Below are 57032 nucleotides of genomic sequence, written 5' to 3'. Positions count from 1 at the left end.
AACACGCCTTCGCAAATACGAAAATCCGCATACACCGCCCAGTAAGCGACGGTCGGGGACTGACGAGTCCCCGACCTCGCAGGACGACGAAGACGAGAATGTTCGAACCGATGGCGGTACTCCCGGACGGAAGGACGGTCACGACCCTGAGTGGCGTGCAACAGCAGATCCCGACAAAGAGATCGATGTCACCTGTGACTGTTGTCCCGAGTGTGGCGAACACTTCGACGAGTCGGTGGGCGTCAGCCCCCGACTCGTCGAGGAGGTTCCCGATCCACAGCCACCAGAAATCACCCGGTACAACCGTCACTACTACCAGTGCAGCTCTTGTGGAACAGAAACCGTTGCTACACACCCCGACTGCCCCGATGAGGGGCAGTTCGGGGTGAACGTCATCTCTCAAGCAGCACTTTCTCGGTACGATCACCGCCTCCCCTACCGGAAAATCGCTGACCGGTTCGAGCAACTGCATGGATTAGAACTCTCGGGCGCGTCCGCGTGGCACGCGACCGAGCGCGCTGCGCGCGCCGGTCGCTGCGAATACGAACAGATTCGAAGACAGATTCAGCAAGCAGAGATCGTTCACGTTGACGAAACCGGTATCAAACGCGAGGGTGAGCAGGCGTGGATTTGGACGTTTCGGACGAGCGAGCACACGCTATACGCCGTAAGGGAGAGTCGTGGAAGTGATGTTCCCGCGGAAGTCCTCGGCGAGGACTTCCCGGGAACGGTCATCTGCGATGGGTGGACGGCGTATCCAGCGTTCAGCAGTAACCTTCAGCGGTGCTGGGCACATCTTCTCCGAGAAGCTGAAGACGCTGCTAGTGACCACGAGGAGGCAGAACCCGTTTACCGGTATCTCAAGCAGATGTTCGTCGGTCTCCAGTCGTGGCTGGAGACCGACCCGAGTCTTCGTGAGAGAGCACAGATGCACCGCTCATGCCAGAACGGGCTTAGATCGCTCGTGGGGCGGTCAGTAACCGACGAACCAGTGGCAACACTACTCGGGAAAATCGAAGGAGGGATCGACCACTGGCTCACCTTCGTCGGTGAGCCAGCGGTCTCCCCGACGAACAACGCAGCTGAGAACGCACTTCGTGAACCAGTCGTTCTCCGGAAAATCATCGGGACACTCCGTAACGATCGAGGTATGTTCGTTCACGAGACGATCTTGTCCCTGCTGGCGACATGGCGCCAGCAGGGACGCAATCCCTACGAAGAACTTCGCCGAGTCGTCAACAACAATGAGATGATATCACGGGCTCACACTGAACCGGCTGTTGAGACTTCGGGGTAAACACGTACGATCAACATAACAAATCGAATGCTTGGTGAAGGGTGAGGAGGTCAGCGAAAAAGGAATCATAGTAGCGTAAACCACATAGCGCGATATGGATTCCTAACCATCTCCGGTTGAAACGTGTGACCTGGCGTCCTCGATGGGACGGCAAACAGGATCAGTGGTACCAGCTCTCCGTTAACGAGGGCCGCATAGTCGGTGAGGGATCATATGAAAAGGCGAGAGGGTGAACGACGACCGCTCGTTCTGGGCACCGACGCTATAGTCGATATGAACTTTCGGCATACTTGCTGATTCTAGCGCAGCAACACCGTTTCAGTCGACAACAGATATAGTTCTAGAGAACCGGGACGATTCACACATCGATCGCACTATCCACAGTTCTCGTGCACTTCGTTCCGAACCGCATAGGAGTCGCGCGGTGGGTCGTGTATTGATTTTCAGTGGTCACTATATTTCACTTGATAAACGGAATCAGATTCGGCCGATCTCGACAGTTCCCTCGGCAGAATACGCTGCGATAACAACCCGCTCTCGCACAGATCGGTACCGATCAGTTCAAACTCGCCGTTAACTGTGATTTCGTAGTCCGGTGGAGCACCTTTCTCGACGATCACACCGGGAGTTGCTAGAGTGTCGGTGTTCGTACGGTCATACGCGAAGGCCGCTATTCTATTGGCATCCCCATCTCTCGGTCGGAATCAACGAATACAGATAGATTCCGAGAATAATATAAAATGTAATACTATTGTTCTGTCTCGCTAGATTTCGAATCGAATCCGCTCCGACATTGGAAGTTTCGGAGCCTACTGTTTGCACGTCCCCACTACCGAGATATAAAATAGGCACCTATTGTAACTATTATGGGGTCGCAATTCACGGCAGATTCGTACGGGCATCTCCGTTAGAAGCCTGTAATATCCCTACAGTACTTCCGGCGAGTCACCTGAATGCTTTCCAAGTGATTAGACACGATCGAAGTCGGTTATTCACCGGGACAATCGATCGTGTAAGAGACCACGTGATCGATAGCCTTACCGCACTCGTCCGATGAGACGACAATGACAGGCGAGACGGAAGGCAGGCGTCGAATTGGGTCTACTTCCTGCGTTCTGTCCCTCCTGTCTGTTCTACTATCGTAACAACAGCGTCACCCTGATCCTGTTCGTACGGGCCGCTAACCCGGTACCGAAAATAGCTCGTTGACTCATGTTTCTTCCCGGTTAGCGATGCCTGGTTACCGGAACGGCGGTGCTCGAGGCCGACCTATCAGGCGAAGCGTCCACCGACAGGAAGAACGGGTCCAGCGTTCTCGAGGTCCCTCCCGACACAACGCGGAACCGTACCCCGCTGCGTATCTCGACTACGGCACCGAGTCTGCAAGTTCGGGAGTCAGACTCGAGGAAGAATAGCGGTGCCCGGTCGCGGGCTTCTCGGAAGACGTAGCTACTCCGTGTCGTCCGATTCGAGGAGGTCGCCGACGTACTGGTTTTCCCACTCGCGTCGCGCCCGGATCTCGCGTTCACCACGGCGGGTCGTCGTGTAGAAGTTCGTCCGTCGATCGGCCTGCCCCTTCTCAACGAGCCCTTTATCGACGAGCGTGTCGAGATTCGGATAGAGGCGGCCGTGATGAACTTCTTTTTCGTAATAGTCCTCGAGTTCCTCTTTGATCGCGAGCCCGTGAGGTTCGTCCTGTCCGGCGATCGTGTACAACAGGTCGCGCTGGAAGCCAGTCAAATCGTACATATCTTCTCATTGTTGTATCCGATAATAAAACTGTGTGCTAACGAAGAATCAGACTTATCAACCAGAAGCTAATTTCCGTTTTCGCTATTGACATTCCGTCAGTGGAATTCAGCGGTGTCGCCGGATGGAGGCTTCGACGGGTGGCACCCAATCGTCGTAGACGTTGTATTGAACCCCGATACCGGCTCCTCATTTTGATTGTCGGACGAAGCGGCCAGTCGACGAATGTTGCCGTAGGCCCCAGATGAGAACCCTCGAAGGATCGACAGACTATTTATCGGTCCCGTTCAAAAGCGAGGATTCCTTCGATGATTGCAACGAGATGGATACCATCGGCGAGAGTTACTAACCGAGTGTACCCATCTAGGCCCGAGTCTCGAGGAGACGACCCGACTGCTCCGGGTGGCCGTCACGGTACAGCAGGCAACTATTCTACTCGTCGACAGTAGCCCGATCAGCGACATTCCGTCTCGAAAGCCAACCGCCGGCGTGATGGAACGAGTGGCGACCGGGCCTGATCGGTCGGGAACCAGGAATACCCAACAAACCGTTTGACCGATGTGAAGGAATCTTCTGTGCGAAAACCCACAGAAATATCCTTCAGATTATAATTATTGGCGTCCCCGGTCAACGGGAGAACGATCCATGAGCGATAGTGTAACAGTCGACGATCCGCTCGAAGCGCTTGCGGCATTACCGACACTATGCCGACCGACGGTGTCGCCGTCGGGCGATCGCGTAGCGCTGTACTACGACGACACCGGTCGGAACGAACTCCACGTGCTCGACGTGACAACGGGTAACCGGAGGCAGTGGAGCGACGGCAACGTGCCGAGAGACGGGAACGCTCCGCTCGGCTGGACTGCCGATGGCGATCGGGTATTGGTCCACATCGACGACGCCGGTGACGAGCAGTACGACATCTACGCGATGGACGCGACCGGTAGCCTCGATCCGGTGGTCCGTTCGGATGGGAAGAACGAACTGTGTGATATCGCCCCGGACGGATCGTTCGTCGTGGTCAACTCCACGCGTAACGGCCAGATGAATCTCTACCGCCATGATCTCGAGAGCGGTGGAGGGACGGCGCTCACCGACCACAGCCGGACTGTCTGGCGGGCGGTACTCGGGCCAGATGGCGACCGGATTGCATACGTCACCGACGAGACGGGGGATCCGATGAACCTCGACACCTACGTGATGGACGCAGACGGGACGAACAGCAGGACAGTTCAGTGCGGTACGACGGGTAGTCAAACGACAGTCGCGGACTGGGGGCCGGAAGGAGAGCGACTCCTCCTCGGTGACGACAGCGAAGGTCGGACCCGGCCGGGTGTTTACGACCTCAAAACTACCGAGACGACCTGGCTCGGCGACGGGACCGACGAGGAGACACCCATCCAATTCCACCCGGATGGCGACAAGGTGTTCGTGCTCCGTGACAGGGATGGTATGACGGTTCCCGTTGTCTACGATACGTCCGGCGACGGCCCGGTCACAGGCCGCGAACTGAGCCTCCCCGACGGTGTCACCTTCTTCAGTGCCACTATCCGTCCCGAACGACGACACGTTAACGACGCGGTTCTCGCGGATGGGCGGGTGCTGTTGAGTCACAAAAGTTCGACGACACGGAGCAGTCTGCTGGCATACGACCTCTCGACGGATGAAGTCGAAACGCTCCTCGAACCTGCATACGGACCCGTTAGTCCGACGGAGTTCACGGACTCGACGTACTTCACGTTCCGGTCCGACGGCGTGCCCGATACACCACAGCGTGCGGTCGAACACGACCCCTACGAGGAACTCGATATCGGTGCGCTGCTGTACGACTCCGGGGAACGGCCGTCACCACTGGTCGTCAAGCCACACGGGGGACCGCGAGGCCGAGACGCCAAGCGATTCAGCACGCTTACCCAGTTGCTCGTTTCCCGGGGATTCTCCGTGCTGGAGGTGAATTACCGGGGATCGGTCGGGCGCGGTCGCGAGTTCATCGAACGCCTGTACGACGACTTCGGCGGTGCCGAACAGGGCGACATCGCGACCGGGGTCGAACACGTCCTCGAGACCCACGAATGGATCGACGAGGAGCGAATCGCCGTCGCCGGTGGTTCGTATGGTGGCTACTCCACGTACTGGCAACTCGTCCAGTATCCGGACCTCTACGACGCGGGCGTAGCAATGATGGGAATCACCGACTGGTTGGTCAACTACGAGGATACCATGCCCCACTACCGGACGGGGTTGTTGGAGCGGTACCTGGGTACTCCGGAAGAGAACGAAGCGCTCTACAGGGAACGGTCCCCGATTACCTACGTCACGAACCTCGATGCACCGTTGCTCGTTCTCCATGGCGTCAACGACCCCCGCGTCCCGATCTCACAGGCCAGGGTGTTTCGTGAGGCGTTACTCGATGAGGGATACGATCAGGGGGAAAACGGTGACTTCGAATACCGCGAGCTCCGCAAGGAAGGACACGCAACCACTGACAGGAGCCAGCGCCGCCGGATGTATCGAATCCTCGATGATTTTCTCCGACGCCGACTCGAGGTCTCGTCGGTCAGTCCACGTCCAACCCGGGAGGCGTAAACAGTATGTAGATCGGGAGACAGGTCTGCACATGCCCACGCAGTTCACCGAGGACGACCTGGGGGAAGTGTTCGGTGCCCTGGCCGACGACATCAGGGTGAACATCCTGCGGTTCCTGCGGACTCATCCCGAGGAAACGGCGTCGTTTTCGACGCTTCAGGATGCGACGGGCGTCGAGGACTCAGGACGGTTCAACTACCACCTGGGGAAACTGACGGACCGGTTCGTCCGCAAGAGCGAGGCAGGATACGAACTCACGCAAGCGGGCAAGCACGTGGTCGGATCAATCGAGTCCGGACGATACACGACGAGCGGCGAGATCGAACCAATCGAACTGACGGACCCGTGTCGATTCTGCGGCGAGACACAACAACTCTCCTACTGTGATGAGGTCGTAACCGTCGAGTGTACGTCCTGTTCTGCAACCTACGAGTTCGTAGTCCCGCCAGCAGTGTTCGCCCACTGTGACGATACCGACGTTCCGCGGCTCGCAAGCCGACACCTTCGGACGACGATCCAGCGCCAGTATGCCGGCTTCTGTGTATTCTGTAACGGCCGACTCGCTCGGACTGTCAAGTCAACTGATGAGTTCGACTCGAGCCCGATACGTTCCGACGAGCAACTCGAGGAGACTGAACACCCTGGTACGGCGACGGTGGAGTTCGACTGCCAACAGTGCGGCGCGACGGCGTACTCGAGCGTTAGCGACGTTCTCCTCGAACATCCGTCCGTCATCGGCTTCTACAACGACCACGCTATCGACGTCCACGAACGATACTGCTGGTCGTTCCCTGCGTTCGACGATGTCGACATGACTGCCCCGGACGAATCACGAGATACTTTCGAAATCACGTACCACTGCGAGGGGGAGTCGCTGTCGCTGACCGTCGACGACCACCTGTCGGTGCTCGATACGGAGCGCCTCGCTCGGTGAGCGTCTCGATTGTCGGGAAGGAGCGGCCACTCGAGGTCTCTAACGGTGCCCATACCAGTCGAGTCCGTCCTCGAACTCGAGGTGGTTACAGTACAGAGCCGCTGGAATGCACCCAGCGACGACGAGAGACGCGTGCTGTCCCGTGTAGACGGACGAGGTGGTCGAGCGAGAGGGGCACCGAGCGTTCGTCACTGCATCAGTTCGCCGCCGTTCACGTCCAGCGTCTCGCCCGTGACGAACGTGGCGTCGCGCAGATATGCAACCGCGTCGGCGATGTCTTCGGGTTGGCCGTACCGCTCGACTGGAATCCGGGAGAGTTCTTCCCGTTTCTCCTCGGGCGTTCGATCGGCAGTCATGTCCGTCTCGATGTGGCCCGGGGCGACGGCGTTTACCCGTACGTCGGGCGCAAAATCCTGGGCGTGACTGCGAGTCAACGAAAGGAGCGCGCCTTTCGACGACGCGTAATGGCACTCGATCGCCGCACCGGTATGGGCGAGAATCGAAGAGATGTTCGTCACGGACGGGTCAGCAGCCGAGTCACGAAGATACGGAAGCGCTGCTTTCGTGACGTTGAACGCGGAATTGACGTTGACGTCCATGATCCGATCGAAGTCATCCGGGTCGAGATCGTCAGTGTAGACGTGCTGGTCGATTCCGGCGTTGTTGACGACGTGATCGACGCTGCCGAACGCGTCGGCAGCGGTATCGACCAGTCGCCCAGCAGCGTCGGGGTCGGCGACGTCCGCCTCGACGGCGATCGCTTCTCGCCCGTAATCGCGGATCTCGGAAGCAACCGCCTCGGCAGCGTCTTCGCTGGACCGATAGTTCACGGCCACGTCGTATCCGTCAGTTGCGAAGCGACGCGCGATCGCTTTCCCGATCCCTCTCGAGGAGCCAGTTACGACTGCGGCGGGCATACCTGTACGACACACTGTGATCGACTTGGAAGTTCCGCCCACTGGTGGAGCGCCGTTTCGTGTTCGACGAGAACGACGCAATTCGGGATCGGTTGGATCTGCACGAAGCGATGGACCGAGTTCTAGTAGGGGTGCCTGTGCAGGGCCGAGACCTATCGGCGGTCCGATCCAGACAATATTGTAGAGTGATTACAATGGTAGACCAGATATCCTCCGAACGACTTGCGGAGTTGATCGATTCCGACGAATCGGTCACACTCGTTGATACCCGGCCCGAAGACAGCTACGAAGGATGGCGTATCCACGGCGCCAAGAACGTCCCGTTCGATCCGAGAGAAGAGTTCACGGACGACCATCTCGAGCCCGTCGTGGAGTCGAAAAACGGCGACACAGTCGTCATCTGCGGCAAAGGGCTCACGTCGACGCCGTTCGGGTTTCGACTCGAGCAACACGGGATCGAAGACGTCTCCGTCGTGAAAGGCGGCATGGAAGACTGGAGCGAGGTATACGAAGTCGTTCCCCTCGAGACGGAGAACGACGATCTCGTCGCACTGCAATTACAGCGTCGGGCGAAAGGTTGCCTCGGCTATCTCGTCGGCTCGAAACGTGCCGGATCGGCAGTCGTCGTCGACCCGACACGGCAGACGGACCAGTTCAAGATCGTTGCCGAGGAGGCCGGACTCACGATCGAACGGGTCCTCGATACCCACGTTCACGCGGACCACGTTTCGGGCGGTCCGAAACTGGCGAACGAACTCGATGTCCCGTATCATCTCGGTGACCGTGCGAGCGAACGGGGAGTCGATTACGACTACAAACCGCTCGCCGACGGTCGAACGCTCGAACTCGGGGAGATCGAGATCGAGACGCTTCACACACCGGGACACACAACCGAAATGGTCAACTATCTCGTCGAAGACGAGCTACTCCTCACCGGTGATACGCTGTTCGTGGAGTCCGTCGGCCGGACGGAGTTACAGTTCGGCGACGAGGATGCAGCACACGGTGCCGAACTGCTCTACGAATCCATCCACGAAACGATCCTCGAGCTCCCGGACGAGACGCGGATTCTTCCGGGTCACGTATCCGTCACGAAGGACAACCGATACGAGGTCGGGTCGCCTGGCGAACTGATCGGGGCCCGACTGGGTGAGCTTCACGCTGCTCTCGATCTCCTCGGACTCGACGAGGACGAGTTCGTGGATCGGTTGGTCGACGATGCGCCCGATAAACCCCCGAACTACGAGCGCGTCATCGAGATCAACACCGGCACGGAACCACCCGAGGACAGGTCCGAAGTGACGGAACTCGAACTCGGGCCGAATAACTGCGCGGCCTGAAGGCCGTCGGGGGAGCAGTCACTCACCCATGGAGTAGTCGCGAGCGTGCCAGGCCGTGATGGTCCGTGCCACTGCGACCAGGGCTGTAAAGACGCCGTCAGGACCGTCGGTAGCTGCGACTGCCCTGTGGAACGTATCGAGCCAGCCTAACTGTTCGAGCGTCTCGTGTTGGTACGTCCGGAACCGCTCGAGGCGGTCGTCGGTACCCGTTTCGAGGGCCCGCGCTTCTAGCCGTGTGACCGCAGCGAGGAACTCGAGTTGAGCGGCGACGTGATCGGGGAAGTCGCCGTAGCTGGGACGCACGCCCGCTCGATCGTACAGCGACGACATCTCCGAGGCCGGATCGCCGAGCAGTTCGCCTGCCGTCCCCTCGTCGTGGAACGGCGAATCCGACTCGAACGCCTCCGAGGGCTGGTCACGGTGTGCGGAGGCCACCGGCGGGACGTACTGTGGTCCCGGAACGACGAACAGGTTGTCGTAGGCGATCCGCAGGGCGTCCTCCTCCACCTCCGTACACTCGAGGGGGGCAGCGTCGATATCGACGGGGAGCGTCGCCGTGACGTCGACGAGCGAGCCGTCCTGCATCACTGTTGCGAGGACGTCCGTTTCACCGTCGAGTATCGCCGCGAGCAGGCCGTACAGATCGGCCTGGGCATCGGCGACCGCAGCCGTCCTCGTGGTTACCGTATCGGTTCGCGTCATCGTTCGCTCACGGGTTCGATCTCCACGTAGGCTGCGAACTGGGCGTTGCTTCCGCCGACCGGATCGCTCAGGCCGACGTCGCCGAGTTCGTCGTCGAGGGGTTGAACGTGATTGACGGCGAACCCGGCGTCCCGTCCCTTCGCGTATCCGGCCGTATCCTCGCCCGGCGTATCGAACGAGTGGTCGGCATGCCCGTAGCCGTCGGTAGCCCCCGCCCGATGGTCGCCGTCGACCGTCGTGTCCGTCGTGTCGCCGCCCTGTCGTCCGAATCCCCAGGCGGTTCCGACGACGCCGGGACGGATGCCGCCGGTGACACGGACGGTCGCCTCGACGGTTCGCCGGCCGGCATCGATCCGTACCCGGTCGCCGTTTTCGAGGCCGCGCTCGCTTGCGTCTTCGGGGTTGATCCACACCGGGTTCTCGGGCTGGGTTTCGCGTAGCCACGCCGAACCGGTCGTTCGGTGCATACCCTGGGTTCGGGGCTTCCAGTTGGTCAGTTGCAGCGGCCTGTCGTGGTCGAGTTCTTCGTCGGCTTTCACGGGAACCTGGACATCACGGTTGTAGTGGAGGACGTCCGCTACTCGAGGGAGGGGATCGAACCGCTCGCCGTCGTAGGCGTGTTTCCCGGTCGGCGCGATCTCGTCGTAGAAGTTCACCCGGCTCGCGAGTTTGTACCGCATGTGGTCGCCCTCGTAGGCGTTCGTCTCCGGGTGCCGGCCGGCGTAATCGTAGTCGTGGCCACGCTGGGCGAACGTTTCGGTGTAGTCGTCGATCGGTTGCTCGAACCGACCGCCGCGGTTCAGTACAGTGACCGCCTTGCGCCACTCTTCGTCGGTTACTGCGCTGCGCCACTCCTCGAGGTCGAACTGTTCACCCAACCCTTTCTCGTGGGCGTGCTCGAACAACTCGAGTTCCTCGTCGTCGGCGTCGGGGACGGGTTCGCGGTCGTAGGCGATGTTGGTCGCGAGCTTGACGTAGAAGTCCTCGGCGGTGTCGAGCGGCCACAGGTCGCCGTCAGCGTCGGGGATAGCACCCTCGCCGACGCCGGGCAGGTCCAGCTCCTTCCAGATATCGATCAGGACCTCCTCGAACGGCCGTGCGTCGGGGACGACCGTGATCGTCGGCTGGCTGATCTTCTCGTCGGCCAGGCGCTTGTTCGGATACGTGCCGAAGTTCTCCCAGCGCTCGAGGTAGGTCGGCTCGGGGAGGACGTAGTCGGCGTACCGGCTCGTCTCGCCGAGAACGGTGTCCGAAGCGACGATCAGCCCGATCGCGTCCTCGTCTTGCAACACGTCGGGGATCGTGTCCCCGCCTGCGGCGGACATGACGTGGTTATTCGAGTACGGCCGAATGAACAGCGCCTCGACCCCGTAGGGGTACTCGTCGTCGGCGCTGGCGTAGAGTTCCTGGGTCGCCATCGGCGGTGCGACGGGGAACCAGGGCCGTTTCGCGGGATAGCCGTCGTCGCGCTCGAACAGCGACGTCTCCTCGTAGTTGACGCCGCCCCGGAGCAGCGGGATCCCCCACGGTTCGTGGCCGTCGGGGACCTCCCCGAGTTCGTACCGGCCGCTCATCGTCTCGTAACCCGCGTAGGGTGTGATCTGTCCGCCCTTCCAGTCGAAGTTGCCGATGAGGTGCTGCAGCGTCGAGATCGCGCGTGTCGCGTAGAACCCGTTCGTATGCTTGGCCGGGCCGCGGTACGCCATGATCGCCGCGCGCTTGCCGTGACTGGTGAACTCGTCGGCGAGCTCGTCGATCCGATCGACGTCGACGCCGGCCATCTCGGCGTACTCCTCGAGGTCGTGCTCGAAGACGCGCTCGCGGTACAGCGTCCAGACGCTCTTGACGGCCCGTCCGTCGACCGTGATATCGACGTCCAGAACGCCCTCGTCGGCTTCGCTCGCGGGGGCCGGTTCGCCGGTCGCGGCGTCGAGAATGACGAACGAGTCGTCGTCGCCGCCAGGGACATCGAGATCCCCGACGCGGGCCTTCGGTCGCTCGTCCTCGTCGACGAGCACGAGATGAGTCGCGTCGCTCCACGTGGGTTCGTCGTCGGCCGCGGCAGCGTCTTCCCCGGGGTTGCGAAGGTACGTCTCGTCGTACCGCTCGTTCTCGATGATCCAGCGAGCCATTCCGAGCGCGAGGGCGGCATCCGCGCCGGGTTTGACCGGGATCCACTCGTCGGCCTTCTCGGCGGTCTTCGAGAGGCGGGGATCGACGACGTCCATCCGCATGCCGTCGTCGATCGCGTTCGTGAGTTTCGGGGCGAGCCAGGTGGGGCCCTTGTTGGCGACCATCGGGTTGGTCCCCCAGACCAGCAGGTACTCGCAGTTCTCGATGTCGGGGTACTGGCGTTTCTTCGTGCCGGCGTGCGAGCGGTTGAACCCCATAACGCCGGAGAGACCGCAGACGCCGGCGTGATGGATGCTGTTGACCGATCCCAGCCCCTGGTGCCAGAGCCGGTTCCGAATGAAGTTCCGCCGGAATCCACCGACGTCGACGATCTGGTTGGCCTTCGGTCCCAAATCGGGATGATCCGTGTCGATCAGGACGTCCTCGTAGCGGTCGTCGAACTCCTGTTTGCTCATCTCACCCACCTGGACGGCCTCCCAGTCGTCCATCACTTCGTCTTCGGGGGCGTACCCCCACAGCTCACGGAGGCCGTCGTGGCCGAGTTCGTCGTCGCCGGAGACGATCTCCTCGATCGCCTGTTCCCAGGAGATGGTCTTCCACTCGTCGCTGCCCCGCGGCCCCACGCGTTTCATCGGTTTCCGCAACCGGTACGTGTCGAAGGCCGTTTGAATGCCAGCCTGACCCTTCAGACAGATGCGTCCGCCCGACAGCGACCACTTGCTCGTGTCGACCTCGCCAGTCCCCTCGAGGTCGCCGGTCGCGACGTCTTCGGGATCGCTTTCGTAGGGCACCTGAGCGTGTGGCTGTGTGTTGAGGAACGAGTAGGGGTTCCCCGCGAGTTTGCGCACGAGCGAACTGTACTCGCCGGTTCCGCTGTCGTCGGCCAGGCGAACCTTGATCGGACAGAACGTGTTACATTGTCCGCAGGTCGTGTAGATGACGTCCGAGGCCTCGTAGTCGCCGTACTCGGTCCCGACACCGTGACCGTCGTCCGCGAACCAGCCGTCGAACTCGAAGACACTGCCCGCGATACCGCCGGACAGCGAGAGCGCGCCGATGCCGCCGACCGCCTTGACGAAGTCGCGACGGTCGATCCCGTCGGTGGCCGGTTCATCCGTCCGTTCGGTCCCTGTCTTGGAGTCCGTGTGGGTTGCGTTCGAATCAGTCATGGGTCTCACCTCGTGGAACGAGCGGAAGCAGTTCCGTACCGATCGTATAGAGAAGCACGCCGAGCGCGACGATTCCCAGCGAGAGCAGCCATTCCGGCGTCGACGGAACGTAGTAGCCCGTCGGCAGGCCGTAGAGCGCAGGCTCGATCTGGGCCGGCACGACGATGTTGAAGCGCGTGCCGATCACGCCGAGGACGACGCTCGCGCCCGCGGCGGCGACGAACACCGGTCGGCGACGCCAGTCACGACGGTGTAACAGCACCAGCGGGGCGATCCAGCCGAGTCCCACCATCACCACCCAGAACGACCACCACATCTCGCCGGTCATGATCGTCAGCCACGACTCCACGTGGCCGGGGTGGAGACTGTAGATCCCGACGAACGCCTCGAGAACCTTCAGCGACGCGTCGAGGACGACGAATCCGACGAACAGTGCCGCCATGCGCTCTAACAGATCCGTTTCGAGCGCTCGACTCCCCAGGCGCGCCCGCAGCACGTACAACAGGGCGATCAGTGCCATCCCGCTGACGACCGCGGACGTGATGAAGATTACCGGGAACAACGCGCTGAACCAGTAGCTCCGCGCGGCGGCGACCGCGAACAGGTTCCCGGTGCCGCCGTGGACGAAGACGATCGCGAGCGGAATGCCGACGATTCCAAGGCGTTTCAGCCACGTCCGATCGGTCTCGAGGCTCTCTTCGCCCGTGTCCGTCCGGCCGAGCGTGAGTAGACCGGCGATCCGTCCCCGGAGGCCGTCGTCGGCTTCGCTCCTCGCGACGAGGTCGCGTCGCATCGAGAAGTACAACTCGCCGGAGAGGACGACGATATAGAGTGCGTACGCGTGGACCTCCCAGGAGAGGACCGAGAGCGGCTGTCGCCACGCGAAGGGGTGCCAGAGCCGATCCATCCGCCCGAGGTCGACCAGGACGAACGTGAGCGCGACGATCATCGAGACGATCGCGACGAACAGCGCCTCGCGTTCGATCTCGTGCATCCCCTCGACCTCGAAGACGTTCGAGAGCGTGCTCACGAGGAACGCCCCCGCCGACAGGCCGACGAAGTAGATGTAGAAGGCGACCCACGCGCCCCACGGCACTGTACTCGAGAGGTTCGTTGCACGGAGTCCCTCCGTGAGTCGGAGGTACCCGCCATAGGCGCCGACCGCCAGGAGCGCGACCAGCAGCGCGTACCAGGCGACCCGGAGCCGCCGACCGCCGATCGCCGCCGTCACCGTGTGCGTGTTCGTAGACATGGGTATCACTTGAGGTAGTAGACGTTCGGATCGGTCCCCTCCTTCTCCTTGAGCTGGAACGCCCGGGAGGACGACGCCAATTCGTTTACGTCGCTGTCGGTATCCTCGAGGTTGCCCATATAGCGCGCGTCACCGACACAGGTCTCGACACAGGCGGGCTCCTCACCCCGTTCGAGGCGGTGGTGACAGAAGTTACACTTCCGGACGTTGCCGACCGGCGACTCGCCGTCTTCGCGCGGGCCGCGGTCCGTCCCGTATTCGGGGCTGGTTACTTCGCCGCCTTCCTCGAACTCACCGTCGTAGTTCTCTCCGAAGTCGAAGTAGCGCGCGTCGTAAGGGCACGCGACCATGCAGTACCGACAGCCGATACACCGGTCGTAATCGATGTTCACGACTCCGTTGTCCATCTTGTACGTCGCGCTAACCGGACAGACCTGCACACAGGGCGGCTTCTCGCACTGCATGCACGGACGCGGGACGTTCGTCCGGCTAACGTTCGGATACTCGCCTTCCTCACGCTCGAGGACGACGTTGTAGGAAACGCCGGGCGGTGTTCGGTTTTCGGCCTTGCAGGCGACCGTACACGACTCACAGCCGACGCATTTCTGCAGGTCGATGACCATGCCCCAGCGCGGATCGTCACCGTCGCCGTCGCCATCGCCGTCGCCGTCGCCGTCGCTCTTGCTCTCCGCGTCTGCCGCGGTCTCCGACGCCTCGAGCGCCGCCGCGACGCTGGCCATCGAGCCAACCGAACAGCCGAGCGTTTCGGCCGTCTCGTCGTCGATCGTCCCGTCGTCTCGATCGACTGCCGGATTCGGTGTCTCGCGGTAGTCGTCGCCGAACTCCGTGGCTGCGTCGTCGTCGTACTTTTCCCAGTAGGCCTCGCTCGAGAGTTCGCCGCGGCTCACCCGCCGGGCGTCCTCGGCCATCTCGATGCCGAGGTCAGTCCGATAGGTCGTCTTCTCGAGTTCGACTCGGGGATCGGTAGCCTCGACGTCGACCATCTCGTCGTAGGTGTCGTCGGAGTTGTCGGAGTCGTCGGAGTCGTCCCCGGACGATTCGGGAATGGTCGGCATCGGCTCGTCGGCAGCTTCGCTTTCGCTCATTGCCGACCACCGGCTAGACGCCGTCGCCTCCCGTTCGCTCGTCGATTGGTCCTCATACGAATAGACAAAGGACCCCCAGGGGACTGAGCGTTCTACCGATACTCTTGGGGTCGATTTCGGGGGGCGAAACCCGGTTTGTACCGGGTACCGATACTGTTGGGTAGGGGAGTACCGGCCGTCTCTCGGTTCATTCTTCGTGAGCCATCGTATCGGGAATACGGTCGTTTCGACCCTCCTGGACCGGTATTACTGATCGCTGGGAACGACATCAGTACATATCCCCCGGCAACGGTCATCTGTATCTATGCACCCACCTGTCGCTCGCCAACCGTCCCGCCGCCGCTCGAGGTGGTCGCGATGAGTGGGGTCCTCATCGCGTCGATCGCGCTCCGAATCCTCGGCACGGGGTACTCCGTCCTGCTCCTTCGACGCAGTGGCGATCGACGCTTTGCGTTCCTGACGGTCATGCTCGGGCTCATGACGTCACGGCAGGTCTGGACGCTACAGACGACCGGCGGCACCGGCCTCGCCGAACTACCGGGGCTCGTCGTCAGCGGCCTCGCCGTCGCGGTGGTCTACTATCTCTCCCAGTACGTCGACGAGGAGGACAGAATCAAAGCGGAACTCGAGGCGATGAACGATCGCCTTCGAAGTTTCCGGAAAGCGGTCGAACAGGCCGGTCACGCGATTTTCTTGACGGATCCGGACGGACGGATCGAGTACGCGAATTCCGCCACGGAATCGGTAACCGGGTACGCCCCGTCGGAACTGGTCGGTCGAACGCCCGCGGTGTGGCAATCCGGCAAGCACGACGATGCGTTCTACGACGACCTCTGGTCGACTATCACGGACGGCGACGTCTGGGACGGCGAAGTCGTCAACCGGCGCCGAAACGGTGAACTGTGCTGGGTCGACGCGACGATCGCACCGATCACGGCCGATGACGGCTCCGTCGAGCGGTTCGTGGCCGTCGAGGCCGACGTCACCGAGCGCAAGGAACGGGAACTCCGCATCCGCGACCAGCACGACCGGCTCGAGTTGCTGAACACGACGAACGCGATCATCCGGGACGTCACCCAGGAACTGCTCCGTACCGAGTCGAAAGCCGAGGCCGAGGCGGTCTCGTGTGAACAGTTCGCGAGCGCAGGCCCCTACGAATCCGCGTGGTTCGCCACCAGAAACGCCGTCACCGACACCGTCCGACCGAACACGAGCGTCGGCATCGACGACGACGCTCTCGAGGACGTCGTCGCCGCCGTCAACGACGATGACCGGGAGACGGTCGTCGACCGCGCCCTGGAAACCGAGACGACCCACGTCGCACAGGTCTGTCAAGAGGGACGCCCCGACTGTACCCGCGCGTGCGAGTGTCGACTCGCGGCTGATGCGGTCGCGACCGTCGCGATCCCGATTACGTATCGGGATGCCCACTATGGCGCGCTCGTCTTGCACACGGGTGACGACAATGCCACCGATGCCCTCGACGTCGAGGTACTCGACGAACTCGGCGAGACCATCGCCTATGCCATCACCGCGGCTGAAAGCCAGCGCTCGCTGGTCACCGACCGCGTCACGGCACTCACGTTCGACCTCACACCGGCTGACGATCCGCTCCCGGCTCTTGCCAGCGCACTCGAGGCCGACGTCGAACTCGAACTCGAACAGGTGACGACCGGTACGAACGGTGACCTCGTCGAGTTCGTCACCGTTCGCGGCGCCGATGCCAGTGATATCGCCGCCCAGGCAGCAGATATTTCCGGCATCGAGTCGGCTCAGCGGCTTCGAGCCGATTCCGAACCGCTGCTTCGACTCACCGTCGACGAGACCGCCGTCGTTTCGACGCTGGCACAGTACGGTGGCTGCGTGCAGTCGCTTACCGCGGATGGGGACCAGTGTGGAACGGATCCGGAGAACGGGAGCGTAGCTACCCTGGTCGCCGAACTGCCCGAAACGGCCGACGTCCGAACCGTCGTCGAGGCCGTCACCGAGAGCCACCCTGGCGCGGATCTGGTGGGTCAACACGAACGCGATCGAACCCCCGAAACGTCCGGTCAGTTCCGATCGGCGGTCGAAGAGTCCGCAACTGATCGCCAACTCGAAGCGCTTCGACTGGCCCATTTCGGCGGTTTCTTCGAGTGGCCCCGCGACTCCAGTGGCGACGACCTCGCCGACAGAATGGGGGTTTGTCAATCGACGTATCTACAGCATCTTCGGGCCGCTCAGCGGAAGGTATTCGAACAGTTCTTCGACGCCGAGCGGCCGACAGACACCGGCTATCCGGTGGGACTCCAGGGGAAGGCAGATTAGTCCCCCCGACGCTCGAATTTCGAGCCAGTAGAACGTATCGAACACCCTCGAATTCACCTCACAGATCCCTCGAGGGACGGTCACCCACCGGGTATGAACCGGGGATTCGAACCAGGAATCGTATCGATGCTTACCTGCCGGTAATCCCCTCTTCTCGAGGGTGACGAGCGCTTCCTTTTTCTCGAGTCCTCGAGCAGCCCGAGCAGGGACCCTCGACGTTCCTTCCGTCTGGATAGTCGCTACGGCCGTCAACACGTACTCTTCGGGGTGTAGAACTGGTTCGAGCAGTGGGTACGGAACCCGGGTCGGCGTTACGTTACCACTCTCGTTCCAGTTCCTCGAGCAGTCGATCGACATCAGCAGCGGTGTTGACCGCGTGGACCGACGCTCGGATCGCGTTCGGTAACGGTAACGCTCGGACGACGATCCCCTCCGTTGCCAGGCGCTGGACAGTCGCGTCCGGGTCGTCGACTTCGATCGTCACCAGACCCGACTCCGGCGGTGACGGACTCAGGAGTCGAGCCTCGGGGATGCCATCGACCAGCCGACCGGCGAGACGATGAACGCGGTCTTCGATTCGGTCGATGCCGACTTCGCTGATCGCCTGAATCGCTTCATGGAGAGCGACGTGTGGCGCCGGATTCGCCGACCCGACCTCGAACCGACGCGCGCCAGCGGCGAACTCGAACGGGTCGGCGGTTGGCGTCTCGACGCTCCGGTAGCCGACCGTCCGCGGCTCGAGTTCCTCGGCGACCGGCCGGTTAACGTAGAGGAACCCACCTCCCCACAGTCCCAGGAGCCACTTGTGGCCGGCGGCGGCGACCGCGTCGGCCCCCCACGCCGAGACGTCCATGGACAGCTGACCGGGTACCTGCACGGCGTCGACGAGTGTGAATGCCCCGGCGTCGTGGGCGATGTCGACCAACTCGGATACCGGAAGCCGTGTCCCGTGGGTCCACGTGACCGCGCTGAAACAGACGAGTCGAGCGTCCGAGACGGCCTCCGCGAACTGGTTGCGGTCGATTCGCCCGTCCTCCGTCTCGACGACGCGAACGTCGACACCCGCTCGTTCGAGGCGCTGCCACGGGAGGATTCCAGCCGGATGCTCGAGATCGGTGCGGACGACCACGTCTCCCGGCTGCCAGTCGATCGCGTTCGCGATGGCGTTGATCCCGGCCGTCGTACTCTCCGTGAGTGCGACCTCGTCCGGTTCGGCGCCGATGAACGATGCGACCGTCTCTCGGGTGTGATCGAACGCGCGAAACGCCGCCTCGTACGGATCGTCCGTGACCGGCACATCGTACTCGTGGGACCGGAGAAACGCGTCGGCGGCGTCGACGACGTATTCCGGGCTCGGACCGTGAGCGCCGAAGTTGAGGTAGACGTCTTCCTGAAGCGCCGGGATGTCGGCTCGGAGTTCGAGTGGAGTCATCGGTCTCTCGTGGCTGTCCTACGTACGGCTTGGCAAATAGCATTGCGGTGATTATACAATTCTGGTGTCGGCGGGGTGGACGAAAGGAGTTCGACTCCCCGCAGTCGAGGAGGTCACCTGGTACAGGAAGAACAGTCCGACCGGAGCCGAAATAGTATGGAGAGGACACCGAGAACGGCGAATACGACCAGCCCCTGTCCGAGACCGGCTAGTACACCGACGGTGGTGCCGCCGGTAACGGCGAGCGCCCCAGGTCCGACACAGCAGAGACTCGCAAGGCCCGCGACACCCAGAAGCGTCCGTCGAGAGGAAGAATCCGAGGCCATACACGCCTTACTAACTCGAGTCAAATATGTACAGGGGCGTTTTTCCGAGTCGGCAAAACGGGGACTCTCGAATCCGGAAATTGTTTTTGTGCCAATCCCAATACTACGCACGAACGATGCCGGCTATCACTCCTGTTGGAATGGATCCGAACGATATCGTGCCCGGGACGGGTGAACCAGCGACTACGGCTTTCGGGGGGCTGTAGCTATGGGTTATCACACGTTCGATGCCGAGCGTGCCGACAAGCTGGAACAGTCCGGACAGCGATACCGCTTCGTCTCGGCAGAGGAACTGCTGTGGGCGCTTTCACTCTCCGCTGACGATACCGTTGCCGACCTCGGCAGCGGGACCGGCTTCTTTACCGACGACGTCGCACCCCACGCCGGCACGGTCCACGCGATCGACGTCCAGGAGGAAATGCACGAGTACTACCGGCAAAAGGGCGTCCCGGAGAACGTCACCCTCGTGACCAGCGACGTGAGCGACCTGCCGTTCGACGACGACGCACTCGACGCCGCGTTCTCGACGATGACCTACCACGAGTTCGCGAGCGACGAAGCACTGGCCGAGATCCGACGCGTCCTGGCTACCGACGGCCGACTCGTCCTTTTCGACTGGACAGCGACCGGGTCCGGTACAAGCGGCCCACCCCTCGACGAACGCTACAGTCCGGACGAGGCGGTGGACGCGCTCCGCAACGCCGGCTTCACCGTTGAACACGAAGCAGTCCGTCCGGAAACGTTTCTGCTGATCGGGACGCTCGAGTGACGGAACTAACGATCTAGTCGGAACCTGTCCTCAGCCCATCCGGATGCTACGTTCCTCGGAGGTCCCGAGTAATGCGCGCTGGCATGCCCCTCATTTTTCCCGGTAGTCGTGGGCGGTTCTGTGATGGTCGATAACGAACGGACGGTCCCACGACGACGGGCATTGCGGATCAGCGGTGCGGCGCTGTTCGGGATCGCTGGATCGTCCAGCGAAACCGGATCGGGAACGAAAACGGCGAGCTTCGAGCGGCCTGCACAGGAAGACGACGGCGGCCCGCTGGAAGAAACGCTGGTCGCCTCGAGCGGAGCGATCGATGTCGGAGCGGACGAGACCGACGAGACGTGGCTGTACGAGGGGCAACTCCCCGGGCCGGAACTACGTGTGAGCGAGGGAGAGACGCTCCGCGTCTCACTCGAGAACCTGGTGTCCGAGGGGACGACGATTCACTGGCACGGCGTTCCCGTTCCGAACCGGATGGACGGCGTCCCGAACGTCACACAGGACCCTGTCCCGCCGGAGGGGACGTTCGAGTACGAGTACGAAGCGTCGCCGGCGGGGACGTACGTCTATCACAGCCACGTTGGGTTACAACTCGACAGGGGGCTCTACGGACCGCTGATCGTCGAAGAGGGGTCACCACACGTCGAGTACGACCGCGAGCATACCCTGCAGTTCGACGATCACCTCGGGGAAGAGCCGGCGCTCGATTCGATCGAAGCCCCGCCGGGCGGCGGTGACGGACCGGGTCCGGGTAACGGAGGCGGACGCGGCGACGGAATGGGGCCGGGTGGAGGCTATGGATCCGACGAGGATCGCGGACCGGGGGGCGGAATGGGACCCGGCAATGGTCCAGGGCCTGGAGACGGAATGGGTCCAGACAGTCAGATGCGCGGTCAGCGACCGCCGTACGACGGCCTCCTCGTCAACGGGCGTCTCCCATCAGATCCACCGATATTCGACGTCGAGGAGGGTGAGCGGGTCCGGCTTCGATTCATCAATCCGAGCAGCGCTACCACCTACCGGGTCGGCGTCGGAGGCCACTCGTTGACCGTCACACACGCCGACGGTCGACCGGTCGAGCCCGTCGACGTGGATTCGTTCGTTCTGAGCATGGGCGAACGGTACGACGCGATCCTCGAGGCGGATTCACCCGGAGAGTGGCCCATCGTCGCGGCGCCTATCGTCGGCGATGAGGAACCCGCGGAGGCGAGGCTACGGTACGAAAGCGCCTCCGAGGCCGAGGCCGAGGCCGAAACCGGCGAGCGGCCGCAGTTCGGCGGCCAGGAACTGGAATACGACGACCTCGAGGCACTCGAACCGCTGGATCTCGACGGGGAGCCGGACCGGACGTTCGATCTCACGCTGTCGGGCGGAATGATGGGCGGTGCCGCTTCCGACGCGTGGACCATCGACGGCGAAACGTACCCGGACGCCGATCCGTTCGAGATCAGCGAGGGTGATCACGTCCGCGTGCGGATGGTGAACCGCAGTCCGGCGATCCACCCGATGCACCTCCACGGTCACTTCTTCCAGGTCGGCGACGCGGTCAAGGACACCGTACTCGTCGCGCCGCATGGCGATCAAGTAACCTTCGACTTCCGCGCGGACAATCCCGGTGACTGGCTGTTCCACTGTCACAACGTCTATCATCTCGAGCGGGGGATGGCCCGCGTGTTCGAATACGAGTAGACCGAGGATGAGCGAGCGACCACACGGGACGGGCGCCGATCACGCGTCCCCGATACGATCGATCGCCTCGTCGAAGCGCTCGATGGGCTGTGCACCGACGAGCGAACCGGCAGCTTCGGACTCCGGATCGAAGACGACGAACGTCGGCGTGCCCGAGACGCCGAGTTCGGTTGCCCGCTCCGCCTCGGCCTCGACTGCGGCCTCGACGTCCGCTCGTCGGTCCTCGAGACACGACTCGAGGCCGTCCGCGCTGACGTCGGGTACTGCTCGGGTGTACTCGAGGAGGTTCTCCGTGGACGCCCACCCCGAGTTCTTCTCACCCTGCTCGTCAAATACCGCCGCGTGCCAGTCCCAGTAGGCAGCGGGGTCGCCATCGCGGAGCCGATCCCAGACACACCTGCTCGCGACCGCGGCCGTCATCGAGTCACCGCCGAAGTACGGGAGCGCGATTACTACGATGCGAACGTCGCCCGGTTCGACGTACTCCCGAACGAGGTCAGGAAATGTCTCCCGTTCGAACCGTTCGCAGAACGGGCACTGGAAGTCCGTCCAGTAGTAGATATCGAGCGGCGCGTCGGGCGATCCGACGATCGGTTTTCCGGCGAGGTCGATGCCGAGCGCGGTCGTCCCGTCGCTCGAGTGAAGCGACGGGGAGATGTCGTGTCCGGTCCCGTCGGATCGGGTGAGATAGTAAGCGCCGCCGACGCTACCCGTCACGGCCGAGCCGGCGAGGAAGGCACGGCGGGATGACTGATCGAGCGACATCTGATATCGCTCCCAACGTTCCCGGTCCGCGCCCGTAACGGAACCGCCGATTTGCCGAGCCAGCAAATCGGAGCGAGACCTTTCCGGCCGTCCGTCGTTCGATCGCGTAGATGACACGGCGAAACGCGATCGGGAACCATCTCGCGAACCTCTCCGCGGCAATGTCGTATCCGTTCGAGACGTGGTGGGGCACGATCGGACTCGTCCTCGCTGCGGCTGTCACGTACGTTCTGCTGCTCCTGAGTACGATGCCGGAGTTCTCGATCCAGATGCTCGGCGACGGCATCCACTGGTTCGAGTACGTCCTCGTCTCGCTGACGGAGACGGTGTACCGCACCGACGGCTGGTCCGGCCTCGGGATCATCGGTCTCTATTCGCTCCTTTCCGGCGTCGCAGTCGTCAACGCCGTCGCACAGTTGCGAATCGTCGGTGTCGCGAGCCTCACCGATCTCTCCGGAGTCGTTCCCGGACTCCTTGCGTCGGGCTGTGCGAGCTGTGGTGCCGGCCTTCTCGGCTTCCTCGGGTTTGCCGGCGGTCTCGCGGCGCTTCCCTACGACGGCGCAGTGCTTCGCATCGGCGGCCTCTTTCTCCTGCTGTTCTTCCTGGGCCGTGCGGGACATCCCGAACGGTGTGCGATCCCGACGGAGGCGTCAAAATGACGGGTCGTGGTTTCGTCGGATCGATCCGGTCGGATCGACGAGCGATGGCCTGGGGAACGGCCACCGGGGTCGGCGTGTTCCTCCTGTTCGGGCTCGTGACCGGCCTCATTCCGAACCCGCTCTACGTTCGGATGGTCCCGCGGACGCCGACCGACTATCTGTTCCTGACGCTGACTGCGCTGCTTGCGGGCATCTACATTGCACAGCGGGTGGCGACCGAAGTGGTCAGCACCGAACTCGAGGGCGACGACGGAAGCGAGACTGGCGATACGAGTGGCGAGGATCGGCTCGCGTTCGGTGGTCTCGTCGGCGGCTTTCTGGCGGTCGGCTGTCCGATCTGTAACGTCGTCTTGCTCACGCTGTTCAGTTCGTCCGCGCTCATGACGTACTTCGATCCGCTACGGCCCCTCTTGGGCGCGGTCTCGGTGGCACTGTTGGCAGGACTGATCTATCTCCGTCACAGTCGCTCCTGTTCGACCTGCGCATGACTCGTTTCACCTCGCGAATCTCGGGCCCCTCTCGCGGCATCAGCCAACCGCGTGAACGCACCGAAATCGGTACACGATCGCTCGAAATCGGCACCTGATAGCCGATCGTCCGTACGCGTCCCCCTTCCTGGGTGATACGACGTCGATCACGTTCAGTTCTTCGTCGAAGCGCCCGAAAACGGGACGATTATAGGCGGTATTTCGCCCGCTGCTGACGGAGCACGCGCTCGATTTTCCGGGACGCTGCGAGAGAGTGGCCCTAGCCGTCCGCTCGCTACACGAACGTCCGTCCGAGAGCCGACCGATCGAGACGAGTTCGAGCGCTCGAGGCGGGCCGGTTCGACACCGTCTGGGTACCGCCGAGGAGCGAAACGGGTGGAGTACCTCGGTAGGCGCGACGGCGAAAAGGGGCGGCATACAAGACGTTCGCGGTGATTTGCTGAGTCAGCGAATCGTGACCTATTTGCCGGTGAACAGTAGGGTCTATGGTGTGCAATACGGAGGGTCCTCGTCCTCGGACTCGGCTGAAATCTTCCAAATCCTCGCGGACGAGTACGCACGGAAGATACTCCTCGCCGCGGATCACGGCCCGAAGACCGCGAAAACGCTCAGCGAGGAGTGTGACGCCTCGCTTACGACGATCTATCGGCGGGTATCGAAGCTGCAAGACTACGGCCTCATCGAGGAACACCACACGGTCGACGACGACGGCTCGCACCGGAGCAAGTTCGAAACGTCGCTCGAAGAACTCCACGTCGAAATTTCGGACGGACAACTCTCGCTGACGATGGAGACGCGAGACGAACTCGCAGACAACTTCACCTCGCTCTGGAGCAACCTTCGGGGGGAGGACTGATGGACGCGTCGTTCCTGCTTGCCAAACTGATAACGCTCATCCTGAGTCTTCTCGTCGCGTATCTCGCGTACCATGGCTATCGCCGAAGCGGTGAGACGCCGATGCTGTACGTCTCCGGCGGGTTCATCTTCATCGGCGCCGGTGCGATCTGCGAGGGGCTCGTTTACCACGTGTTCGGGACGACGATCGCGTCCGCTGCGCTCGTACAGGCCGCCATCGTCTCGAGCGGGATGGTCCTCGTTCTCTTTTCGTTAACGAGATAACCGGCACTGAATTCCGCGAATTACAAGAATACAGCTTCAGCCGGTCAGCCGATTCGACATCGGTTTCAACCCTCTCAGACGCGAATCCGCTGTATGAGTGTTGTTGCGGAGTTCTCGGTTAAGTCCGACGCCTTTGCGCTGAATCATGCCCTTACGGAAGCGCCGCACATGGTGGTCGAGATCGAGCAGGTCGTAGCGACGATGTGAGACAAGGTGATGCCGTACTTCCGGCTGACTGGTGGAGATCATGCGGAGTTCGAAGCGGCGTTCGAATACGACGACTCGGTCACGAACGTCGCCCCCATTGACGAAGTAGACGATGCCAGATTGTATCGTGCCGAGTGGACGCAAAACATCGAATCGATCGTCTATGCCTACGTCGAACTCGGGGCGACGATTCTACAGGCGATCGGCAGAGCTGAAAACTGGGAGCTCCGGATGCGGTTTGACGATCAAGAGAGTCCCTCTCAGTTCCGAACGTACTGCGAGGAGAACGCGATCTCGTTCGAACTCAACCGAATACAGGATCAAGAACAGCCGATGGCGAGTGCCCAGTACGATCTCACGACGAAGCAACGTGAGACGCTGGTTACCGCGCTCAAACAGGGGTACTACGAAGTACCTCAGACAGTCTCGATGAGCGACCTGGCCGAGGTAATGGAGATCTCACAGCAGGCGCTTTCGAAGCGGGTTCACGCTGCGCTCGAGAACCTCATCACGAATATCCTGACGGTCCTGACGTTCACCCACCCGGACGACGAGGGAGTTAAACCCGTGTCGGGAGTGAGGATCGCGTGATCTGCGTTTTCGATCTCGATCGCATCCCCGGGTCGGAAATCGCCTCATCCCTTTGGCCGGAATATCCCAGAAGCACACGATAATAGATGAGCGTCTGTGTGACGGGATGGTAACAGGAGTCAACTGGTGGTCGCACTCTTGTTTATGCTTTTTCCTACCGTATATCGAAAACAGGTGAACAGGATGACGACACCCTCTACGTCGAAGCACGTCCTCTGATATGGATCCCAATCAAACGCGCACGGTCAAACGCCGGGTACGTCAGGCCGTAGGTGCCGGCGTCATCGGAGCCCTGTACTGGGTCGGCGTCAGACCACGAATGATGACCTGGGGCGCGACTCCGGAGGAAACCACGCGACAACTCCCGGGAGACGATTTACTTCCCGAACCGGATGGAGAATCGACGGTGAGTATCGGTATCGATGCACCGCCTGAAGACGTGTGGCCGTGGTTGCTGCAACTCGGTCAGGAGCGCGGTGGGTTCTACAGTTACACGTGGGCGGAGAATCTGCTCGGATTCGACATCCATAATGCCGACGAAATCATCCCCAGGTACCAGGACCTCGCGGTCGGTGATACGGTACGACTGGCTCGTGCCGACCGGTTCCCCGAGACGAAACTCGAGGTGGCTTCGGTGGCCCCCGAGAAATCGCTCGTGCTTCGAACCCCCGATCAGCCTCCCTGGTGGGTCTGGGCGTTCGTACTCGCTCCCGTCGGTCCGACCGAAACACGACTCCTCGTCCGGGCTCGAATCCGCCTTCCACAGAATCCCGTAATTAGGTTCGCCAGCCAGTTGGTTCTCGATCCAGTTACGTTCGTAATGACCCGCGGGATGCTTCGCGGTATCAAATCACGTGTGGAGAACGCGGTGAACGACACATACACGGCGGACGTGGAGGCAAGCGACAGTGAGAGTAACCGATAGCACACTAAACAGCGGGACCAGACGAGCGAGCGGCCTCGTCGACAGCCCTCTGGTGACGTCTGACGGAGTTCGTAATCGAACTCCTGTCACAGTCAGAAGTGACGGCTGAATACGGAGAAGGCATACAGCAAATCGACTTCGCTTGTTCCAATCAACTGCTCTGAAGCAACTATCAATGGCCCCGTCTATCCGCTCCTGTGTTCCGACCTCGAGAGACGTAACGGCGGCGAGTATCTCCCGATTAGCTCTGTGCGAGATGCTCTTCTGCGAACCAGTTGACGATCCCGCTCTCGGCTCGGTGGAGGACGTCGCTGCAGGTCGCTTTGGAGACGCCAAGCGTCTCTGCGACCTGCGTGAGCGACGCTTCGCGCGGTACTGCGTAGTAGCCTTCCTCGATCGCGACGGTTAGTACCTCCCGCTGGCGCTCGGTCAGCAGTCGGTTCGCAGCCTGAGAACCGATCTCCGAGACGAACTCGAGGTCGTACTCGACGGCCGCTTCGTCGAGGTATTCGCCGAGTTCCGACAGCCGGTCCGACGACGTCGTCAACTCCCACGTTGCCGTCCCGTCGTCGATACTGAACGGCATCTCGATCGGGATCCCGGCCTGCCACAGCGGCAAGAGCAGCGACGGACTCGTCGCCTCGACCTGTACGAGCCCCGTCCCACCCTGTGTCCAGAGCAAGTCGAGCGAGACGACATCGGACTGGGCGTCGATCGTCCCGAGGATGGAGACCAGATCGTCGGTCGTGACCCGGACCAGGGCGATCCCGGCGTCCTCCCCGGCCAGCGCCGTCACGACTTCGAACCCTGCCTCCGCGTGTGCGGTCGACACCTCGTGTATCCAGACGTCCTCGGGCAGCGAGACCGACAGTTGCGCTCGCGGCATATCGGATAGTGGCGTCGTCACCGCCTTGAACTTCTTCCTAACATGTCAGTGATACCCTGAGATGTTAGATCAGTGCCGACCGGTTCGGGCAAACCGCTACCCGGGACAGGTGAGTACCGACAGGCAGGTGTTCACTACGATGCTTCGAACGCGGAACGATCCGTTTCTCGTCATGGCTGGGTTATACCTCGTGATTGGATTGTTCGCTACCGTTGGAACGCTCGGCGTCGAAGCCGGTGTGATCGACGTGTTGCCGCGGCTTCGGTGGTTGACGATCCACTTCGTGACCATCGGCGGGATGACTCAGGCCTTGTTCGGTGTGCTCCCGGCGCTAGCCGGTTCCCGGCGCGAGGACACGACGGACGCAACGGTTCGCAACCGGTGGCTCCAGTGGCTCTCGCTGAACGCCGGCTATCCGCTCATCCTGATCGGGATGGCGACCGGCACAACCATCGTCGCGGTCGTCGGTGCCTCCCTCGTCCTCGGCGCACTCGCTGGACTACTGGCGACGGTGTATCGATCGAAAGACCCCGCCGTCGACGGACGCTTCTACTTTCGGACTGCGCCGTGGTTCTTGGTCGTCGGCATCCTCGCTGCGTTCGGGATGTTGCTGAACGTCCACGGACCGGGCGGCTACTTCGGGACGGTCGAGGCCCACGTTCACGCAAACGTCTGGGGGTTCCTCGCCCTCGTCGCGGCAGGCGCTCTCTTCACGGTGCTTCCTCGGCTGTTCGGAGCCGACTTGCGGTATCCGCGCCTCCGACGCGTCACCTACTGGGGGATCACGGCTGGCGCCGTTGGCCTCGTCGCGGGACCATGGCTGGCGCGCCACGAACTCACGATGCTTGGGCTCGTCGTCTACGTGGTCGGGACGGCGGCGCTGTTAGCGAACGTCATCGGCACGTACCGCGTGGGCGAACGGGCCCAGCCGGAGCGATTCGCCCTTATTCTCGGGGCGTACCTCTGGCTGGCGTTCCCCGTTCCGTGGGCGCCGCTCGTACTGCTCTTTCCGGAGACGGTCCCCGCCACGGCGATCGAAATCGCGGCGATCGACGGCCTCGTGTTCGGGTGGATGCTACAGCTAGCGATGGCGTTTCTCCCCATCGTCGCAGTCGGCGCAAAAAGCGATAGAGCGGGATTCGCCGCCCGGACGACTGCGGCGAGCGAGACCGTCAGAACTCCATCCTGGCTACAGATCGCAAGCGTGAACCTCGGGATGCTGGCGCTCTGGCTGACCGCGATACTCCCGGTCGGAGGCACCGTCGACTCGCTGTCACTCGTCGGCTACCTCCTCGTCGCCGTCGCCTGGGGGTTCTTCGCCGTCGATCTCTGGACGGCACTGACTACACCATCTACTTCCACTGCAGGTACTTCCGAGATCCCCTCGGAGTAAGCCAGGCGTCGGAGACTCGTGACTCCAATATTGGACTATGCAATAGCATATTCTCTCCAATAATAGAGGCGGTATGAAACACTCGTCGCGAGGGAGGCGTCGGTCGAGACGTCGAACGAACGCAACCGGTAGCTGAAAACGACAATCCCTCGAGGGAATCGCAGTGACTGCGACAGTCGATCACGTGATTACGTGAAGGGATTATCCCGCTCGACCTCCGAAGACCGGTATGCAGTGGCGCGACCAGCTACCGAGCGCGTCCGAACGTGAGGAGAGAGTCCGAAACCGAAGCCGGACGGATCACGTGGCATGACCGACGAACCCCTCCCAGTCGAACACCTCTCCCCGCTCGCCACGCTCGTCGACGAGGTGCTCGCGGGCGTCGGTTACGAGATGGCCCCGGCCACCGACGCCATCGACGACGCCGTCCCCGGCTACGGCGGTCTGTTCGCCCCCGAGACTCCCCCCGACGAGTTGCGTCACGCGCTCGAGAGCCTCCTGGAATCGGGACTCACACGGCCAGCCGTCTCCGAGCCGACGAGCGACGCATTCGTCCTCTACGTCGACGGCAGTTCACGCGGTAACCCCGGGCCCGCAGGTGCGGGTGCCGTGATCATGGACGCTGCGGAGACTCAACTCGCCCGTCTCGGTCGACCCGTCGGTGCCCGGACGGGGAACAACACCGCCGAATACGTCGCCCTCCACCTCGGACTCTCCGAACTGTTGGCACGCTACGAGCCACACAGACTGGAGGTACGAATCGACTCGATGACGGTTATCCGGGACGTCTGGGGTGGCAACGACCCGACGGAATCGGGCGTCGAGACGTACAGCGAGGCCGTCACGGAAGCACTGTCGAACATCCCGGAACACGAGTACACGCATCTGGCCGACAGCGACCCGAACCCTGCCGACGCACTGGCGACAGTGGGGGCCGATATCGCGGCCTTCGGACCAGAATAGTCGACCAACTACTGACAGTCCGATCATCGACTGTCTCGAGTTCTTTCACGACCGTCGCGGGATTTCCCCGTCCAACCATCGCCAGGGACATCCGCTGTCACAACCGATCCGAATCCGCTCCTCCGCGTCGAGCGGGTCGGTTCGATGGAGATATGAACGGAGGACCGTATGGACATCCCTTCCAACGTGCTATTATGGTTGGGTTCGGGAGCGTGCGACGAAAGACTGAGACGAGAGCCGGATCGCTACCGAGCGATCTTGCACTAGCTGTGAAGACGATAGTGGTCTCGGAAACTGTGCCTCGTCCTCCTTCCTTCCCCCTCCGCCAAAAGCTAGATCGAGTGTCGGAACCGCTATTCGTCCAGTCGAGCGCCGGCCGATTTGCTTAGCCCAGGACGTACCGGAGCCTGGGGAACCGCTCGAGAAGCGGTTGGCCGCCGACGTTGATCCCTTCGATATAGCGGTCGAGGCCGGCGATGCGGCCCGCTGCGAAGGCGCCGAGCGCGAGGAACGCGACGGCGTAGATCAGCGTCGAGTCGAACAGCGCGAGCCACTCACCTTCCCAGCCGCCGAGGTAGAACAGGACCATCTGCATGGCCCCGCCCAGGGCTGCCAGGCGGACGAACGCGCCGGCGATCAGCGCGACGCCGATCAGCAGCTGCGTTGCGGGCACGACGACGTTGATGACCTCCATCAGCGCGGGGTTGGCTGCCATCGCGGCGTAGAGACCGCTGACGGGGCTGGCCGGGTCGACGCCGTGGACCAGGAAGCCGCTGGCGTCGAACGGCCAGTCCGCGACCTTTCCCAGGCCCGCAAACAGGATCATACCGCCCATTACGAACCGCAGCGCCACGACGAACCACGCGCTCAGCGCGTGGGGCCGTCCTTCGAGTGTGATTCCTCCGTATCGGCTTTCGAGTCGGTTTCGAGTAGTTGTGGACATAATCGGGTGACCTCTTGTACTTGAATAGACGGGGCGAACGTGGATGATCGAATACCCTTTATTTAATGGGTAGCTGGGAGAGAATGACTACTCAGGTGACATCCCACATCCGTTCACCAGTCGGCGGAGTGGATGCAGCCCGTTGACGACCGGAACCGCGAGATTTCCGCGAGCATGGAAACCCCACTCCTGCAGCGATCTCGGGTTGGGTGGCACTCTCGGCGGACTCGAGTCACGCACAATCTGTCCCGCAGCGGCCAACTGCCACGCCCGCTGCGAGAGGTCCGGACCGACTGCATCAGTGACTGTCCACTTGAACCTCTCGTGGCGTGCACGCGTTCGTTTGACTCCAACCCTTGAACACGTCATGCGGGAGGTCAGGTACTGACGCCACGTTAGCTGGGAGAATATAAACGACCTACGAGCGGAGGTTCAACGTTGACGGACCGTCCCGGTAGAACACAGGTCAACGACTGTCGGATACCGCCGACGCTTGGTCGATCTACGCCCGCAGGATTCCCACAGACACTATGCAACTCACCGACGTCACACTGCGAGAGGGGGCACAGCTACCGGGACGATCTTACGACGTAGAACAGAAGGTTTCGGCGGGGGTAGAACTTAGTCGCCTCGACCTGCCGTATATTCAGGCTGGCTTCCCGGCGACCGGGGCGGTCGATCGTGAGGCGACGCGCCGCCTTAGCGACGACCTCGAGGCCGATTTGATCGGACTTGCTCGCGCGGTTCCCGGCGATGTCGAAGCAGCACTCGACGCGAACGTCGATGTCGTCGAGGTGTTCGCTCCGCTCTCCGACAGGCAACTCGAGTATGTCGTTGACTCGTCGCGGGCGGAGATGTTCGAAGCCCTTCGCGAGGCGATCGATCTGGCACTCGAGGGTGGTGTCGACGTCCACCTCAGTCTGCTCGATGCCTTTCGAACGGATCCGGAGTACCTCGTGACTGCGTTCGATCGGTTCTCCGAAGTTTCGTACGTCAATCTCCCGGATACAGTCGGATCGGCCAGTCCGTCGTCTGTACAACAGTTCCTCGAGGGACTCGATGAGCAACATAGCATCGACCTCTCCAGGGTGGGCGTACACTTCCACGACGACCTCGGTGTCGCGACGGCGAACACGATTACTGCCTTCCAGGCGGGCGTCGGTAAAGCCGACGTCAGCGTCGGCGGTCTCGGCGAGCGAGCCGGCAATGCGCCCGTGGAAGAGGTGGTCGCGATCGGCGACCTGGAACACGACACGAGTTTCGGCGTCGGGACGGCCGATCTCGTTCCCGCATGCAAGAGAGTGCTGACGATCCTCGAAGAGAATATTCCGGACCAGAAGGCGCTACTCGGTCGCGAGACGACGCGTCACGAGTCAGGGATACACACGGCTGCAATGATCGAGGAACCGAGCGTCTTCGAACCGTTCGATCCGAGCCGGTTTGGAAGCCGTCGCAAACTCATCTTCGGAGAGGGAACCGGTCGTGGTGGCGCCCGTCGGCTCCTTGAACGCGCCGACGTTGCCGTCGAGGGAACCGACGACGCTGTTACCACTGTCCTCGAGTTACTCGCCGACGAGGGGCCACTCGAGACAGCGGCTGCTGTCAGGCTCATCGAACGCCGACTCGGTACATAATTCGTCGCCCCCGGTGACTGTCAGCCCATTTGTGCGTCGAGCTGGTCCGTTGATCGTCCGTTGACCGCGCGCTCGAGGAGTTTCTTTTCGGCTTTCCGCAGGTGCTCGAGAAACGTCGGGTGCGTGATACCGAGCCCTTCAGCGACAGACTCGGCATCCGTCTCGCGGGGCCAGTCGTAGTAGCCGGCCTCGAGGGCAGCTTCGACGACTTCGTATTGCCGTTTGGAGAGACCCGCTGGTCGATCTGGAACGCGAACAAGTCGTTCGACACTGGCAGTTCCCAGGTCGCCGAGGTCCTCGACGATCCGTTTGACATCTTCGCGTGAAAAGGCCATCATATCGAAGGTCCGTTCGGTCCTAAACGCCCGGTCGACACCGACGAGCATTCCGTTGTGTTTCCGGATGATACCGATTGCTCCACAGGATTGCTTCCGAACTAAGATCGTCGAATCGCCGACGGTTCCGACCCGTCGAACGGCGTCGGACTCTCGCAGTCGCGACGCGACCTCGTCGCGGTGTTCCGGCATTTCAGCGACGAACGTCAGCGTGCCGTCCTCGTGAACCTCCTCGCGCGTGACTACGAACGGAACATCGAACTCCTGTGTCACGTCGTTGAGAACGTAGTCGGAGTCGAGGTCCAGTTGTACGGTACTCCGGAGCATACTCGGAGTCGATCACTCTCGATTATGAACCTTCCGTATATAAACGACCTACGGCTGTTGGCTCAACTCACTTGCCGATCCTATGGAAAAGAACGCCACCGAGTCACACGGTCTCAATGAGGAGACGAAGTGATCTCATCTCCCGCCCAGGGAATGCAGACGGTGGGCACACAGCACGAACTATTCACCAGCAATGACACGGCACATCAATCGACGCAAGGCACTGACGACGATTGGCGCGGCGACAGCCACGGGGATGACCGGCCTGGCCGGTTGTCTCGGCGCCGAGGGTGAGTATCCAAGCGACCCGTTGACCGCGATCGTTCCGTTCGACGAGGGTGGCGGCTCCGATACGATCATCCGCCAGATGGCAGGGCCACTCTCCGAGGAACTTGACGAAGACATCCGGATCGAGAACGTGCCCGGAGCCGGCGCAATGCGCGGCATCGGCCAACTCATTACTTCCGAGCCGGATGGCTACACGTTCGGAAAATTCAACCCGCTAACGACATCGATCCAGGCGCTGATCAATCCGCCCGACTTCGAATTTCAGGATCTGAAGGGCCTCGCGACGATAGGATCGAACGCTCTCGTGGTTATTACCGACACTGAACTCGAAATCGAAGGACTGGGAGACCTCGTCGATCGGTACGACGATGGAGAGATCGATAACATCGGCGGCCTTGGGGCACAGTATCTCCCGCACGCGATGTTTTTCAAGGAACGGTACGGTATGGAGTGGGACAATTACATTCAGTACTCGGGCGGCGGTCCGATTAATCAAGCCGTCGCTTCTGGCGAGGTTCCTGCCGCCGTCAACGCGGATCTCAGCTCTATCGGCGTCGTTGAGGAGGGGAACGCGGACGTTGCCGCCGTCTTGACGACGTCGGGGAGTGCCGTGTTCCCGGACGTGACGAACGTGACGGATCAGGGATTCGAGGAAATGGACTTCCTCGGACAGGTGACCCGTTCGATGTGGGTGCCGCCGGAGACGCCTGAAGACCGTATTGAACCGCTCACAGAGGCCGTTGAAGCAACGATCGAGAGCGAGACCATTCAAAACTGGGCCGATGAAACGAATAACCGAATGGCGTACGGTCCCCCAGAGGAGGCAGATCAGGTTCTTGAACAGATCTGGACCGAGATTCCCGACGTCGTCGACATCGAGGAGCTTCGCGAGGCCGCAGAGTAACACCTATCGATGGCAGAACGCGAACTCTCGGAACTGGGGTTACTCGGGGTGTTTCTGGCGGTTGCCGTCGGTTTTATCGGGCTGACGACGACGTTCCGATCGTCGTCAGCACAGCTGTTTCCACGACTAACAGGCACCGTCATCGTTGTCGGCATCGGCCTTCTCCTGTTGGAGAAGCGGCTGCCCGAACCCGTTCGACGGATTGTCGCCGAGTCTGTCGATATCGTCGATCGAGACGAGTTCGGGATGAACGGGGAAGACGGAGGCGACGATAGCGATACGGCAATAACCGGGATCGATGCGGGCGAAACTACGACCAAGCCCGACCGTCGGGACCTGCCGCCGGTTCTCGACCGACTTACGGCGCGGCAGTTCACCTTCGGCGCCATAGCCGGGTACGTCGGAGTTGCGTACGTGCTGAGCATTCTGGTTGCGACACCCCTATTCGTGCTCACGTACGGCTACTGGAACCGGCAGCCGCGATGGGCCGTCATCGGACTGACGGTCGTCTCGATCGGGATCTGTCTACTGTTTATGTCCATAGCTAACGCACCGCTCGACCGATCGCTGTTGTTTCCACGGGGGATGTTCTGATGGTCTCCGACGCATTCCTGGAAGGCATCCAGATTGCCCTCTCGTGGCCGACTATCGGCTGGATGGTCGTCGGCGTCCTCCTGGGTATCGTGATCGGTGCGATTCCTGGAATTGGACCGAATCTCGGGATGGCAGTTGCGTTACCGCTGACCCTGCCGCTTGGCGGCACGAACGCGATCATCCTGCTCGTCGGCATCTACTCCGGATCGATGTATGGCGGGTCGATCGCGGCAATCCTGATGAACGTCCCCGGAACAGCGGCTGCAGCGGCAACGACATTCGACGGGTATCCTCTCTCCCGACAGGGTCAGGCATCCTTCGCACTGTCAGCGTCCGCACTGAGTTCCGCGGTTGCAGGATTTCTAACGATCGCGGCCCTCATCGTGATCTCTCCGGGGATCGTCGCGCTCGTCCTCTTGCTGGGCTCGCCGGAGTATTTTCTTGTCGCAGTGCTCGGACTCTCGATGATTACTATCGTCGCCCGCGGCTCGATGGTCAAGGGATTCGTCGCCGGGGCGTTCGGGTTGTTAGTAACGACGATCGGTATTGCACCGATGTCGTCGGAACTCCGATTCACCGGCGGGTCACTCGTACTCTATGACGGTCTCTCGTTCGTCGCGGCGATTCTCGGGCTGTTTGCCATTGCCGAGATGCTGAAGCTCGCGGGTGAGGAAGGAAGCATCGCCCGCGACGAGATCGACACCTCCGGAAGCGTGCTTGCCGGTGCCAGTAAAGCCCTCTCAAAGCCGATACCACTCGTCAAGTCCGCGTTCATCGGGATGTTCATCGGATCTCTCCCCGGTTCGGGCGCGTCGGTCTCGAACTTCGTCGCGTACGGTGAGGCGATGCGATCGACCGCCTCGGATCGATTCGGAAACGGAGAAATCACCGGCGTTATCGCTGCCGAGGCCTCGAACAATGGGACAGTCGGCGGCTCTCTCATCCCGGCATTGTCGTTCGGCATTCCCGGCTCAGGGGCAACGGCGGTGTTGCTCGGTGGTCTACTGATGCATGGCCTCCAGCCGGGTCCGGATCTGTTCAGTTCGGACCTCCACCTCACCTACAGCATCTTTGTTGCTCTGTTTCTCGGGAACATCATCATCCTCGTGCTCGGACTCGGCCTCATCACCAGGGCGGAGTACCTCACTCGAATCAACACCGAGTACCTCATCCCGATGATTGTCGTGTTGGCCGTGGCGGGAAGTTTCACCCTGCGAAACAACTGGGTCGACGTCGCGACAGTCCTCGTTCTCGGCGCGATCGGGTACTACATGTTCAAACACGAGTACTCGGTCATCGCATTCATCCTGGGAATGGTTTTGGGACCGATTGCCGAGGAGAACTTCCTCCGATCGTTACAGTTGTCCGACGGATCGTGGACGATTTTCGTCGCGAGTTGGCCGTCACGACTCCTTGTGGGGCTTATCATCATCGTTCTAATCGGACCGGTCGTACAGAACTGGCGACGACGACGGCACGCGGGGAACGACTCGTGAACCTGTCGCTGACCTCCCCCCAGACAGTTGCATGCTGCCGCTCTCGAGGGCGACAAGACCCGATCAACTGTATCCTTCAACCGGCGTTTCGATCGCTGTACCGCAACCAGCTAGCTCATCACCTTGCACTCGACAATGACCACAGCAACTGATACACCGACCAATAGACCGCTCGAAGATACGACCGTCATCGAACTGGGGCATATCGCTGCCGGCCCGTTCTGCTCGCTGCTACTGGCGGAACTCGGAGCAGACGTGATAAAGATCGAACACGGGGCATCCGGCGGCGACTCCGTTCGCGGCGGTACACCAGTCGGGAACAGTCTCTTCAACGCCGTTAATCGGAACAAGCGAGGGATCAGTCTCGACCTCAAAACCGACGGCGGCATGGAGGCGTTCCGTGAACTGATCACGACCGCGGACGTCTTCGTCGAGAATCTCCGCCCTGGCGCCCCAGAGAAACTCGGTATCGGCTATGATGACCTCCGCAATGTCAATCCCGAGCTCGTGTACTGTTCGATCAAGGGATTCAATGAAGGTCCGTACGAGGACTACCCTGCGCTCGATCCCGTCGCGGAGGCGCTCTCCGGATTAATGAGCGTAACGGGCCACCCGGACAAATCACCCGCACGCGCTGGAACTAGCGTCGCAGATATGACTGCTGCCCTGTTTGGGGCCTTCGGGATCACCGCGGCGCTCAGACAGCGAGAACACACCGGAACCGGGCAACACGTTACTGCTCCGCTATTCGAGAGTACAGTGTCGCTGATGGGGTATTGGCTGGTATATGCGCAGGCGTACGATACGCGCCCCGAACCGCTCGGGGCTGGCCACGACAACTGGGCACCTTACGACGTCTATCAAACGGGCGATGATCGATGGGTGTTCGTCGGTCCGTCCTCACAGGCACAATGGGAACGACTCTGTGAGGCGCTCGGACTCCAACTCCACGAAGAGGATCGATTCGAAACCGTCGACGACCGGCGGCGGAACGAGGACGCCCTCGACGACGAACTTCAAGCCGCAATCGAAAAACTCACAGCTGATGAACTCGTCGAGGGACTGCGCGACGTAGGTGTTCCGGTCGCGCCGGTTCAGAATGTCGACGAAGTCCCGTCGGACGAACACTTGGCTGCAACGGACGCCCTCGGAGAAATCGAGACAGCCGAGGGCGAGTCCACCTCGGTCTCGGTCCCGAAGCTCCCTCTCCGTTCCTCGCAGTTCCAGCGTCCAGAACCGACCGACCCGCCGGAACTCGGTGCCGATACCGACGCTGTTCTCCGCGACCTGGGCTATTCGGATGCAGAAATCGAATCGCTCCGAAACAGCGGCTGTCTATAGGCTATTGCGGTGGACGTTCGGTTTCTCGAGTCGGCCATTGCCGTACGTCGGATTCAATGAACCCGAATAATGTCCGCCGCCGCATCTCGAGGTCGTCGAGAGATGCGTCGAATTCGTCGTCCGAAGCCGTCGGAATCCCTGCCTCTCGGAGGGCGGTCAGATCTGGTGCGGGAGGAGTGGTGTCCGCGGGTTTGACGAAGGTCTCGTGGAGCGTTTCGAGGTAGTTCTCGATTCCTGTCCGGGCATTCCGGACGATGATCTCGTTCGGGCGGTGTTCTTTCGGAACTCCGAACCGGACGAGCGTCAAGGCGTCGTCGAGAGCGGCTATTTCGACGGCCGGGGACCGGTCTGCTCGAGCGCTGTGAAAGTAGTGAAGAACGGGGTACGCCTTGTGATTCTCCGTGAGCAGAGTGAGTTGTGCTTCGAAGGTGTTCAGCGGGAGATCGAGTCCTCGAAACTCCGCACCGTTCCAGGCTGCTCGAACGATATCCTCGCTGACCGTTCCAAATCCGCTCACGTTGTTGGCGAACGCACGTTTCTGGGTGACTGCATCGAGAACTGAAAGCGTATAGGTGACGCTAAGCGTCACGAAGAGCAATCCGCTCCCCGTCGCGAGTATCGTGACGAACTGCCAGATCCCCTTCCGTGGAACGAAATCACCGTTTCCTAGCGTGAATACGGTGTATCCAGTAAAATAGATCCAGTCGGACCACGACGTAGACCCGCGGTTGAGCGTATCAATAAGACCGTTCTCGGCACTGGCGAAGATCAGCGTCCATCCGCTCCAGAGAAGCACGATCCAGAGCGAGAGACTCAACATGAAGATCAACAGCCCCGAGAGACTGAGTAGCCGCGAGTTCTGGGCGCCGATTCTTCGTAGTGAGTGCCACGTCCACGCCATCAGCCGAGACGTGAGTGGACCGGCGCCGCCTTCGACCCACAGCGTCGTCCAGAGGATATCTGTTATGACCGCGACGAGAAGAGCCACGCCAAGAGCGAGGGCGACGAGGTTCATGCTCCAGTCGTTCTAGTCGGCGGGTCGTGCGCCCGTGGGCGGTGACACACCCGACGAAGTCGGGACGGAAAGATCGGCACGGCGATACCCGTACTCAGAGACATCGGAAGCGCCCCATCCATAGCCACCTCTTCGAGTATTGACTGTGCCGCTTGGGGTTGTGATCCTTCTGGGGTACAGCCTGTGTCGCTATTACTGGGATAGCGATTCTCGTGATCGGGCTGACCGCCAGACGGGCCGTAAGAGAGCAGGGAAGACACCCGACGACTTGGAATCCGGCGACTGAGGCGGAGCGACGATCGTAACCCACTCGTCGACTCGCATATTTCCGCGAGCCGTTCAGAAGATATCTGACCCATCATTGTGGCCATTTTACAATACCGTTGGCGGAGTTCCGGGATAGATTTCAGCCTTGCACAGGCACCCTCGGCGAAAACTGCCAGTTTATCGACGCTCGTGCCGAACTACAGGGAACAGTTGCTCGAGGGTGTTCGTCAGATGAACGTGTAATGTACTCCCGGAAGGCCGTCGAGCACGCCGAATAGTCCGAGAATCCGGTGTTACCGAACGACTAGTAACGAGGTGTCGGTCGGTACCGGAGCGGGTTCGCTCGACCGACGACGCTCGAGAAATGAGCGCCACTCGCGCCAGCCATCTTCACAGAGTGGATCGGATCGCACGCTCACCGTCGTCTGCTGCTCTCGGTCCAGCTCTTTGAACACCCGATCGACATCACTGGCGATTCGCGGTCGTCCAATGAGCCTTGTCTGCGGAGCTGCTCGTCGATCGGACTTTCGATTCCAAACCATTTCCGGGAATATATCCCGACTCGAGACGTACAACAGCCATGCGAGACCTCGACGAGACCGATATGGAGATTTTGCGACTGCTTGGAGAGGACGCAAGACGACCGTTCAGCGACATCGCCGAACAGGTCGACCTCTCCGGACCTGCTGTCTCGGACCGCGTGGAGCGATTGCAGGAGGCGGGCGTCATCAATCGCTTTACCGTCGATGTCGACCACTCACAACTCCAGGCCGGTATCCCGGTATTCGTTCAGGTATCGAGTATCATCGACGCCGTCGACGATCTCAGAGACCGGATCAGCGATGCCGAGGCGGTCGAACACGTGTTCGTGACCGCGGACGGCGATATCTGGTTTTATGCCCGCGCACAGGTCCGGAACGTTCATCAGTGGCTCGACGGACTGTTCGCGGACGTCGACGACGTCGACTACACGGTGACGTTGATCGATGACGTCGAGTGGCAACCCTCGCTCGACGGGACCGAGTTCGCACTCACCTGCGCCGAATGCGGCAACACCGTTGACACCGAAGGAGAGTCAATGACGATCGACGGTCGACCGTATCACTTCTGCTGTCCGTCGTGTCAGAGCCGATTCGAAGACCGCTACGACCGCCTTGAGAAGGGAGCATAGCCTGCCGGCGGAATACCGGCACGATCACCCGGGGGTGGCGCCCAGACCGATTTCTTTTCCGGTCTGTGTCTATCGTGCAATCGTGGGCGCGACAGAAGCGACATCGACGATCGATAACGGCGCCCTCCCAGGTTCATGGCAACGGGTACGCGACCGAATTTGTTGTTCGCGATTCAGATGACTGCGGGACTTGCGTTCGCGTTACGGTGAGACGGGACAACGGATGACTCACTTTTTCATCCCGTTTGTTTGGCGTACTGGTTCCATCTGAGTCGTCTGGCACACTCGCCCCGATTCACCACGGCCTCGCGTCCGGGCTCCCGCTGCTGCCGTCGCTACGGCGTATTGCTGGTGCTGTTCCATCTCTCGGGCCTCCTCCAAACGAGTTCCCTCGCTTATCGACCAGTTGATTGATGCGAACGGGATCGGCCTCACGTAGGGTCGATCGCCAGGGTGGAGCGCGGTCGTGGTGTACGCCGGTGATTGGCTCGCGCTGACGCTCGTTCCATACCAGACCCTTGGATTGGTCGCACTGGCCTATCTCGTCTACGATGCGGTCCTCGCACTCGCTCGGTCGGCCATCGGGGACGTCAAAAGGCTCGCTGCGTGTCCCGCCTGTGTCGGACCGATGTTCGGCCCGCTGCTCGCGGGCGGTGCCACCAGTTCTTCAGTGGTCTTGATAGCGGGCGGTGGGGGTACGAAATCGCGACGGTCCTGTTTCTCGTTGCGATTTCGATCCTCTACCACCGACGACGTCTCCGGCGTCTCTACGCGACCGTCAGGAGCTGAGCGGGAGTCCTCCGTTTCGCCGTCGAACCGGTCGAAGTTCGAAGGAATATATCGATCGGCCCTGAACCGGACGTCGAGTCCACTTATCTTTCCAAAGGTGGCGGGGCGGATCGCTTTGAATCTCTACTGGAAACCGTGGTAAACGAGGGGGCCCTATGAAACGATAGTGAGTCATCGAACCAGTCGTCTCGAGATTCAGGGGATGAGCTGCGCGAACTGCTCGCAGTCGATCACCGAATCCCTGGAAGCGCTCGACGGCGTCTCGGAGGCGAACATCAACTTCGCCACCGACGAGGGCACCGTCGAGTACGATCCAGGAGCGGTATCGCTCGCAGAGATCTACGACGCGATCGACGAGGCCGGCTACCATGCCGAGTCCGCGACCGCGTCGATCGGCATCGCGGACATGACCTGTGCGAACTGCGCCGACACCAACGAGGAGGCCCTCGAACTGGTGCCCGGCGTCATCACCGCGGAGGCGAACTACGCAACCGACGAGGCGCAGGTCGAGTTCAACCCCGCCGATGTCTCGCGGTCCGAACTCTACGACACGGTCGAGGAAGCGGGCTACACGCCCATCCGTGACGATGACGGCGCTGCGGAGTCGGACCAGGAACGACGCGACGCCGCCCGCCAGGAAGAAATCACTAAACAGCTCCGACTGACGCTCTTCGGGGCGGTGCTGTCGGCACCCTTCCTGTTCTTCCTGGCCGATCGGTTCCTTCTGGGCGGAACCGTCTTCCCTGACACCGTCTTCGGGTTCGAGTTCGAGTGGGTTGGCTTCCTGCTCGCCACGCCGGTCCAGGTCGTCCTCGGCAAACCGTTCTATGAGAATTCCTACAAAGCGATCGTGAAGAACGGTCGGGCGAACATGGACGTGCTCATCGCGCTGGGGTCCTCGACGGCGTACATCTACAGCCTCGCCGTCCTGCTGGGGGTGGTCGCCGGGCAGACGTACTTCGACACCGCGGCGCTGATCCTCGTGTTCATCACGCTCGGGAACTACCTCGAGGCCCGGTCGAAAGGCCAGGCCGGCGACGCCCTTCGGAAGCTCCTCGAAATGGAGGCCGAGACGGCCACGATCGTCGACGAGGACGGCACCGAGCGGGAGGTCCCCCTCGAGGAGGTCGACGTCGGCGACCGGATGAAAGTCCGGCCCGGCGAGAAGATCCCGACCGACGGGGTCGTTGTCGACGGTCAGTCCGCCGTCGACGAATCGATGGTGACCGGCGAGTCCGTCCCCGTCGAGAAGGAAGCGGGTGACGAGGTCGTCGGCTCGACGATCAACGAGAACGGGGTGCTGACCGTGGAGGCGACGAACGTCGGCTCGGACACGGCGCTTCAGCAGATCGTTCAGACTGTCAAGGAGGCGCAGTCCCGCCAGCCGGAGATCCAGAACCTGGCCGATCGGATCTCGGCGTACTTCGTCCCCGCCGTCATCGCCAACGCCCTGTTCTGGGGCACCGTCTGGTTCCTCTTCCCCGAGGCGTTGGCGAGCTTCGTCGAGTGGCTCCCGCTGTGGGGACAGGTTGCCGGCGGTCCGGCGCCGGCCGGCGGTAGCGTCTCGGTCTTCGAGTTCGCGATCGTCGTGTTCGCCTCGGCGGTCCTGATCGCCTGTCCCTGTGCGCTCGGACTGGCGACGCCCGCGGCGACGATGGTCGGGACCGCGATCGGTGCGCAAAACGGCGTCCTGTTCAAGGGCGGTGACATTCTGGAGCGCGCGAAGGACGTCGACACGGTCGTCTTCGACAAGACCGGGACGCTCACCGAGGGCGAGATGGAGCTGACCGACGTCGTTGCATTCGACGCGGACGACCGCCCGGTGCCCGACGGCGGGACGGCAGCGGCCGACAGCGGCATCCCTGCCACCAGCGGCCGGCTCACGGAAGACGACGTGCTCCGACTCGCGGCAGCGGCCGAGAGCGCTAGCGAACACCCGCTCGCCCGAGCCATCGTCGAGGGCGCCGAAGAACGCGGGCTCGAGGTGTCCGATCCCGAGTCCTTCGAGAACGTCCCCGGACACGGCGTCCGAGCCACCGTCGACGGCGACGAGGTACTCGTCGGGAACCGGAAGCTGCTCCGGGACAATGGGGTCGACCCCGCACCCGCCGAGGAGACGATGGAACGACTCGAGAACGAGGGGAAGACGGCGATGCTCGTCGCCCACGTGCCGGCCGACGCGGACGAGGGCGTGCTCGCGGGCGTGATCGCCGATGCCGACACCGTTAAAGAGAGCGCCGAAGAGGCGGTCACCGCACTCCACGAACGTGGTACCGACGTGATGATGATCACTGGCGACAACGATCGGACGGCCCGCGCCGTCGCCGAACGAGTCGGAATCGACCCGGAAAACGTTCGGGCCGAAGTCCTCCCCGAAGACAAGTCCGACGCGGTCGAGGCGATTCAGGCGGAGGGCCGACAGGCGATGATGGTGGGTGACGGGGTTAACGACGCCCCAGCGCTGGCCGTCGCACATGTCGGCACGGCGATCGGCAGCGGGACGGACGTCGCCATCGAAGCGGCCGACGTGACGCTGATGCGCGACGATCCGGTCGACGTCGTGAAGGCAATCCGCATCTCCGACGCGACGCTCCAGAAGATCAAGCAGAACCTCGTCTGGGCCCTGGGCTACAACACGACGCTCATCCCGCTCGCCTCGCTCGGGTTGCTCCAACCGGTGCTGGCCGCCGCCGCAATGGCGTTCTCGAGCGTCTCCGTACTATCGAACAGCCTGCTGTTCCGCCGGTACGACCCTGACTACGACTACGAACTGTTCGGGTTCCTGCGCTGAACGGGCACACTCCGTTCGGCTGTCTGACCACTGGCGACGGACCGTGAGAGAACGATCAGCCGTTCCGCTCAGTTCCGTTTTCAGTCGACGTCCGCGAGACGATTTGCGTTGCTCACGCCGGAGTCGCTCGTATCCGTCTTCGTGGGAGAGCCGATCAACGGTCGTCCCGTCGGTAGTGTGGATATAGTCGACACTGCCGAGGTCGATGCCGATGCTGTTGCTCGCGTTGAGCGAGTCGAGAGCGGGTTTCTCGGGAAGGCTGTTGTCGTCGGGTTTTCAGGCCGAAAGAGAGGGACCAGTCGCCGGTTGCCCCTTCTAACTGTGACTTCTTTGATGGCCGCTTCGTCGGGGGTTTCGCGGTCGTAGCGTGTCCGAGCACGATCACCGGGCGGAACACCTGACTATCTGGACGCGTGTTAGGTAGGTCGCCCTGCATGGCGCCGTGAACCTTTTGATCGTCCGGATGTAGCGGTAATGTATTGGACAAACAATTCTGGGTCGACGGATCAATCGTCTCTGGGCCATCGGTTTTTTGCTGCTTGGCAGTGGACTCGCGGCGACAGAGTCGAACAGCACTTGGTTCTGGCTCCTCCCTCTGTTTGTCGTTGGGGCTGTCACAGTGTGGACACTGGCCAGCGGGGAACTGAACCGGCGTCCTAGTACGGACAGTGAGATTTCGAACGGTTCGACGGATAAAACGGCGGCTCTAGATACCCTCAAGCACCAGTACGCAGTTGGCGAAATCAGCGACACGGAGTTCGAGCGTCGAATAGAGACCCTACTAGAGATCGACGATGCCACGGATCGGCTGGATATCGATCCCGGGACAGCAGGTGCGACCGCGAACAGGGAGAACCGGTCGAAGGGAGAACGAAATGGCGGAAAGCAGGACGATCCTTCCGGTCGGAGGGCCCAAAATGGCCGACACAGATGCCACCGTTCTGGAAAGCCTCGCCACGGAACTCACCCACGTAGACGACGCTAATCTCGAGGCTCGACCCTGGGACAGTTTACTTATTCTGAACCCGTTTTACTGATCGTGGCCATCACGACTGCAACCATCATCGTGACAGTCGCCCCTGACTCCCACGACACCTATTGAGAACGGTTCCGAGGATACTACCGCTGACCCCTATTCTGCAAGCACACTGTTAAATGGATGCGGATAGTTGTGTAGTGTATGGACTATACCATACAAACATCCGTATCAGGTGACTTCGACGAGGTCGTCGATGCCACGATCGCTTCGCTCGAGGACGAAGGATTCGGTGTCCTCTGTGACATCGACGTCCAAGCCACGCTCGAGGAGAAACTCGGAGAGGAATTCCAGCAATACAGAATTCTCGGTGCGTGCAACCCGGCACTCGCACACGAGGGAATAACCGAGGAAACCGAACTCGGGGCGCTCCTCCCGTGTAACGTCATCGTCTACGAAACCGACGACAGAGAGGTCGTAGTGAGTGCTGTCGACCCCCACAAACTCCTTGGGATCGCCGACAACGAGGCACTCGACGGTATCGCAACCGAAGTTCAGGAGAGGATCGAACGCACGCTGTCGGCCGTCACAGACGACTTCGAACCCGCCTCGGAGGCCTGAAACCGATGTCATCCTCAAATCAACTCGACACGACGACGCTCATCCTTCTACTCCTCGGAGCAATTATCGTACTGCCGATGCTCACGATGGGGTTCGGATTCGGAGGAATGATGGGATACGGCGGAATGATGAGTGGGAACGGGACTTCCGGCGGCTAGTGGCCGTTCACCGGGATACTCGTCCCGACCGTCTTCCTTCTCGTCCTACTCGGCGGCGGGTATCTCGTCATTCGAAGCACAACGAAAAATCAACCGTCGCAAACCTCGGAGATGGAGGAATTACGGAGAGCATATGCTCGCGGCGATCTCACCGACGAAGAGTTCGAGACCCGCCGGAAAAGGCTCGAACGGTCAGAATGACTTTCACTTTCTGCTCCTAACATCGAGTCTCGGACTCGATCAGATTTCCCGTATCTATGCGTGGTAGCACGACACAGCCAGTCAATATATTTGCAAGTTGCATAACTATCCTTTCAACCACCGATTATCGACTTGCATCCGTCTATGACTAACGAAAAATCGCGTCCCACGCAAAACGAAATCGAGCGTCGAATTCAACAGGTCGGAGGCTATTCTCGCGCAGTTCGTGTGGGATACCTCGTCATCCTGTGTGCGTTCCTCTTGGCAGTTGTGGGCATCTTACCGGCAAATTTAGATAGCGTGTCACAGGCAATTGATTCGATACTCCTCCCGCTAATCTTCGCGGGGTTGGGGCTAATCCTGTACGGAATCGGGATGCATCTCCATCTCATGCACCTGAATTTGATCCGCCAACTGCAGCCGAATACCGATGACGGAACACACTCCCCAGAGGAGGAATTGGAATAGTTCGGCTAACGAAGGGACGAAAACTAGGCCACAGGTATCCGACATTGCATATAGCGTAGGAAGGTGTTTCTTTGTTGGTAGCGGTTACACCGGGTCATCGGGATCGTGGTTCTCTGCCATTCGCGTAGCTTCAGCAGCATACCGTTCTTGCACTTCAGTCTCGTCGACGGTTCCAAGATTGTCAGGGGAGACATCTTTTGCGGCGGTCACCGTCTCTAGAGCCTGCGACGCAACTTCTTTCCGGAAGACTCGATCTCCTTCGGGTGTCGTGTACTTGAGAACGATTAGATCACGGTTGTTGTACCCACGTTCAACGAGCCACACGCGAATCTCGTCTGCCTCCGGTGACATGGAACAACAAATGAGAGGCGTGAGTTTACCATTTGGCCCAGGATACATCAAAGACTGAATAATCGTTGCTGTCCGTCCAGTAAACGTATTCCCCAGTGTGACGGGGTCGTGTCTATCGGTGGTGATCGTGGTCGTGGGACTTCAGTGGCGGTCGCCATCGGAGGTTCGGCAGCGTATTTTTGAGTTCTCTTCGAAAGTTCGTCTGCACCTTTGCCGGGAAGTAGCATAGGCGCTAACGACGGACTGACACTTGGATGTGTAGGCGTGAGGGAGGAGATCTGTGTCGCTGATACGTAGTCACAGGCGCGGTCCGTGCGTTCCTGGACGGTGGTCCCGTGTTCTCCGCTACATCGACGATCGGGTTGTATTCCTCTGGTGTGTCCTAGGAGATTCGGTACTGGTCCCTTCTGCACCGCAGGCAGGACAAGTCTCGATGTCTCTATCGACAGTGGCTCCGCACCACCGGCAGTCGTACACGGCCTCTTTCTGGGTTTTCCGGCCCCGTAGCCGATTCATATCTTCAAATAGCATGGGTGGCTATTGCGGGTTCACGACGTCTCGGCACAGCGGGCACTCGGCATATAGTCCCGGTTTCGTCTCTCGAGCGAGGTACACCGACATGCTCCAGCCGCTCCGAAGAGTACGTGACTACCGCTTGAGCCGACAGGACGACGGGTTCGCATCGACGCAATCCTCTAAGGGCATCGGCGTCGTCCGGAGACGCGTATGTCGGCGGACTTGCCAACGCGGGACGAACTCGTCCAGGGGATGACCGTCGAGATCGAACAGGAGAACGGCGACCGGATCGTTGGCGAGGTCGGCGCCGTCCTCACCGACGAGCGCACCCATCCCGAGGGAATCCTCGTCAAACTCAAATCCGGTGCACGGGGACGGGTCAAGCGCATCGGTCCGGAGACCTGACGGTCGCTTTGACGCCGAACAGGGGATAGTACTGGCCGATAACTGTGTGAACGTCCGCTCGAACTCCGGGAGGGGACGACGTCGACGAGGCCGTCTCCGACGACGTCGATACCCTCCCGGACCCTCTCTTCGTCACAGCCGCAGTCCGACGGCTCGTCGCGCCAGTCCGGAGATCCGTCCGCGATTAGTTCGATTACCGCCTGGGTTAGCTCCTCGAGTTCGATGTTGCTCGTCGTCGTTTCGTCGTCGAAGGCGTCGTGCACGTCGCCGTCGCGTCCTCTGGAGGCCATAGGGCGTCGAACCCGGCTTTCGTCGCCCAAGTCTCGGAAGAGTTCGACAGGTCCGGCGGCTCGGAAACAGGGACGTCCAGGGTCATCGTCAATCTCCCTGGTCGCTCTCGAGAGGTAGCGTTCTTCGGCGGTACCGTCGTCGTAGCCGAGATCGATCCGTGAACTGTGGAGTACTCCGTCGCTGATAAAATAAGGATAGGCCAGTGAAACGGGAGCCCCCTTTAACTCCGTGGACGTCGACTGGGACCGCATGAAGTTTCTCGTGGCCGTCGACGGCTCCGAAGAATCAGAGAACGCCCTCGCTTACGCTGCCGACATCGCGGATGCGATGGACGGCTCGATCACGATCGTCTACGCGGCCGATCCTACCGTCCGCGACGAGGGCGGAGACGAACCGAACGTCTCGCTGTGGGATGCAGACCGTCGGCTGACCCTCGAGAGCGTCGCCGACGTCGAACAGCGAGGGCTCGACTTGCTCGAGGACGCGGCGGACTTCGCCGCCGAGCTCGGCCAGGATGTCGAAGTCGAACTCCTCTACGGCGATCCAGTCACGGAGATCTCCGACTACGCCGACGAGAAGGGATTCGACGCGATTTTCGTCGGCCATCGCGGTCGCTCGGAACGGACCGACGCGATGGTCGGCAGCGTCGCGAAGTCGATCGTCGAGCGGGCGACGATCCCGGTAACGGTCGTCCGGTAGCTCCTCTTCGAGAAGCCAGCCGGACCGTGTTTTCCAGATCCACGCGGGGCGGTTTCCCCGTCCGGTCGTAGATCTTCTCGTCGCGGATCATCACTGCTCGAGGTAATCCATCGCCTCTTCGTCCGAGACCTGCGTGAAATCCCTGTACAACTGGCCGACCCCCCGGAAGCCGGTCGGTATCTCGAGACAGACGACCTGGTCGGCCTGCTCTTCGAGGGCTGTGATCGTGTCCGGCGGGCCGACGGGGACCGCGAGGACGACCCGATCGGCGTCGGACGCCTCGAGGCGCGAAAGACAGGCTCTGGCGGTCGACCCCGTCGCGACGCCGTCGTCGACGACGACGACCGTCGCCGTCAGCCGACGGATCAGGAATGCTACCGATCCCACGTGGCTTGACGTCCCTGCTCGGCGACGAAGGGACTGCGATGGATTTCGATGAGTTCACGGGCGAAATACAGCACCGTCTCGAACTGCCGGACACCGGCCGGACGGTCCGGGCGATCAGGGTGACACTCATGACTCTGGGCGAGCGAATCCCGGAGGGGGCAGCCGAGGATCTGGCCGCATCGCTCCCTGTAGAGATCAAGTGGTACCTGACCGGTGCCGTCAAGGAGCACGGACAGCGGTTCGACTGGCAGGAGTTCCTCGACCGAGTCACCGAGCGCGAAGGGGGCCGCACCGATCCCGCGGAGGCCGCCTACCACGCGCGGATCGTCGTCGACCTCGTTGAATCCGAGGTCCCGGGCTCGGACTTCCAGCAGCTTCGCGATCAGCTCCCTGAAAGCGAGTCCGATGAGAACTGGCGCAAGCTGTTCGAAGTCGTCGACAGCGGCGGCTGGGGCGACGCCCAGGAGGCACAGACCGGCGGCGGTCCACAGCCCGAGCCCGAAGGCGACGGCGGTCCCGAACCGGCCGGCGACGAACCGGTCGACGAGACCGAAGACTGACTCCAGCGCCGTCACGTGAGGACGAAGACGAGGACGCCGAGGTCGCCGATTCACGCCTGCGAACCGACCGAAGCGAAGAGGATCGCGGCGTACGCTGCCGCGAACTCGAGGGCCGAGCGCAGCGAGAGGGGTGACTCGAGTTCGAGGTCGAGGTCCGAGTCCGATGCGGAGCGACGTACCTGGCGTCCGGACTGTAAACTCGTGGCGAGGGACGGCTGGAACGGCGACGTCCTCGAGCGATACTACTGTGAGATCAAAACGGGAAACGCGTCCTTCGAACGATCGCAGATGGAAACGATGCGAGAACTCGCAACTGAGGAACGAGTACTGAAGATCAGGGTGTTGATCGACGACGTACCGGATCAGTATTCGCTTCGAATCCGCGAAGTCGAGCCAGACAGAAGCCAGGAAGAGTGAGTTTCGCGGCTGCTGGCCCACCAGGTCGAACTACGCTTCCGCGTAGATGATCTGCATCGGTAACCCCTCTTGATCCGTCGGGGGGTCGGCCGGCAGCGTCTCGAACTCCCCGTCGGCGAGTGTAGCGGTAAGGGCCAGCACCATCGCGTCCAGCAAGTCATCCCGGTTCGAAGCGCCGATCCGCCGGGCCCAGGGCTCTTGCTCCTCGATATACGTCGAAACGAATCGATCGTACGCAGGTCGAACAGCGTCGTCAACCTCCTCGAGGCAGGCGATGCGCTCGGTTTCGCCTGCAGCACTCTGTTTGGGACTCAATGGATCACCCCCGCTGAGAGCAGTAAAGCAAACGTCGGGATGTGATTCGAGGATCGTTTGCCGCGCCGTCTCGGCATCTCGGAGCAACCGATCGACTTCCTGGATCCGCGGGATGAGTCCCCACGCCTGGCTCGACAGACTGTCGCCTCGACGCATTTGATTGGCTTCTTTTGCCTGTTCGTAGGTAGTGGCCTCAACGGCCGCTCGACAGGGCGTCCAGAAGACGCTGTTCGCTCGATCCGGTCCGAGAAAGTCTTTCGCTTCTCTGTCGCACGTTCGTCGGTGATCCGCCGGTAGGCCGATCGGAACGTCGACCAGGATCGCGTCTGCGTCCCGATGCTCGAACCAGACGCTGTGTATCGACGGATGCATTCGGGCGGTCCATTCCTGCCCGTCCGTTCCCACGGCGAGCCAGCCCCGTGAGGCCCAGTCTACCCCGACGTGCGAGGTCATATTTCGTACATGTGCGTTCAGAAGAGGATAACTGTCTAGCGTCTAAAGGAACCAACAAACCCGCTCAATACTGGCTTTGGACTTTGTCTATTTGACACTGGACACATAGATCCTCAGCAAAACACGAAACGCTATCGTAGGGACAGTCGTATTCGTCAACGTCGACGGATTGACGGCGTTTCTCCCGTCGCCAGACGCTTTCCCAGTCGTCGATATCCATCTCGGCGGACGTGAAGACAACGTTACCGTCCCGGTCCACGATTTTCGCTGCCGTCACCCTGTACTGATTCTTCTTGACGACGTCGATCGCAGCCTCGTACGAGTTACAACTGAGTTCTTCCGTCCCGGATTCGTCATCCAGGAGTCGAACCCGGATCGATCCGTCATATTTCTCCGTCGGATCCAGTCCCGAAGTCATGGTGCATGGTCTCGGAATAGTGGCTAAAAGGTTGGGACGGCGAACACCGGACGATTATATCGACGACGGCGATCAGCCTCCGGACAGCGTGTACGACCACTACACCATCGACGAGTATGCCGAGCGCCTCGAGGTGGTGCATGAGGCGCTCGGCACGAAGCAATTTCACCTGTACGGACAATCGTGGGGTGGGCGGCTGGCACTGAAATACGTGCCGTCGTATCCCGACAACGTCGCGCCGGTGACGCTCGCCGACGCCTCCGTTGACATCCAGCGAGGGGCCGAGACGATGTGAAACGCCGCCGGTCGTGTCTAGACGAGGAATGTGGGGAATTCGAGGAGTTGGTGGCCGACTGTGACTTCGACGACACCTTCGAGGAGTACGGGGAGAAAGTCATCGATGCGCAGTTCAGCACGCGCTTCTGGTCAGGAAGATCACGTTCCGTCTTCGAGCGTGCGCAACACATTGAAACGCGAGAAAATCGGACGACGATACGACCACTCCCCGACCGACAGCACGGTTCGCGATCGGTGCGTCGCCAGCGTGGATCGGTTCGCATCGCCGACGACCTCGGGACCGAACGCTTTGAGTCGCCGCACGACTGAAGTCGTGAGATCGCTCCGTGGACAATCCGGCCAGCAACCGACCCACGACCCCTAGGCGAGTGACCTTTCCGCATCGGAAGAGTACCAAGCCCTATCCATGGATGAGTCGGGTCGTCCAGAGCCGACGCTAGCCGACGTGCAACGTGTTTTCGACGCTTTAGATAAATCCGGAGAGCCCCTCACCACGGCCGAAGTTGCGGAGGCCCTGGGTTGCGAACGACAGGGTACGTCCGAGAAGCTTCACGCGCTAGCAGAGCAGGATGCGCTCGAGCGAAAGCGGACTGAAAGTGGGGAGTTGTGGTGGCGTTCCGCTGACCAACGCGAGACGATCGAAGCCGAACGTGGGGAAGAGTTTCAAGCCCTTGTTCAAGCGGTCACGGAATACGCCATCTTCATGATGGATCCGAACGGGATCGTTCAGAGCTGGAACACCGGCGCCGAGCAGTTGAAAGGGTACTCCGAAGAAGAAATCATCGGAGAGCATTTCTCCATCTTCTATCCGGACGACGCTGTCGAGGCCAGCGTTCCGGAGAACAATCTGGAAAAGGCGCGAGAGCGTGGCTACCTGGAGGACGAAGGCTGGCGGATCCACAAAAACGGTGAGCGGTTCTGGGCGAACGTAACGATTACACCGATTTGGGGTGACGACGACGAGTTGCGCGGCTTCGCGAAAGTGACGCGGGATATGACCGAGCGCCACGAATACGAAGAACGACTCCGCCGGGAGAAAGAGCGATTCCAGCGGATGGTCGAGGAGGTTCAGGACTACGCCATCTTCATGCTGGATCCGGAGGGCTATATTCAGACCTGGAACGAGGGCGCCGAACGAATCAAAGGCTACCGGGAGCGGGAGATCGTCGGCAAACACTTCTCGCTTTTCTACCCCGAGAACAGGGAGGATCGGTCACCCGAGGAAATGCTCGCACAGGCTGCCGCTCGAGGACGGGTCGAAGACGAAGGCTGGCGTCTCCGACAGGACGGCTCGCGGTTTTGGGCGAACGTCGTCATCACAGCCCTGTACGACGACGACGAGGAACTTCGTGGTTTCGTAAAAGTCACGCGCGACCTGACGGAGCGCAAACGCCGTGAGGATCGCCTCGCCGCGCTCGACGAGATGGGCCGCCAGTTGCTCGAGGCCGAGTCACCACGGGACGTCAGCGAAACGGTCACTGATGCGGCGGAGACCGACCTGGATCTTCCGATCACGATGATCGCCCTGTACGACGACGAAAGCGGCACACTCCGACCGCTCGGGCAAACGACCCGTGCCGAACAGCTACAGTCGGACGTCCCGTTTCTCAATCCGACGTCCGACGTTCCCTGGGACGCGTTCGGCAGCGACGAGCCCCTCGTCATCGATGATCTCACGAACCAGTTCGACCAGCTACCGGCCGATCCGCCGATAGCGAGCGGCATTATCATCCCTCTCGGTAGGCACGGCGTCTTCATCACTGGCTTCGAAGAACCCGAACGCCCGAGCGACGAGGCGCTCGATTTTGTGAAGATCGTTGCAGCGGATCTCGAAGCCGCCCTCGACCACGTGGACCGGCAACAACTCCTTCGCGAACGGGAAGCGGCCCTCGAGGACCAAAACGACTCGCTCGCCCGCCTCAATCGGATCAACGGCATCATCAGAACCATCGACCAGGCGCTCATCGGCGCATCGACGCGGGACGAAATCGAACAGGCAGTCTGTACCGAATTGGTGACTGCCGGACCGTATCGGGTCGCTTGGATCGGGCGGCAAGATGCGGCTTCCGAGTCGATCACCCCAGTAGCTGCCGCTGGCATCGAGACCGACTACGTGGCCGATCTCGACATCGACACCGACGACGGGCCGGCGGCGGAGCACCCGGCCGGGATCGCCGCCCGCTCGCGCGAACCGTATACGATCCAGGATATCCGGTCGGATCCCCCGTTCGAGCCCTGGCGGAAAGAAGCGCTCAAGCGGGGCTATCGGTCCATGATCAGCGTGCCGATTCTCTACGAGAATACGCTCTACGGTGTTCTCACGGTTCAGGCCGAGCAGCCCGAAACGTTCACCGGGATGGAAGCTCAGGTCATCGAAGAACTCGGGGAAACCGTCGCTCACGCGATCAACGCGCTCGAAAGCAAGCAAGCGCTCGTGAGCGACGAAATCATCGAACTGGCGTTCCGCGTCCGTGATAGCGACGTCCCACTTCTCCGACTGGTCGATCGGGCGGACTGTACGTTCGAACTCGATAACGTCTTATCGTACGAAGATGGGTCCCTTAGCGCATTTTTCACCACCCATGGTGCAGAGCGGTCGGCGATCGAAGACTTCGTCGAGCAGTCACTCGCGTTCTCAGACCTCCGACTCATCGTCGAAGATGACGAAGAGCAATGCACGTTCGAGGTAACCGTGGACGAAGGGAGTATCATTGCAACGCTACTGGATCACGGAGCAGTCCCACGGACGATCACGGCCGAAGCCGGGGAAGCGCGCGTGGTCGTCGCCCTCTCTACGCAGGCCGACGTCCGGGAATTCATCGAAATGCTGCAGTCGAAGTACCACGAGTTGGAACTGACGGCACGGCGAACCCGTGATCGGGGAGCACGGACGCCTGAGGATTTCAAAGCCGCATTCGAAGAACGAATTACTGACCGACAGCGCGAGGTCCTCCGGACTGCGTACTTCAGCGGGTTTTTCGACGCGCCGCGCAGGAGCACCGGCGAAGAGATCGGCGAGGCGTTGGGCGTATCCCAGCCGACGGTCAATCACCACCTCCGCGCCAGTCAGCGCGAACTACTCGGGATGCTATACGATGAGACGCCACCGATCTAGATAAATAACCGGCGACGAGAACGGCGGTTACGCATCAACAATAAATCCCCTTCCCCGAGCCGGGCGTACCGATAGTTGTGTCAGAGATCACCCTCCCCGCAAGTGCAGAGCCCGCCACCGAGCCAGTCACCATCGATATCGTTACCGCCGTCGCAGATACCAAAGGTGTCGATCCGACCGAACTCCCTCCGCTGTACTACGCGATCGACCCCGATGCTATCGACCAGCTCTTCCAATCACAGGTTCAAAACGAATCCCTGCGGGTCCAGTTTACGTTCGCTGGATGTGACGTTACCATCAGCAGCGATAGGCAGGTGACGGTGACGGTGACGCCGTCCGACGCTGACTGCGAGAGTAGTCTCGAAGCGTGAGTTCACCGGAGAACCACTAGCCGATGCCAGACCCAGACGAAAAGCCGGACCAAACGCCTTCGGACGCGCCTCTAAACAAGGAACTCGAGCTGTGCGCCAACTGCGGGGCAGCGCTCTCGAAGGACGAGTGGTGCCCAATAATCACGGATACCGATACTGACGGGAATCTCGTCATCCGATCCTTCTGTGATGAAGCATGTAAAGCGGCCTGGAGCGACGGAGATATCTCAGGAAATAGGAATGGGTGAACGGCCGTTCGACTGTCGGTGGTCCGGTCGACTTCGGGTGGACCAAGCGAGCAGCGTCCTCGCGTTCCATCAAATCACTACACGTTGCGTAGCTGTCACCGTGGGTAGAGCCGAGCGGTAGACAACCGAAACTCCTCCACCCTCCGGATACTATCGATGAATTCGTCCGGGTCGGTGGGCTTCGTGAGACACGCATTCGCTCCGAGATCGTCCGATCTCGTAACGTCCCCTCGGCTCGAGAACCCGTCAACACGACCACCGGTATCCGTCGAAGGTCGGGGGCCGCTTGCATCTCCTCGAGAACCTCGCCCCGTCCTTTCGTGAAAGATCGAGCACAAGGAACACGATATCCGGACGGGGCGCAGTAGCGTACTCCCCCCGTTGGAACGGGAAATCCAGCGCGTCAGCCCCATCGCCAACGATGTGGTGCGGACTATCGATCCGACCGTCTTCGAACGCTTCTTTCGTCAGACGAACGCCATCCGGGTTATCTGCGGCCAGGAGAACGTCCGCCGAAGAACGACCTCCCTGCTCAGTCGTTGGAAGCCTTCCGAACAGCGGGCAGCGTGAACGAGAAGGTGGCACCGTCGCCTGGTTCCGAGTCGACCCAGATGTCGCCATCGTGGCGCTCGACGATTCGCTCACAGAGCGCTAATCCGATTCCCGTTCCCGAATGATCGTCCGGTCCGTGCAGGCTCTGGAACACTTCGAAGATACGGTCGGTATCTTCCGGATCGATACCGATGCCCCGGTCGCTGACGGAAATTACCCACTCGTCGCTATCGCGTTCGGCCGTGATATCCACCTCCGGTGGCTCGTCGCCGCTGTACTCGATAGCGTTCTCCAGCAAATTCTGGAAGACTTGTCGCAACTGCCCCTCGTCGCCGTTGACGCGGGGCAACGGGTCGGCGGATATCTCGGTATCACTCTCTTCGATTTTCACCCGGAGGTCGTCTCGAACGTCGTCGAGAACGGCATCGAGGTCGACCGGTTGCAACGGTTCGCCGCGCGATTCGACCCGCGAGTACTGTAACAGCCCATCGATCATCTCGCGCATCCGATCGGCCCCGTCCACCGCGAACTCGAGGAACTCCTCGCCGTCCTCGTCGAGTTCGTCGCCGTACCGATCCTCGATGAGCTGGAGATAACTGGAAATCATCCGAAGCGGCTCCTGGAGGTCGTGCGAGGCCGCGTAGGCGAACTGCTCTAACCGCTCGTTGGATTCCCTGAGGTCGGCTATCACCTCCTCGAGTTCTCGCTGGTACCGATTCCGTTCGATCGCTTCGGCGAGGATGTTGGCGACGCTCTGAACGAAGGTGAGGTCCTCCTCGGTGAAGTCGCGCTTGGTGGTATCGTGCGTGCCGAGAATTCCCCACGGGTTGTCGATCGACCCGATGATGGTGCTGATCCCGCTCTGTACGTCGTGTGAGGTGAGCAGTTCCGGCCCACTGAACCGCGTTTCCGCGTCGAGATCGTCGACGACGACTGGTTCTTCGGAGAGCAAGGTATACCCGGCCTGCGAGTTGTCGTCGATGGCGGTGGTCGCGTTTCCAACGACTCCCTCATCCCAGCCCACGCCCTGGCGCAGCAGCAACTCTTGCTCGGAGGAATCGAGGTCGAGCACTTTACAGTAGTCGTTGTCGAGTACCTCGGCGACGTTCCGGGCCGCTTCATGCATGAGTTCGTCCACGTCATCGGTTTCCAGGGCGAACTGCCCGAGGTCGGCCACGACCTGCTGTTGTTGTGCTCGGTGTTCGAGCGCTCGCTCCCGCTCTTTTCGCTCGGTAACGTCCTCGATGATCCCTTCAACGCTTCCGAGAGTTCCGTCGTCGAAAACGGCGCGACCGTAGTCCTTGACCCACCGGCGTTCGCCGTCTGCGGTTTCAATGCGATACGTCTCGGAGAACATCGGCTCCTCTTCGGTCGTGCGCTGGACGGTTTCCCAGAGCGTGTCGCGCTCCTCCTCGACCATGATATCGCGACCCCACTCGATGTCGCCACTCTCGAGGGAATCGGAGTCGTAGCCCGTCAATTCCAGGCAGGCATCGCTGACGAACTCCATGGGCCAGCCCCGCTCGTTGCGGCACCGGTAGACCATTCCCGGGACGTTATCCATCAGCGTCGACAGTTGCCGTTCCCGCTCTTGGAGCGCTCGTTCACGTTCCT

49 protein-coding genes and 4 pseudogenes (2 of these 53 running past the window's edge) are annotated in these 57032 nt (G+C 61.3%); 34 read left to right on the top strand and 19 right to left on the bottom strand.

The annotated features are described in order from the left end of the window. Positions 1-1297, top strand: partial view of an IS66 family transposase gene (gene tnpC / locus CHINAEXTREME_RS11755; protein WP_029601814.1) — the 3' portion only. Its footprint begins 140 nt before the window's first position; 1297 of the gene's 1437 nt are visible here — the last part of the coding sequence; its start codon lies off the left edge, out of view; its stop codon occupies positions 1295-1297. Positions 1298-2746: 1449 nt separating this feature from the next. Here tnpC and CHINAEXTREME_RS11750 read toward each other — a convergent pair. Continuing rightward, on the bottom strand, positions 2747-3046 hold the full coding sequence (locus tag CHINAEXTREME_RS11750) for a PadR family transcriptional regulator (protein WP_007143737.1): 300 nt from the start codon (positions 3044-3046) through the stop codon (positions 2747-2749). A 645-nt stretch (positions 3047-3691) separates the two neighbouring features. Here CHINAEXTREME_RS11750 and CHINAEXTREME_RS11745 point away from each other — a divergent pair. Both CHINAEXTREME_RS11745 and CHINAEXTREME_RS11740 read left to right on the top strand, forming a co-directional pair. Beyond that, positions 3692-5632, top strand: coding sequence for a S9 family peptidase (locus CHINAEXTREME_RS11745; protein ID WP_029601574.1), 1941 nt, complete (start codon positions 3692-3694; stop codon positions 5630-5632). 31 nt (positions 5633-5663) lie between these two features. Next, on the top strand, positions 5664-6566 hold the full coding sequence (locus tag CHINAEXTREME_RS11740) for an ArsR/SmtB family transcription factor (RefSeq protein ID WP_007143735.1): 903 nt from the start codon (positions 5664-5666) through the stop codon (positions 6564-6566). Between the two features lie 188 nt (positions 6567-6754). Here the strand turns inward: CHINAEXTREME_RS11740 and CHINAEXTREME_RS11735 are convergent, their stop codons facing one another. Further along, positions 6755-7483: a 3-oxoacyl-ACP reductase family protein gene (locus tag CHINAEXTREME_RS11735; protein WP_007143734.1), complete on the bottom strand. Its 729-nt coding sequence runs from the start codon at positions 7481-7483 to the stop codon at positions 6755-6757. A gap of 194 nt (positions 7484-7677) precedes the next feature. On the opposite strand from CHINAEXTREME_RS11735, the gene CHINAEXTREME_RS11730 reads away from it, so the two are divergent. Continuing rightward, positions 7678-8823, top strand: a complete 1146-nt coding sequence (locus CHINAEXTREME_RS11730) for an MBL fold metallo-hydrolase (RefSeq protein ID WP_007143733.1) — start codon at positions 7678-7680, stop codon at positions 8821-8823. 18 nt (positions 8824-8841) lie between these two features. On the opposite strand, the gene CHINAEXTREME_RS11725 is transcribed toward CHINAEXTREME_RS11730, so the two are convergent. Genes CHINAEXTREME_RS11725 through CHINAEXTREME_RS11710 form a run of 4 tightly spaced genes read right to left on the bottom strand, consistent with a single transcriptional unit; the run spans position 8842 to position 15185 of the window. Further along, entirely contained in the window at positions 8842-9525 is a 684-nt protein-coding gene (locus CHINAEXTREME_RS11725) for a molecular chaperone TorD family protein (RefSeq protein ID WP_007143732.1), read from the bottom strand. Beyond that, positions 9522-12827, bottom strand: coding sequence for a molybdopterin-dependent oxidoreductase (locus CHINAEXTREME_RS11720; RefSeq protein ID WP_007143731.1), 3306 nt, complete (start codon positions 12825-12827; stop codon positions 9522-9524). Before CHINAEXTREME_RS11720 ends, CHINAEXTREME_RS11725 begins: the two co-directional genes overlap by 4 nt. After that, entirely contained in the window at positions 12820-14079 is a 1260-nt protein-coding gene (gene nrfD, locus CHINAEXTREME_RS11715) for an NrfD/PsrC family molybdoenzyme membrane anchor subunit (RefSeq protein WP_029601573.1), read from the bottom strand. Before nrfD ends, CHINAEXTREME_RS11720 begins: the two co-directional genes overlap by 8 nt. Before the next feature lie 5 nt (positions 14080-14084). Continuing rightward, a complete protein-coding gene (locus CHINAEXTREME_RS11710; protein ID WP_007143729.1) occupies positions 14085-15185 on the bottom strand; it encodes a 4Fe-4S dicluster domain-containing protein in 1101 nt (366 codons plus the stop codon). Positions 15186-15542: 357 nt separating this feature from the next. Between CHINAEXTREME_RS11710 and CHINAEXTREME_RS11705 the strand changes: the two genes are divergently transcribed. Beyond that, entirely contained in the window at positions 15543-17492 is a 1950-nt protein-coding gene (locus CHINAEXTREME_RS11705) for a bacterio-opsin activator domain-containing protein (protein ID WP_007143728.1), read from the top strand. Positions 17493-17808: 316 nt separating this feature from the next. On the opposite strand, the gene CHINAEXTREME_RS11700 is transcribed toward CHINAEXTREME_RS11705, so the two are convergent. Continuing rightward, on the bottom strand, positions 17809-18924 hold the full coding sequence (locus CHINAEXTREME_RS11700) for an aminotransferase class V-fold PLP-dependent enzyme (RefSeq protein ID WP_007143727.1): 1116 nt from the start codon (positions 18922-18924) through the stop codon (positions 17809-17811). Positions 18925-19458: 534 nt separating this feature from the next. On the opposite strand from CHINAEXTREME_RS11700, the gene CHINAEXTREME_RS11690 reads away from it, so the two are divergent. Both CHINAEXTREME_RS11690 and CHINAEXTREME_RS11685 read left to right on the top strand, forming a co-directional pair. Continuing rightward, entirely contained in the window at positions 19459-20019 is a 561-nt protein-coding gene (locus tag CHINAEXTREME_RS11690) for a class I SAM-dependent methyltransferase (protein WP_007143726.1), read from the top strand. Between the two features lie 123 nt (positions 20020-20142). Continuing rightward, complete coding sequence (locus CHINAEXTREME_RS11685) at positions 20143-21708, top strand: multicopper oxidase family protein (protein WP_007143725.1); 1566 nt, start codon at positions 20143-20145, stop codon at positions 21706-21708. A 39-nt stretch (positions 21709-21747) separates the two neighbouring features. On the opposite strand, the gene CHINAEXTREME_RS11680 is transcribed toward CHINAEXTREME_RS11685, so the two are convergent. After that, positions 21748-22473: a DsbA family protein gene (locus tag CHINAEXTREME_RS11680; protein ID WP_007143724.1), complete on the bottom strand. Its 726-nt coding sequence runs from the start codon at positions 22471-22473 to the stop codon at positions 21748-21750. Positions 22474-22583: 110 nt separating this feature from the next. On the opposite strand from CHINAEXTREME_RS11680, the gene CHINAEXTREME_RS11675 reads away from it, so the two are divergent. The 6 genes from CHINAEXTREME_RS11675 to CHINAEXTREME_RS11650 all read left to right on the top strand — a co-directional run bounded on the left by CHINAEXTREME_RS11675 (position 22584) and on the right by CHINAEXTREME_RS11650 (position 26462). Next, positions 22584-23132, top strand: coding sequence for a hypothetical protein (locus tag CHINAEXTREME_RS11675; RefSeq protein WP_007143723.1), 549 nt, complete (start codon positions 22584-22586; stop codon positions 23130-23132). Further along, positions 23129-23620 carry a hypothetical protein gene (locus tag CHINAEXTREME_RS11670; RefSeq protein ID WP_007143722.1) on the top strand — a complete coding sequence of 164 codons (492 nt, stop codon included), beginning with the start codon at positions 23129-23131 and terminating at the stop codon, positions 23618-23620. The genes CHINAEXTREME_RS11675 and CHINAEXTREME_RS11670 overlap by 4 nt, the downstream gene beginning before the upstream one ends. Before the next feature lie 490 nt (positions 23621-24110). Continuing rightward, positions 24111-24476 carry an ArsR/SmtB family transcription factor gene (locus tag CHINAEXTREME_RS11665; RefSeq protein WP_007143721.1) on the top strand — a complete coding sequence of 122 codons (366 nt, stop codon included), beginning with the start codon at positions 24111-24113 and terminating at the stop codon, positions 24474-24476. After that, positions 24476-24739, top strand: a complete 264-nt coding sequence (locus CHINAEXTREME_RS11660) for a DUF7521 family protein (protein WP_007143720.1) — start codon at positions 24476-24478, stop codon at positions 24737-24739. The genes CHINAEXTREME_RS11665 and CHINAEXTREME_RS11660 overlap by 1 nt, the downstream gene beginning before the upstream one ends. A gap of 216 nt (positions 24740-24955) precedes the next feature. Then, on the top strand, positions 24956-25537 hold the full coding sequence (locus CHINAEXTREME_RS11655) for a helix-turn-helix domain-containing protein (protein WP_238593264.1): 582 nt from the start codon (positions 24956-24958) through the stop codon (positions 25535-25537). A 406-nt stretch (positions 25538-25943) separates the two neighbouring features. After that, positions 25944-26462 (top strand): SRPBCC family protein, encoded by a 519-nt coding sequence (locus CHINAEXTREME_RS11650; RefSeq protein ID WP_238593263.1) that lies wholly within the window; start codon positions 25944-25946, stop codon positions 26460-26462. 241 nt (positions 26463-26703) lie between these two features. Here the strand turns inward: CHINAEXTREME_RS11650 and CHINAEXTREME_RS11645 are convergent, their stop codons facing one another. Further along, on the bottom strand, positions 26704-27348 hold the full coding sequence (locus tag CHINAEXTREME_RS11645) for a helix-turn-helix domain-containing protein (RefSeq protein ID WP_007143718.1): 645 nt from the start codon (positions 27346-27348) through the stop codon (positions 26704-26706). Between the two features lie 139 nt (positions 27349-27487). Here CHINAEXTREME_RS11645 and CHINAEXTREME_RS11640 point away from each other — a divergent pair, with 139 nt between their 5' ends. Continuing rightward, positions 27488-28741 (top strand): heme-copper oxidase family protein, encoded by a 1254-nt coding sequence (locus CHINAEXTREME_RS11640; RefSeq protein WP_007143717.1) that lies wholly within the window; start codon positions 27488-27490, stop codon positions 28739-28741. Between the two features lie 309 nt (positions 28742-29050). Further along, the gene (locus CHINAEXTREME_RS11635; protein ID WP_007143716.1) at positions 29051-29704 is read left to right on the top strand and encodes a ribonuclease HI family protein; all 654 of its coding nucleotides are present in this window, start codon (positions 29051-29053) and stop codon (positions 29702-29704) included. Positions 29705-30089: 385 nt separating this feature from the next. Here CHINAEXTREME_RS11635 and CHINAEXTREME_RS11630 read toward each other — a convergent pair whose 3' ends face one another. Further along, complete coding sequence (locus CHINAEXTREME_RS11630) at positions 30090-30647, bottom strand: DoxX family protein (protein ID WP_076738731.1); 558 nt, start codon at positions 30645-30647, stop codon at positions 30090-30092. Positions 30648-31177: 530 nt separating this feature from the next. Between CHINAEXTREME_RS11630 and CHINAEXTREME_RS11625 the strand changes: the two genes are divergently transcribed. Then, positions 31178-32281: a LeuA family protein gene (locus CHINAEXTREME_RS11625; RefSeq protein WP_029601571.1), complete on the top strand. Its 1104-nt coding sequence runs from the start codon at positions 31178-31180 to the stop codon at positions 32279-32281. 20 nt (positions 32282-32301) lie between these two features. Here CHINAEXTREME_RS11625 and CHINAEXTREME_RS11620 read toward each other — a convergent pair whose 3' ends face one another. Beyond that, positions 32302-32943, bottom strand: coding sequence for a helix-turn-helix domain-containing protein (locus CHINAEXTREME_RS11620; RefSeq protein ID WP_007143712.1), 642 nt, complete (start codon positions 32941-32943; stop codon positions 32302-32304). 193 nt (positions 32944-33136) lie between these two features. On the opposite strand from CHINAEXTREME_RS11620, the gene CHINAEXTREME_RS11615 reads away from it, so the two are divergent. From CHINAEXTREME_RS11615 to CHINAEXTREME_RS11600, 4 genes are all read left to right on the top strand, one after another. Further along, the gene (locus tag CHINAEXTREME_RS11615; protein WP_007143711.1) at positions 33137-34135 is read left to right on the top strand and encodes a Bug family tripartite tricarboxylate transporter substrate binding protein; all 999 of its coding nucleotides are present in this window, start codon (positions 33137-33139) and stop codon (positions 34133-34135) included. A 9-nt stretch (positions 34136-34144) separates the two neighbouring features. Further along, positions 34145-34729, top strand: a complete 585-nt coding sequence (locus tag CHINAEXTREME_RS11610) for a tripartite tricarboxylate transporter TctB family protein (RefSeq protein ID WP_007143710.1) — start codon at positions 34145-34147, stop codon at positions 34727-34729. Then, positions 34729-36225, top strand: a complete 1497-nt coding sequence (locus CHINAEXTREME_RS11605) for a tripartite tricarboxylate transporter permease (protein ID WP_007143709.1) — start codon at positions 34729-34731, stop codon at positions 36223-36225. The genes CHINAEXTREME_RS11610 and CHINAEXTREME_RS11605 overlap by 1 nt, the downstream gene beginning before the upstream one ends. A 135-nt stretch (positions 36226-36360) precedes the next feature. Then, positions 36361-37566 (top strand): CaiB/BaiF CoA transferase family protein, encoded by a 1206-nt coding sequence (locus CHINAEXTREME_RS11600; RefSeq protein ID WP_007143708.1) that lies wholly within the window; start codon positions 36361-36363, stop codon positions 37564-37566. A gap of 1 nt (position 37567) precedes the next feature. Here the strand turns inward: CHINAEXTREME_RS11600 and CHINAEXTREME_RS11595 are convergent, their stop codons facing one another. Next, positions 37568-38581, bottom strand: coding sequence for a potassium channel family protein (locus tag CHINAEXTREME_RS11595; protein WP_007143707.1), 1014 nt, complete (start codon positions 38579-38581; stop codon positions 37568-37570). A gap of 847 nt (positions 38582-39428) precedes the next feature. Between CHINAEXTREME_RS11595 and CHINAEXTREME_RS11590 the strand changes: the two genes are divergently transcribed. From CHINAEXTREME_RS11590 to CHINAEXTREME_RS22550, 5 genes and pseudogenes are all read left to right on the top strand, one after another. Next, a complete protein-coding gene (locus CHINAEXTREME_RS11590; RefSeq protein ID WP_007143706.1) occupies positions 39429-40019 on the top strand; it encodes an AsnC family transcriptional regulator in 591 nt (196 codons plus the stop codon). Between the two features lie 454 nt (positions 40020-40473). After that, positions 40474-40950 (top strand): annotated as a pseudogene (locus tag CHINAEXTREME_RS22635) (DUF7546 family protein); the annotation flags it as partial. A 60-nt stretch (positions 40951-41010) separates the two neighbouring features. Next, the gene (locus CHINAEXTREME_RS11585) at positions 41011-43599 is read left to right on the top strand and encodes a heavy metal translocating P-type ATPase (protein ID WP_044961739.1); all 2589 of its coding nucleotides are present in this window, start codon (positions 41011-41013) and stop codon (positions 43597-43599) included. Between the two features lie 1180 nt (positions 43600-44779). Beyond that, positions 44780-45196 (top strand): DUF302 domain-containing protein, encoded by a 417-nt coding sequence (locus CHINAEXTREME_RS11575; RefSeq protein WP_007143703.1) that lies wholly within the window; start codon positions 44780-44782, stop codon positions 45194-45196. 5 nt (positions 45197-45201) lie between these two features. Further along, positions 45202-45555, top strand: a pseudogene (locus CHINAEXTREME_RS22550) (SHOCT domain-containing protein). 552 nt (positions 45556-46107) lie between these two features. On the opposite strand, the gene CHINAEXTREME_RS11560 reads toward CHINAEXTREME_RS22550, so the two are convergent. Together CHINAEXTREME_RS11560 and CHINAEXTREME_RS22630 are read right to left on the bottom strand one after the other, a co-directional pair. Next, the gene (locus CHINAEXTREME_RS11560) at positions 46108-46374 is read right to left on the bottom strand and encodes a hypothetical protein (protein ID WP_007143700.1); all 267 of its coding nucleotides are present in this window, start codon (positions 46372-46374) and stop codon (positions 46108-46110) included. 537 nt (positions 46375-46911) lie between these two features. Next, positions 46912-46995, bottom strand: a complete 84-nt coding sequence (locus CHINAEXTREME_RS22630; RefSeq protein ID WP_449289599.1) for a DUF7837 family putative zinc-binding protein — start codon at positions 46993-46995, stop codon at positions 46912-46914. 105 nt (positions 46996-47100) lie between these two features. Here CHINAEXTREME_RS22630 and CHINAEXTREME_RS11550 point away from each other — a divergent pair, with 105 nt between their 5' ends. Both CHINAEXTREME_RS11550 and CHINAEXTREME_RS11545 read left to right on the top strand, forming a co-directional pair. After that, complete coding sequence (locus CHINAEXTREME_RS11550) at positions 47101-47295, top strand: DUF2196 domain-containing protein (RefSeq protein WP_007143699.1); 195 nt, start codon at positions 47101-47103, stop codon at positions 47293-47295. A gap of 540 nt (positions 47296-47835) precedes the next feature. Next, entirely contained in the window at positions 47836-48285 is a 450-nt protein-coding gene (locus CHINAEXTREME_RS11545; protein WP_007143698.1) for a universal stress protein, read from the top strand. Positions 48286-48375: 90 nt separating this feature from the next. Here CHINAEXTREME_RS11545 and CHINAEXTREME_RS11540 read toward each other — a convergent pair. Further along, positions 48376-48633: pseudogene (locus CHINAEXTREME_RS11540) on the bottom strand (phosphoribosyltransferase family protein); the annotation flags it as partial. Positions 48634-48710: 77 nt separating this feature from the next. On the opposite strand from CHINAEXTREME_RS11540, the gene CHINAEXTREME_RS11535 reads away from it, so the two are divergent. Next, positions 48711-49232 (top strand): DUF2267 domain-containing protein, encoded by a 522-nt coding sequence (locus CHINAEXTREME_RS11535; protein WP_044961745.1) that lies wholly within the window; start codon positions 48711-48713, stop codon positions 49230-49232. A gap of 201 nt (positions 49233-49433) precedes the next feature. Next, a complete protein-coding gene (locus CHINAEXTREME_RS22215; RefSeq protein ID WP_238593261.1) occupies positions 49434-49649 on the top strand; it encodes a hypothetical protein in 216 nt (71 codons plus the stop codon). Between the two features lie 30 nt (positions 49650-49679). Here the strand turns inward: CHINAEXTREME_RS22215 and CHINAEXTREME_RS11525 are convergent, their stop codons facing one another. Beyond that, positions 49680-50417, bottom strand: a complete 738-nt coding sequence (locus CHINAEXTREME_RS11525) for a DUF429 domain-containing protein (protein WP_007143694.1) — start codon at positions 50415-50417, stop codon at positions 49680-49682. A gap of 64 nt (positions 50418-50481) precedes the next feature. Then, entirely contained in the window at positions 50482-50835 is a 354-nt protein-coding gene (locus CHINAEXTREME_RS11520) for a hypothetical protein (RefSeq protein ID WP_007143693.1), read from the bottom strand. Here CHINAEXTREME_RS11520 and CHINAEXTREME_RS11515 point away from each other — a divergent pair. From CHINAEXTREME_RS11515 to CHINAEXTREME_RS22625, 5 genes are all read left to right on the top strand, one after another. Continuing rightward, the gene (locus CHINAEXTREME_RS11515) at positions 50834-51130 is read left to right on the top strand and encodes an alpha/beta fold hydrolase (RefSeq protein WP_007143692.1); all 297 of its coding nucleotides are present in this window, start codon (positions 50834-50836) and stop codon (positions 51128-51130) included. The two genes, CHINAEXTREME_RS11520 and CHINAEXTREME_RS11515, sit on opposite strands and share 2 nt — an antisense overlap. Continuing rightward, a complete protein-coding gene (locus tag CHINAEXTREME_RS11510; RefSeq protein ID WP_238593259.1) occupies positions 51127-51441 on the top strand; it encodes a hypothetical protein in 315 nt (104 codons plus the stop codon). The genes CHINAEXTREME_RS11515 and CHINAEXTREME_RS11510 overlap by 4 nt, the downstream gene beginning before the upstream one ends. Positions 51442-51538: 97 nt before the next feature. Then, positions 51539-54247: a PAS domain S-box protein gene (locus CHINAEXTREME_RS11495; RefSeq protein ID WP_274520294.1), complete on the top strand. Its 2709-nt coding sequence runs from the start codon at positions 51539-51541 to the stop codon at positions 54245-54247. Positions 54248-54324: 77 nt separating this feature from the next. Continuing rightward, positions 54325-54618 (top strand): HalOD1 output domain-containing protein, encoded by a 294-nt coding sequence (locus CHINAEXTREME_RS11490; RefSeq protein ID WP_007143689.1) that lies wholly within the window; start codon positions 54325-54327, stop codon positions 54616-54618. Between the two features lie 23 nt (positions 54619-54641). After that, complete coding sequence (locus CHINAEXTREME_RS22625) at positions 54642-54866, top strand: DUF7576 family protein (protein ID WP_076738729.1); 225 nt, start codon at positions 54642-54644, stop codon at positions 54864-54866. 95 nt (positions 54867-54961) lie between these two features. On the opposite strand, the pseudogene CHINAEXTREME_RS22210 reads toward CHINAEXTREME_RS22625, so the two are convergent. Continuing rightward, positions 54962-55424 (bottom strand): annotated as a pseudogene (locus CHINAEXTREME_RS22210) (response regulator). Then, positions 55399-57032, bottom strand: partial view of a PAS domain S-box protein gene (locus tag CHINAEXTREME_RS11475; RefSeq protein ID WP_007143688.1) — the 3' portion only. It continues 1552 nt past the right edge of the window; the window shows 1634 of its 3186 coding nt (coding positions 1553-3186); the start codon falls outside the window, past its right edge; it ends in the stop codon at positions 55399-55401. Before CHINAEXTREME_RS11475 ends, CHINAEXTREME_RS22210 begins: the two are co-directional and overlap by 26 nt.

Origin of the sequence: Halobiforma lacisalsi AJ5 (genome assembly GCF_000226975.2) — an archaeon.
In the GTDB taxonomy this organism is placed as follows: Archaea; Halobacteriota; Halobacteria; order Halobacteriales; family Natrialbaceae; genus Natronobacterium; species Natronobacterium lacisalsi.
The sequence above is the reverse complement of the archived record's forward strand: the minus strand, read 5'-3'. Positions and strand labels throughout refer to the sequence as shown.

Bases quoted from the DNA above. Each gene is read 5' to 3' on its own strand.
- CHINAEXTREME_RS11750 (WP_007143737.1), bottom strand. From the start codon at position 3,046: ATGTACGATTTGACTGGCTTCCAGCGCGACCTGTTGTACACGATCGCC.
- CHINAEXTREME_RS11745 (WP_029601574.1), top strand. From the start codon at position 3,692: ATGAGCGATAGTGTAACAGTCGACGATCCGCTCGAAGCGCTTGCGGCA.
- CHINAEXTREME_RS11740 (WP_007143735.1), top strand. From the start codon at position 5,664: ATGCCCACGCAGTTCACCGAGGACGACCTGGGGGAAGTGTTCGGTGCC.
- CHINAEXTREME_RS11735 (WP_007143734.1), bottom strand. From the start codon at position 7,483: ATGCCCGCCGCAGTCGTAACTGGCTCCTCGAGAGGGATCGGGAAAGCG.
- CHINAEXTREME_RS11730 (WP_007143733.1), top strand. From the start codon at position 7,678: ATGGTAGACCAGATATCCTCCGAACGACTTGCGGAGTTGATCGATTCC.
- CHINAEXTREME_RS11725 (WP_007143732.1), bottom strand. From the start codon at position 9,525: ATGACGCGAACCGATACGGTAACCACGAGGACGGCTGCGGTCGCCGAT.
- CHINAEXTREME_RS11720 (WP_007143731.1), bottom strand. From the start codon at position 12,827: ATGACTGATTCGAACGCAACCCACACGGACTCCAAGACAGGGACCGAA.
- nrfD (WP_029601573.1), bottom strand. From the start codon at position 14,079: ATGTCTACGAACACGCACACGGTGACGGCGGCGATCGGCGGTCGGCGG.
- CHINAEXTREME_RS11710 (WP_007143729.1), bottom strand. From the start codon at position 15,185: ATGAGCGAAAGCGAAGCTGCCGACGAGCCGATGCCGACCATTCCCGAA.
- CHINAEXTREME_RS11705 (WP_007143728.1), top strand. From the start codon at position 15,543: ATGAGTGGGGTCCTCATCGCGTCGATCGCGCTCCGAATCCTCGGCACG.
- CHINAEXTREME_RS11700 (WP_007143727.1), bottom strand. From the start codon at position 18,924: ATGACTCCACTCGAACTCCGAGCCGACATCCCGGCGCTTCAGGAAGAC.
- CHINAEXTREME_RS11690 (WP_007143726.1), top strand. From the start codon at position 19,459: ATGGGTTATCACACGTTCGATGCCGAGCGTGCCGACAAGCTGGAACAG.
- CHINAEXTREME_RS11685 (WP_007143725.1), top strand. From the start codon at position 20,143: ATGGTCGATAACGAACGGACGGTCCCACGACGACGGGCATTGCGGATC.
- CHINAEXTREME_RS11680 (WP_007143724.1), bottom strand. From the start codon at position 22,473: ATGTCGCTCGATCAGTCATCCCGCCGTGCCTTCCTCGCCGGCTCGGCC.
- CHINAEXTREME_RS11675 (WP_007143723.1), top strand. From the start codon at position 22,584: ATGACACGGCGAAACGCGATCGGGAACCATCTCGCGAACCTCTCCGCG.
- CHINAEXTREME_RS11670 (WP_007143722.1), top strand. From the start codon at position 23,129: ATGACGGGTCGTGGTTTCGTCGGATCGATCCGGTCGGATCGACGAGCG.
- CHINAEXTREME_RS11660 (WP_007143720.1), top strand. From the start codon at position 24,476: ATGGACGCGTCGTTCCTGCTTGCCAAACTGATAACGCTCATCCTGAGT.
- CHINAEXTREME_RS11655 (WP_238593264.1), top strand. From the start codon at position 24,956: ATGCCGTACTTCCGGCTGACTGGTGGAGATCATGCGGAGTTCGAAGCG.
- CHINAEXTREME_RS11645 (WP_007143718.1), bottom strand. From the start codon at position 27,348: ATGCCGCGAGCGCAACTGTCGGTCTCGCTGCCCGAGGACGTCTGGATA.
- CHINAEXTREME_RS11640 (WP_007143717.1), top strand. From the start codon at position 27,488: ATGCTTCGAACGCGGAACGATCCGTTTCTCGTCATGGCTGGGTTATAC.
- CHINAEXTREME_RS11635 (WP_007143716.1), top strand. From the start codon at position 29,051: ATGACCGACGAACCCCTCCCAGTCGAACACCTCTCCCCGCTCGCCACG.
- CHINAEXTREME_RS11630 (WP_076738731.1), bottom strand. From the start codon at position 30,647: ATGTCCACAACTACTCGAAACCGACTCGAAAGCCGATACGGAGGAATC.
- CHINAEXTREME_RS11625 (WP_029601571.1), top strand. From the start codon at position 31,178: ATGCAACTCACCGACGTCACACTGCGAGAGGGGGCACAGCTACCGGGA.
- CHINAEXTREME_RS11620 (WP_007143712.1), bottom strand. From the start codon at position 32,943: ATGCTCCGGAGTACCGTACAACTGGACCTCGACTCCGACTACGTTCTC.
- CHINAEXTREME_RS11615 (WP_007143711.1), top strand. From the start codon at position 33,137: ATGACACGGCACATCAATCGACGCAAGGCACTGACGACGATTGGCGCG.
- CHINAEXTREME_RS11610 (WP_007143710.1), top strand. From the start codon at position 34,145: ATGGCAGAACGCGAACTCTCGGAACTGGGGTTACTCGGGGTGTTTCTG.
- CHINAEXTREME_RS11605 (WP_007143709.1), top strand. From the start codon at position 34,729: ATGGTCTCCGACGCATTCCTGGAAGGCATCCAGATTGCCCTCTCGTGG.
- CHINAEXTREME_RS11600 (WP_007143708.1), top strand. From the start codon at position 36,361: ATGACCACAGCAACTGATACACCGACCAATAGACCGCTCGAAGATACG.
- CHINAEXTREME_RS11595 (WP_007143707.1), bottom strand. From the start codon at position 38,581: ATGAACCTCGTCGCCCTCGCTCTTGGCGTGGCTCTTCTCGTCGCGGTC.
- CHINAEXTREME_RS11590 (WP_007143706.1), top strand. From the start codon at position 39,429: ATGCGAGACCTCGACGAGACCGATATGGAGATTTTGCGACTGCTTGGA.
- CHINAEXTREME_RS11585 (WP_044961739.1), top strand. From the start codon at position 41,011: ATGAGCTGCGCGAACTGCTCGCAGTCGATCACCGAATCCCTGGAAGCG.
- CHINAEXTREME_RS11575 (WP_007143703.1), top strand. From the start codon at position 44,780: ATGGACTATACCATACAAACATCCGTATCAGGTGACTTCGACGAGGTC.
- CHINAEXTREME_RS11560 (WP_007143700.1), bottom strand. From the start codon at position 46,374: ATGTCACCGGAGGCAGACGAGATTCGCGTGTGGCTCGTTGAACGTGGG.
- CHINAEXTREME_RS22630 (WP_449289599.1), bottom strand. From the start codon at position 46,995: ATGTCGGTGTACCTCGCTCGAGAGACGAAACCGGGACTATATGCCGAG.
- CHINAEXTREME_RS11550 (WP_007143699.1), top strand. From the start codon at position 47,101: ATGTCGGCGGACTTGCCAACGCGGGACGAACTCGTCCAGGGGATGACC.
- CHINAEXTREME_RS11545 (WP_007143698.1), top strand. From the start codon at position 47,836: ATGAAGTTTCTCGTGGCCGTCGACGGCTCCGAAGAATCAGAGAACGCC.
- CHINAEXTREME_RS11535 (WP_044961745.1), top strand. From the start codon at position 48,711: ATGGATTTCGATGAGTTCACGGGCGAAATACAGCACCGTCTCGAACTG.
- CHINAEXTREME_RS11525 (WP_007143694.1), bottom strand. From the start codon at position 50,417: ATGACCTCGCACGTCGGGGTAGACTGGGCCTCACGGGGCTGGCTCGCC.
- CHINAEXTREME_RS11515 (WP_007143692.1), top strand. From the start codon at position 50,834: ATGGTGCATGGTCTCGGAATAGTGGCTAAAAGGTTGGGACGGCGAACA.
- CHINAEXTREME_RS11520 (WP_007143693.1), bottom strand. From the start codon at position 50,835: ATGACTTCGGGACTGGATCCGACGGAGAAATATGACGGATCGATCCGG.
- CHINAEXTREME_RS11495 (WP_274520294.1), top strand. From the start codon at position 51,539: ATGGATGAGTCGGGTCGTCCAGAGCCGACGCTAGCCGACGTGCAACGT.
- CHINAEXTREME_RS22625 (WP_076738729.1), top strand. From the start codon at position 54,642: ATGCCAGACCCAGACGAAAAGCCGGACCAAACGCCTTCGGACGCGCCT.